This window comes from Pseudomonas sp. BS-2016 (genome assembly GCF_001806145.1).
In the GTDB taxonomy this organism is placed as follows: Bacteria; Pseudomonadota; Gammaproteobacteria; order Pseudomonadales; family Pseudomonadaceae; genus Aquipseudomonas; species Aquipseudomonas lundensis.
Genome location: NZ_MLCT01000022.1, coordinates 1 through 57,671 on the forward strand (window position 1 = coordinate 1; position 57,671 = coordinate 57,671).

A 57,671-nucleotide genomic window follows, 5' to 3' on the forward strand; every position below is an offset into this window, starting at 1 on the left:
CAAGGCGGGCTGATCGCTCTGGCCGCTGACCACGCAGTGTTGGGCCTGATGGCGCTCCAGCGTGCGCAGGCTATGACGCAGGCCTTCTTGATCGCGGGTGAAGCGGCCGGGGTAGGTGTAGCGTTCCAGCGGGCGCATGCTGGAGGGCGAACGGCTGTCTGCCTCAAGGGTGCGCCCGGCTTTGTCGAAGTCGTAATCGCGGGTAAACGTGCGGTTGGTGCAGGCTTGCAGGCTCATCTGAAAGTCATGGACGACAGGGCCTTGCGCAACCAGGCCATTGCCCGGCATGTAAGGTGTCGGCGTTTTGAGCGTGGTAAAGGCCTGTTGTTTATCGCCGAATACCAGCTCATGCCTGTCGGGCGAATGCCTGAAGTAATAGTGAAAACCTTCCTCAAAACACAGCCGCTGGATGAAGTGCAGGTCCGACTCGCCGTATTGCACGCAATAGTCGCGAAGCGGGTACTCCGAGAACCCGGCAAAGCTATAGACGTCACTGAGCAGGCCGTGCTCTTCAAGCACCTGCTGGATGATCTGCTGCACGCTCAGCTGCTGGAAAATCCGGTGGTTGGTGCGATGCGCGAGGTACGCAAGGCTTGGGACCAGGGTCAGGCGGTAATGGGTCAGGCGCTTGCCGGCACTGGCGCGAGTGATGCGCTCAATCTGGCCATGAATGCCGTGACCGGGGCCAAACGAGAGCCAGGCGGGCTGGTGCAAGAGGGTTTCGAGGTCAAGACTGGCCCGCTCACTGACCAGTTGAATGTCAAAGGAAAACGGCTCGCTGATGGCCTCTTCGCCTTTGAATGCCAGCACCGAAAAGGGCTGGTCGCTGCCCATTAGGGACAGCTGGAAGCGGGTTTGGCGGCTAACGGTGGACATCCTTGGTTCCTCAGAAACTGAGGGTGCGCCTCATCATGAAGCCACCCCTCGGCAAATGAGGTAAACGCTAACGGATACACCGTCATAGCCTTTGTAGGAGGATTCCTAAATTTCTAAAAGAACGGCGCCAATCTCTGCTACAAACCCTCGGCCGTGCTTTCACAAAACCTTTTTGACAGCCCGGCAATCGCGCAGGTTAGAATCGCTGGCACGCAAACTGCTAGATCGGTATGCGCCCTGCCTTTGAGTTTTCTGGAGTACTGCCTTTGAATGCGACGACCATCAACAGCCTGTTCTTGATCGGCGCGTTGCTGGTGGGTGCAAGCATTCTGGTGAGTTCCCTGTCTTCCCGCCTGGGAATCCCGATTCTGGTGATCATTCTGGCCGTGGGCATGGCTGCTGGCGTCGACGGCGGCGGCATCATTTTTGATAACTACCCGACGGCCTACCTGGTGGGCAATCTGGCGCTGGCGGTGATCCTGCTCGATGGCGGCTTGCGAACCCGGGTTTCCAGTTTCCGCGTGGCGCTCTGGCCCGCGTTATCGCTGGCCACGGTCGGGGTGATGATTACCACCGGGCTGACCGGGCTGATGGCCGCCTGGCTGTTCAACCTGAACCTGATTCAAGGCTTGCTGATCGGCGCCATCGTCGGGTCCACCGATGCCGCGGCGGTGTTCTCCCTGCTGGGCGGCAAAGGACTGAACGAGCGGGTGTCGGCCAGCCTGGAGATCGAATCCGGCAGTAACGATCCGATGGCCGTGTTCCTCACCGTGACCCTGATCGACATGCTGGCCAGCGGCGAAACCAGCCTGCATTGGAGCTTGCTGCTCAATTTGCTGCGTGAGTTCGGCATCGGCGGCGCCATTGGCCTGGCGGGCGGCTGGATGATGCTGCAACTGGTCAACCGCATAAATCTGGCCAACGGCCTGTACCCGATTCTGGTCGTGGCGGGCGGCCTGGTGGTGTTTGCCCTCACCAACGCCTTGCACGGCAGCGGCTTCCTCGCGGTGTACCTGTGTGGCCTGGTGATCGGCAACAGCCCGATCCGCAGCCGCCACGGCATTTTGCACATGCTCGACGGCATGGCCTGGCTGGCGCAGATCGGCATGTTCCTGGTGCTGGGCTTGCTGGTCACGCCTCACGACTTACTGCCCATCGCGGTCCCGGCACTGGCCTTGGCGTTGTGGATGATCCTGTTCGCCCGCCCGTTGTCCGTGCTCGTGGGCCTGCTGCCCTTCAAAGCCTTCCACTCCCGTGAAAAAGCCTTTATTTCATGGGTCGGGCTGCGCGGCGCGGTGCCGATCATTCTGGCCGTGTTCCCGCTGATGGCCGGGCTGGCGAATGCGCAGCTGTATTTCAACCTCGCGTTCTTTATCGTGCTGGTTTCCCTGTTAGTGCAAGGCACCAGCCTGCCGTGGGTCGCCAAACTGCTGAAAGTGACCGTACCGCCCGACCTGGCCCCCATCTCCCGCGCAGCCCTTGAGGTTCACGTGACCAGTGAATGGGAGTTATTTGTGTACCGTCTGGATGCACAAAACTGGTGCATCGGTGCCGCCTTGCGAGAACTGAAAATGCCCGAAGGGACGCGTATCGCCGCGCTGTTTCGCGGCCAGCAACTGCTCCACCCGTCGGGCAGTACGACCCTTGAAATTGGCGATTTGCTCTGCGTGATCGGCCACGAACACAACCTGCCGGCCCTCGGCAAACTGTTCAGCCAACCGCCGACCCGTGGTCTGGATCTGCGCTTCTTCGGTGACTTCGTGCTTGAAGGCGACGCCCATCTGGGCGCGGTATCGGCGCTGTACGGCCTCAAGCTCGACGGGATCGACCCCAACTTGCCGCTGAGCAGTTTCATTGCGCAGAAGGTCGGCGGTGCGCCCGTCGTAGGCGACCAGGTGGAATGGAACAACACCATTTGGACCGTGGCCGTGATGGACGGGAACAAGATCGCCAAAGTGGGCGTCAGATTCCCCGAAGGAAGTGCCCCGGGTCCGGGGTTGTTCCTCTAAACTGCCCACTTCTGTCCCTCGTATGACCGGAATCTATGCCCACTCTGCGCACGTTTTTCGCCACCGTCCTGCTCGGCCTGAGCCTTTGTGTGGGTTCGCTGCAAGCGGCTGAACCCCTGACCGCCGAGTCGGTTCAGCAAAGCCTGGATAAAATTGCCGATCGAAAGCTGCCCGACGCCGACCAAAAGGCCCTGCAAGCGGTCCTCGAAAAGACCCTTGCCCAGTTGGCCAACAAGGCGGAATACGAACAGAGCCTGAGTGAGGTCAAGCAACTGCTCGGCACTGCGCAGCAGCAAACCCTCGAAAACCAGCGCGAACTGGCGCGACTCAAAGCCAGTACTGTCGTGCCGGTGGCCCAACGCTATAAAAATCTGAGCGTGCCCGAGCTGGAGCAACTGGTGGCGGATCGCACCACGCAGCAGGGCGAACTGCAAAAAGCCCTGGCCAGCGCCAACAGCATGACCATCGCGGCCCAAACCCGACCTGAGCGGGCGCAGGCCGAAATCAGCACCAGCCAGACGCGCATCCAGCAGATCAACACCACCCTCAAGCTGGGCCGCGATAACGGCAAATTGCTCACCCAGGATCAGCGCAACCAACTCACCGCCGAGGCGGCTGCCCTCACCTCGCTGATTGCGTTGCGCCGTCAGGAACTGGCGGGCAACAGCCTGCTGCAAGACCTCAGCGGCAGCCAGCATGACCTGCTGCTGGAAAAAACCGCGCGCCAGGACCAAGAGATTCAGGAGCTGCAAACCCTGATCAACCAAAAGCGTCTGGCGCAATCGCAACAAACCGTGACCCAGCAATCGCTGGAAGCGCAAAAGTCTGGCAGCAGCAGCCTGCTGGCCACCGAGAGCGCGCTCAACCTCAAGCTTTCCGACTACCTGTTGCGCAGCACCGACCGCTTGAACGAAGTCACGCAGCAGAACCTCGAAACCAAGCAACAACTGGACAACGTCACCCAAAGCGATCAGGCGCTGGATGAGCAAATCAGCGTGCTGAAGGGTAGCCTTCTGCTGTCCAAGATCCTCTACAAACAGAAACAAGCGCTGCCGCGTCTGCAAAAGATGGACAAGAACCTGGCGGACGAAATCGCTGACATCCGCTTGTATCAATTCGAGATCAACCAGCAACGCGAACTGATCAGCAACCCGGTTGCCTACGTGGACAACCTGCTCAGCACGCAACCGGCCGATCAAGTCACCCCGCAACTGCGCAAAACCCTGCTGGAACTGGTGGGCACCCGTGGCGAACTGCTGGAGCGCCTGAACCGCGAACTGAGCGCGCTGCTCAACGAAACCATCACCCTGCAACTGAACCAGAAGCAGTTGCTGAGCACCGCCCAAAGCCTGCGCGCCACGCTCGATGAGCAAATGTTCTGGATCCCGAGCAACAAGCCGCTGGACCTGGAGTGGCTCGAAACCGCCCCGCACTACCTCAAACAGCAACTGCTGACCTTGCCCTGGACATCCGGTCTGAGCGAGCTTCGCGATGGCCTGGCCCAGCGCCCGTGGCTGTTTTCGCCACTGGCATTGCTGATCGTGGCCCTGCTATGGAAACGCCGTTACCTGTACGGCAAGTTGAACAACATCCATCAGGACATTGGCCACTTCAAACGTGACAGCCAATGGCACACGCCGATGGCAATCCTGATCAATATCCTGCTGGCCATGCCGATTTCGCTGGCCCTGGCTTTGTGCGGCTATGCGTTGCAAACCGATGCCCGAGGCATGAACGCCAACCTCGGCGCGGCGCTGATCCAGATGGCTCAGGCCTGGCTGGTGTTTTACACCGCCTACCGCATGCTGGCGCCGGGCGGCGTGGCGGAGCTGCATTTCCGCTGGGAAAAACCGCTGGTGGCGTTCCTTCAGCGCTGGGTACGCAAGCTGGGCTTTGTGGTACTGGCGCTGGTGGCCGTGGTGGCATTTGCCGAACAGCAACCGGCCGCGCTGGCCGACGACGTGCTGGGCATCGTGATCGTGCTCAGCTGCTACGCCGCCATGGCGTGGCTGCTGTGCCGCCTGCTGCTGCTCAATGATTTCGAAACCGATAAGAAAGCCTACCGCCTGCGCAAACTGCTGGGCTTCGCCTTTGCCCTGCTGCCGCTCGCCCTGTTTGTGGCCGTGTGCTTCGGCTACTACTACACGGCGCTCAAACTCAGCGACCGCCTGATCAACACGCTTTACCTGCTGATGTTCTGGCTGGTGGCAGAAGCCGCCTTTGTGCGCGGGCTTGCCGTGGCGGCCCGCCGTCTGGCCTATCAACGCGCACTGGCCAAGCGCCAGGCCGCCAAGGAAGCCGGCGAAGGCAACGAGATCATCATCGAAGAACCCACGCTGGACATTGAACAGGTCAACCAGCAATCGCTGAGGCTGATCCGTCTGGCGCTGCTTGCCGCATTTGTCGGCGGTTTGTACTGGGTGTGGGCCGACCTGATTTCAGTGTTTTCGTACCTCGACAACATCACCCTCTACGAATACACCAGCGGCACCGGCGCCAACGCCAGCATGGTGCCGATCAGTATTGGCGACATGATTGGCGCACTGGTCATCATCGGCATCAGCATCGCCCTGGCGCGCAACCTGCCGGGGCTGCTGGAAGTGCTGGTGCTGTCGCGCCTCGATCTGGGGCAAGGCAGCGCTTACGCCACAACCACCTTGCTGACCTACGTGATCGTCGGCGTGGGCTTCGTCGCCACCCTGTCGACCCTCGGCGTGAGCTGGGACAAGTTGCAGTGGCTGGTGGCCGCGCTGTCGGTAGGCCTGGGCTTCGGGATGCAGGAGATTTTCGCCAACTTCATCTCCGGCATCATGATCCTCTTCGAGCGCCCGGTACGGATTGGCGACACCATCACCATCGGCAACCTCTCCGGCACCGTGAGCAAAATTCGCATCCGCGCCACGACCATCACCGACTTCGACCGCAAGGACATCATCGTCCCGAACAAAACGTTCATCACCGGTCAATTGATCAACTGGTCGCTGACCGACACCGTCACCCGCGTGACCCTGAAACTGGGTGTCGATTACGGCTCCGACCTGGACCTGGTCAAACAGCTGCTGCTCAAGGCCGCGCAAGAGAACCCGCGGGTGCTCAAAGACCCGGAGCCGCTGGTGTACTTCCTCAACTTCGGCCAGAGCACGCTCGACCACGAACTGCGTATGCACGTGCGCGATCTGGGCGACCGCAACCCGGTGATTGACGAGGTCAACCGCTTCATCAACCGCGAGTTCAAAAACCACAGCATCAACATCTCGTTCCAGCAGATGGAGGTGTACCTCAAGAACTTGCAGGGCCAGGAATACAAACTGGTGCCGATCGGCCCTGAAGTGCCGCCAGCGCCGAACACGCCCGACTCGCCGCCGCGACTGGACAAGCCCGACGCGCCCAAAACCCTGTAAGCGCCCAAAGCTGCGATCGGGCCCGCCGGGATCTCCTTAAAACGGGTGGCCCGGCACCCCGTCGCCGCCCGCTGCAACGACGCCATTCATTTATGTGGGAGACGGCCATTGAAAGCCCTCGACGAACTGACCTTCGACAACCGCTTTGCTCGCCTGGGCGACGGGTTTTCGACCCACGTCCTGCCCGAGCCCATCGACGCGCCACGCGTGGTGGTGGCCAGCCCGTCGGCCATGGCACTGCTTGATCTTGACCCGGCCGTGGCCGACGACCCGGTCTTCGCGCAGCTGTTTGGCGGCCACACCTTGTGGGCCGACGCCGAACCACGCGCGATGGTGTATTCCGGCCATCAATTCGCCTCCTACAACCCGCGCTTGGGCGACGGCCGTGGCTTACTGCTGGGCGAGGTCTACAACGACGCGGGCGAGCATTGGGACGTGCACCTCAAAGGCGCGGGCATGACCCCCTACTCGCGCATGGGTGACGGCCGTGCCGTGCTGCGTTCGTCCATTCGCGAATTCCTCGCCAGCGAAGCGCTGCACGCGCTGGGCATCCCCAGCAGCCGTGCGCTGTGTGTGATCGGGTCCGACACCCCGGTGTGGCGCGAAAAACAAGAACGCGCAGCGATGGTGCCACGGCTGGCGCCTAGCCATATCCGCTTCGGGCATTTCGAATACTTCTATTACACCCAGCAACCGGAACAGCAAAAACAGCTGGGTGAACACGTCCTGGCCCTGCACTTCCCGGAATGCCTGGAGCAACCGGAGCCCTACCTTGCGATGTTCCGCGAGATCGTGGAGCGCAATGCCGAACTGATCGCCAAGTGGCAGGCCTACGGGTTTTGTCATGGCGTCATGAACACCGACAACATGTCGATCCTGGGCATCACCTTCGACTTCGGGCCGTTCGCCTTCCTCGACGACTTCGACGCCACATTCATCTGCAACCATTCCGACCATGAAGGGCGTTACGCCTTCAGTAACCAAGTGCCCATCGGCCAATGGAACCTCAGCGCGCTGGCTCAAGCGCTGACGCCGTTCATCAACGTCGACGCCCTGCGTGAAACCCTTGGCCTGTTCCTGCCGCTGTATCAAGCCCATTACCTGGACCTGATGCGCCGCCGTCTGGGCCTGACCACGGCTGAAGACGGGGATCAGGCGTTGATCGAAACCCTGCTGCAACGCATGCAAGGCAGCGCCGTCGACTACACCCTGTTCTTGCGCCAGCTGGGTGAGCTCCCGGCAGCCCAGGCCGTGGCCCGCCTGCGTGACGACTTTGTCGACCTTAAAGGCTTTGATGAATGGGCTGCGCACTACGTGGCACGGGTCGCACGTGAAGGCCACACCGACGAACAGGCGCGTCGCGAACGCATGCACGCCGTCAACCCGCTATACATCCTGCGCAACTACCTGGCGCAAAAAGCCATCGACGCCGCCGAAGCAGGGGACTACAGCGAAGTACGCCGATTGCACAGCGTCCTGACACACCCCTTCACCGAACAACCGGGCATGCAAGCCTACGCCGAGCGGCCCCCTGAATGGGGCAAGCACCTGGAGATCAGTTGCTCGTCATAAACCCGTTCAATGCGTGACAGGACGTCCCGCTCACTCGCGCCCCTCACCGGGTCAGTGGCAGGTTGAGCATTCATCTGCTGAACTTGCACGCCATTGGCCTGGAGCCGCTGACGAACAGCGCAAGAGTGAGCGCGTCGTGATCCATTTTTTAAAGGAGCTACCCCATGACTGACCCGCTGCTGATCCCCTGCCCTCACTGCAACGGCCTGAACCGCATCCCCGCCGCGCGCGTGGGCGAGCATCCCAAGTGCGGACGCTGCAAAAATGAGGTGCTGCTGAGCAAACCGTTCGACCTGAATCAGGCCGATTACGTCAGTCAGATCAAAGGCGATCTGCCGTTGCTGCTGGATGTGTGGGCCCAGTGGTGCGGGCCGTGCAAGTCGTTTGCACCGGTGTTTGAGCAGGCGGCCGGTCAATGGGTCGGCAAGTGCCGTCTGGCCAAGCTCGACAGCGAGGCCAATCCGCAACTGGCCGGGCAACTGGGCATCCGTTCGATCCCCAGCCTGATTCTGTTCAAGAACGGCCGGGAAATCGCCCGCCAAAGTGGCGCCTTGCCGTTACCTCAACTCAAGGCCTGGCTCCACAGCCAGGGCCTCAGCGTTTAAGCGTTCTGGTCCAGAAAGTCGTGCAGCTCGATAAATTGCTGGGTCAGCTTGTGCCGGGGGTCGTAGTGCACCAGCGGCTGGCTGGCCTGGTGCGATTCGCGCATGCGCACAGAGCTGCTGAGGTAGACCGGCAACACCGGCAAGCCCTCTGCTATCAGCTCATCCAGCATTTGCTGCGGCAGGCTGGCACGGGCCTGAAACTGGTTGACCACGATGCCTTCGACCAGCAGGTCTTCGTTGTGGTCGTCTTTTAGCTCTTCGATCTCGGACAACAAACCGTACAGGGCTTGCCGGGAGAAACTGTCGCAATCAAACGGGATCAATACGCGATCACTGGCGATCAACGCCGATACCGCATAAAAATTCAAGGCAGGCGGGGTGTCGATGTAAATGCGGTCGTAATCCTCTGCCAACTCATCCAGCAGTTTTCGTAGTTTATTGATCTTGTGCTTGGCTTCCAGCTTGGGCTGTAGGTCCGCCAGTTCTGCGGTGGCCGTGATGACGTGCAAGTTTTCGAAAGGCGTTTCGTAAATGTCGACCCGATTCTTCTTACTCCCTACCCCGGCGGACAAGGTTTGCTTGAAGAACTCTGCGATGCCCATCGGGATGTCGTCGCCGGTCAATCCGGTGAGGTATTGAGTGGAGTTGGCCTGGGCATCGAGATCCACCAACAGGGTTCTGTAACCCTCGCTGGCGCTGACGGCCGCCAGGTTGCACGCGATGCTGGACTTGCCCACACCGCCTTTTTGATTGAACACCACGCGACGCATTTGAAAACCTCCGTGTATCAATGAGAGCCCGAGTGTAGATGCCCTTCGCGCGTATCCGCTACCTCGCAGCGAAACGAACTACAGCTCTAGGTCGCTTATCTTCGAATACCCGCAAATATCTCCTATTCCTGTGACAGTCTTGCCTGACTCATAGACCAATACTGGCAAAAAGACAGTGCCTTTTTTGTAGATCGCGAAAAAACCATACTCAAACTGTAAGCAATATTTGCTACCAGCTAACTGCACCGGGATAATGCCGCCCATCTGTTACAGGTGTGGCGTCGGTCGATGCTCACTTTCGCATCAAGGAAGCCTGCAAAGGCGGGATGAACTCCAGTGATCAATTTCAATATCGCCGCGTGGCGTGCCTGGGCTCCGGGCCTCGACAGCGTGGCCGATTGGCAGGCCTGGAGCCAGCAACCCACCCTGTTGGCCGCCAGCGGTGCAGCCCCCGACGTCTCGTTTTTACCCGCCATGCAACGCCGCCGCTTGAGCCGTCTGGCACGCATGGCGTTCAGCGTCGGCTGGCCACTGGCTGAAGGCCACCCGGCGCTGCCGCTGGTGTTTGCCTCGCGCCACGGCGAAACCCCGCGCACGTTCGAGATCCTCAGCGACCTTGCGGCCGAACAGCCCCTGTCCCCCACGCAGTTCAGCCTGTCGGTGCATAACGCGGTGATTGGCCTGTGGTCGATCCTGCGTGGCGAAACCAGCGAGATGACGGCGCTGGCCGCCGCCGGGGATGGCCTGGAACACGGCCTGATTGAAGCCTGCGCGCTGCTCAATGAAGGCGCGCCCGCCGTGTTGCTGGTGATTACCGAAGAACAACCGCCCGAAGCCTACGCCTGCTGGATCGATGACGTGCCCTTCCCCTATGCCGTAGGCCTGCTCCTGACCCCCGGTACACAGTGGCAAGTGACGCTGGAGACGGGCCCGGCAGACGCAGAACACGCGCCATGGCCTCACGCCCTGAACCTGCTGCGCCACCTGTTCGACGAGCAGGCCTCATTCCAACACGCCTGGAAAACCCGCGTATGGACCTGGCAACGCAACCTGTGAGCACGCGCCGCGACGCCTGGTGCTGGCGCCTGATTGCCACGGCGATCAGCTTCGGCCTGTTCGGTCTGGGCTGCCTGGGCCTGCGTCTGGTCATTTTCCCGCTGCTGAGCGGCCTGCCCGGCACTGCCGTTCGTCGCCGTGAACGCGCCCGCGCCACCGTCAGTCGGCTGTTCTGGCTGTTTATCCGCTCAATGGCGCGCATGGGCGTGCTGACCTATGACGTGCAAGGCGCCGAGCGACTGGGACGGCCGGGGCAAATGATCATTGCCAACCACCCGTCGCTGATCGACGTGGTTTTTTTGATCGGTCTGGTGAGAAACGCCAATTGCGTGGTCAAACAGAGCCTTTGGCAAAACCCGTTTACCCGCAGCCCGGTGCGCGCCACGCAATACATCAGCAATGACGGCAGTGTCGACATGCTGGACAACGCCGCCCAGGCTTTGCAAGAAGGCCAGACACTGATCATTTTTCCTGAAGGCACACGCACGCCGCCGGGGCACACGCCCGCCTTTCACCGTGGCGCTGCCTCGATTGCACTGCGGGGGGCGAAGGTCCTGACCCCGGTGATTATCAAGGTCAGCCCGACCACGCTGACCAAGGCTGAACCCTGGTATCGCATCCCGGATCGCCGCGTGCACTTCAGTTTTCGCGTGGGGGCCGATATAGACCCACACACCTTTGCCGCGCTGGGCCCGCCACCCAAGGCCTCGCGACGGCTCAATGACTTCGTGCATGACTACTTTATTAAGGAGCTCGCCACAGATGAGCGATCTGAACACGCAAATTAAACAACTGATCATCGATGCCCTGGGCCTCGAAGACATCAGCACCCACGACATCGACGACGAACAGACCCTGTTCGGCGAAGGCCTCGGGCTGGATTCGGTCGACGCGCTGGAGCTGGGCCTGGCCATTCAAAAGACCTACGGCATCAAAATAGACGCCGACGCCAAAGACACCCGCGATCATTTTTCCAACGTGGCCAGCCTTGCGGCTTTTGTCACTGCCAAACAGGCCGCCTGAGACCGAACCATGCAAACCCGTGACGACATCTTCAACACCCTGCGCGACGCTCTGGTCGAACTCTTCGAGCTGGAACCCGAGCGCGTCACCCTGGACGCCAACCTGTATCAGGACCTGGAAATCGACAGCATCGACGCCGTCGACCTGATCGATCACATCAAGCGCAAAACCGGCAAAAAAATCGCCGCCGACGAATTCAAGTCAGTGCGCACCGTCAATGACGTGGTCGAGGCGGTTTACCGTCTGGTTCACGCGCACGCATGAGTCGCCTGATTGGCCTTGGCCTGCTGCTGGCCGGTCTGCTGTACCCCTTTGCGGTGTATTTCGGCATGGCCCATTTCGCCCCGTGGCAGTTTGCGCTGTTGCTCGGCGGCCTGTGGCTGGCCCGCGCACTGACCGGCGAACGTCGCCCCGGCAGCCTGTGGATGGCGGTGGTCGCCCTGGCGTTTTGTGCGCTGCTGGCGCTGTTCAACAGCCCGACGCTGCTGCGCTGGTACCCGGTGTTGATCAGCGGCTTCATGCTCAGCCTGTTCGGTGTGAGCCTGAAATTCGGGCCACCGGTGATCGAGCGTCTGGCGCGCCTGCGCGAGCCGGTACTGCCTGACATCGCGATTCACTACACGCGACAGGTGACCAAGGTCTGGTGCCTGTTTTTTCTGCTCAACGGGTTAGTCGCAGCGGGGTTGACGCTGTGGGCGCCGCTGAGCTGGTGGACGTTGTACAACGGCCTGATCGCCTACGGGTTGATGGGGCTGCTGTTTGCCATTGAATGGCTGATACGACAACAGGTAAGAGGCCGGGCATGAATTGGATAAAACTTGAGCAATTGTTGCTCAAGGGGCACGCAGGACGCACCGTCGCCGTTGAACCCGCACTGGACCACGCCGCCCTGTGCGAACAGGCCTTGCGCCTGGCCGGCGGCCTGCAACAACGCGGCGTGCAGCGCATTGCTGTGTACCTGGAAGACGCCGCCGAGCTGGCCGTCACCTTGCTGGGCGCGTGGCGGGCCGGGGTCAGCGTGTTATTGCCCGCCGACCTGCAAACGCACACCCGTCAACGCTGGGACGCTGACGTCGACCTGTGGATAACTCAACACAGCGAGCTGCACGGGTTGTCCGCCGAGCCGCTGACCCCGGCGCCCCTGGACCTCGACGCCTGCCAGCTCAGCCTGTGCACCTCAGGCTCCAGCGGCGCCCCCAAGCGCATCGACAAAAGCCTGCGCCAGATCGCCAACGAAGTGCAGGGACTGCAAGCGTTGTGGGGCGCAGAGCTGGGCGACGCGTGCGTCATTGCCAGTGTCGCGGCGCAACACATTTACGGGTTGTTGTTCCGCGTGCTGTGGCCGCTGTGCGCGGGCCGTCCCTTTGTGCGCCGCCAGTTAGCCTTCCCTGAAGACATGCAACGCGCCAGCCGCGAACACCCCGCTTTCGTCTGGATCGCCAGCCCGGCCCTGCTCAAACGCACCGCTGACAACCTCGACTGGGCCGCCCTGAGCCGGGTGCGCCGGGTGTTTTCATCGGGCGGCGCGTTGCCGGCCGATGCCGCCGCTGCCCTGTTTGAACGCCTGGGCCAGTGGCCCACCGAAATCCTCGGCAGCTCGGAAACCGGCGGCATCGCCTGGCGCCAGGGTCAAACCCTGTGGCAACCGTTTGCCGATGTGCAACTGAGCCAGGGCGAAGACGGCGCCTTGCGCATTGCGTCGGCGTACCTGCCCGTGGGCCATGTCGAACACACCGCCGACGCGGCGCGCATTGAGGCTGACGGGCGCTTCACGCTGCTCGGGCGCCTGGACCGCATCGTCAAACTCGAAGAAAAACGCATCTCCTTGCCCATGCTCGAACAGGCACTGGTCAGCCATGACTGGGTGGCCGACGCCCGCCTGGGCGTGGTCAACGAAAACCGGGCTTCACTGGGCGCGCTGCTGGTGCTCAGCGACAGCGGCCTGTTCGCCCTGCGCGAACACGGGCGCCGGGCGCTGACCCACGCCCTGCGCCAGCACCTGAGCCAGCACTGCGAAGCCCTGGCGTTGCCGCGCCGCTGGCGCTTGCTGCGCCAATTGCCGTTCAACAGCCAGGGCAAACTGCCTCAAGCCCAGGTCGATGCCTTGTTAATGGCGCCGCGCCCGAAAATGCCCGAGGTCCTGAGCCAGACCGAAACCGACGGCCAATGGACGCTGAACCTGTCGATCCCGCCGGATTTGGCATTTTTCAGCGGGCACTTCCCCAAAACCCCCGTCCTGCCGGGCGTGGTGCAAGTCGATTGGGCGCTGGCGCTGGGTCAGCAACGGCTCGACCTGCCGCCCCGCTTTGCCGGGATGGAAGTGCTCAAGTTCCAGCAACTGGTGCGCCCCGGCGACGCCATTGAGCTGACCCTGCGTTTCGACCGCGAGCGCCAGAAGCTGCACTTCGCCTACCGTAACGACACGGCTGCGTGCTCCAGCGGCCGCATCCTGCTGGAGGCGGCCTGTGGATAACGCATCACGTCGCGCCCCGGTGCCACCCGCTCGCCCACAAGGCTCCCTCATGCATAAGCCCTGCGCCGTGATCCCGGTCTATAACCACGAAACCGCCGTGCCTGCGGTGGTCGATGCCCTGCTCGCGGCGGGCTTGCCGTGTGTACTGGTGGACGACGCCAGCAGCCCGGCCTGCTGCGCGGTGCTTGAACAACTGGCCGTGCGCGAACAGGTGTTTCTGATTCGCCTCGCGGTCAACCAGGGCAAAGGCGGGGCGGTCATGGCCGGTCTGCGCGAAGCCGCGCGACTGGGTTTCACCCATGCCCTGCAAGTGGACGCCGACGGCCAGCATGACCTGCGTGATGTGGCCACGTTCCTGCACGTCTCGCGGCACAACCCCGAGGCGCTGATTTGCGGTTATCCACAGTACGACGCCAGCGTGCCCAAGGGCCGTTTGTATGCACGCTACCTGACCCACGTCTGGGTCTGGATCAACAGCCTGTCGTTGCAGATCCCCGATTCAATGTGCGGCTTCCGGGTCTACCCGCTGACCCCGACCCTGGCGCTGATCAACAGCGTCAAGCTGGGCAAGCGCATGGATTTCGACCCTGAAATACTCGTGCGCCTGGCGTGGCGCAACCAACCGATGCGCTGGCTGCCGACCCGGGTCCACTACCCGCAGGACGGCCTCTCGCACTTTCGCCTGTTCCACGACAACGCGCTGATTTCCAGCATGCACACCAAGCTGTTTTTCGGCATGTTGCTGCGGTTGCCGAGCATTCTGTGGAGACGCTGCACAGCATGAGCGACCCTCAACAGCATTGGGCTGACCACAAGGAGCGCGGCAGTTTCCGGCTGATGAAGCTCACCGCATGGGGCGTCAAACTGCTGGGCCGTCGCGTGCTCGCGCCGGTGTTGTACGCCATCGTGCTGTACTTCTTTTTGTTTGGCGGGCGCGCGCGGCGCAGCATCTGGCAGTACCAGCAGCGCCTGGCCGACTGGAGCGGGCAAGCGGCGCTGCGCCCCACGCGCCGCCGCGTGTTCGCTCAATTCATGTGCTTTGCCGACGCCCTGCTCGACAAGCTCGACGTGTGGAACGGCAAGCTGAGCATCCACGACATCGAAATCGTCGACCCGGCCCGCCTGCGCGATCAACTGCGGGGCGAACGCGGGCAAATGCTGGTGGGCGCGCACTTGGGCAACCTTGAGGTGTGCCGTGCCCTCGCTGAACTGGGCGAGCAAGTGACCATGAACGTGCTGGTGCACACCAAGCATGCCGAGCAGTTCAATCGCCTGCTGGGCGAAGCGGGCGCCAGCCACCTGCGGCTGATTCAGGTCAGCGAACTCAACCCCGCGGTGATGCTGCAACTCAACCAGCGCCTCGAAAACGGCGAGTGGCTGGCCATTGCCGGGGACCGCGTGCCCCTGCATGGCGGGCGCAACGTGCAGGTCAATTTCCTCGGCCATCCGGCGGCGTTTCCGCAAGGCCCGTGGCTGTTGGCCGGGCTGCTCAAATGCCCGGTCAACCTGATGTTTTGCCTGAAACAGGCGGGCCGCTATCGCGTGATCCTCGAACCGTTCGCTGACGCCGTGCACTGGCGACGCAGCGACCGCGAACACGTGATTGCCGACTGGACCGCCCGCTACGCCGAACGCCTGGGGCATTACTGCCTCCAGGCGCCGCACCAATGGTTTAACTTTTACCCATTCTGGAAGACCGATGACGACGCATCTGCATGAGCCAGTAACCTTCGGCCAAACCCCTTTGCGCATTGAAGACGTGCTGGCGCTGGCCAATCGTCAGGCGCCGACCCGGCTGCAAGACGACGCCGAGTACCGCGAGCGCATCGCCAAGGGCGCGCGTTTCCTCGACTCGCTGCTGGACAAAGAAGGCGTGATTTATGGCGTGACCACCGGTTATGGCGACTCGTGCGTGGTGGCGGTGCCGCTGGAGCACGTCGAAGCGCTGCCGCGTCACCTGTACACCTTCCACGGCTGCGGGCTGGGCAAATTGCTCGACGCCCAAGCGACCCGTGCCGTGCTGGCGGCGCGCTTGCAGTCGCTGTGCCACGGGGTGTCCGGGGTGCGCATCGAACTGCTGGAACGCCTGCAAGCCTTTATCGCCCACGACATCCTGCCGCTGATCCCCGAAGAAGGCTCGGTGGGCGCCAGTGGCGACCTGACGCCGCTGTCCTACGTGGCCGCAACCTTATCCGGCGAGCGCGAAGTGCTGTTCAAGGGCGAACAGCGCTTTTCGGCCGACGTACACCGCGAACTGGGCTGGACGCCGCTGGTGCTGCGGCCCAAAGAAGCGCTGGCGCTGATGAACGGCACCGCCGTCATGACCGGGCTGGCGTGCCTGGCCTACGCCCGCGCCGATTACCTGCTCAAACTGGCCACGCGCATCACCGCGCTCAACGTGGTCGCACTGCAAGGCAACCCGGAGCACTTCGACGAGCGCCTGTTCGCCGCCAAGCCGCACCCCGGGCAGATGCAAGTCGCGGCGTGGATTCGTGAGGACCTGGCCATCGACGCCCCGGCCGCGCCGCTGCATCGCCTGCAAGACCGTTACTCGCTGCGGTGTGCGCCTCACGTGCTCGGCGTACTGGCCGACAGCCTGAACTGGCTGCGCGGGTTTATCGAGATCGAACTCAACAGCGCCAACGACAACCCAATCATCGACGCTGAAGAAGAGCGCGTGCTGCACGGCGGGCATTTCTACGGCGGGCACATCGCTTTTGCCATGGACAGCCTCAAGACCCTGGTGGCCAACGTTGCCGACCTGCTCGACCGCCAGCTCGCCCTGCTGGTGGACGTGCGTTACAACCACGGTTTGCCGAGCAACCTGTCGGGGGCCAGCGCCGAACGCGCCATGCTCAACCACGGGTTCAAAGCGGTGCAGATCGGCACCAGCGCCTGGACCGCCGAAGCGCTGAAAAACACCCTGCCCGCCAGCGTGTTCTCGCGCTCTACCGAATGCCACAACCAGGACAAAGTGAGCATGGGCACCATCGCCGCCCGAGACGCGATCCGCGTGCTGGAGCTGACCGAACAGGTCGCCGCGGCCACCTTGCTGGCGGCCAATCAGGGCGTGTGGCTGCGCAGCCGCGCCGAAGACGCCCGCCCGCTGCCACCGGCGCTGGCCGCGATGCACGCCGAACTGGCCAAAGACTTCCCGCCGGTGGTCGAAGACCGCGCCCTGGAACGCGAACTGCGCCTGTGCCTGAGCCGCATCGCCCAACAACACTGGAGGCTGCATGCGTAGCAAAGGCGTGTTGCACGTAGATACCGAAGTGTTGGTGCCGTTTTTCGACATCGACACAATGCACGTGGTGTGGCACGGGCATTACGTCAAATACCTCGAAGTGGCGCGCTGTGCGCTGCTCGACCACATCGGCCACAACTACACCCGGATGCAGGAAGCGGGCTATGCGTGGCCGGTGATCGACCTGCAACTGCGTTACGTGCGCGGCGCCACGTTCGGCCAGCGCCTGAACGTGCGCGCCAACCTGGTGGAGTGGGAGAACCGCTTGAAGATCAGCTACCTGATTACGGACCTGGCCACGGGTGAGCGTTTGACCCGTGCGTGTACCGTGCAAGTGGCGGTCGAGATTGCCAGCCGCGAGATGCAACTGGCATCGCCTCAATGCTTTATCGAGGCGGTTGAGAGCGTGCTGCCATGATGCTGCTGTTAAACGCCAAAGGCCCTCACCCTCGGGGTGAGGGCAAGCGCCGTACGCGCCTCTGCCTGCTGATCGCCGCCTTTATGGCGTTCTCGCCGCTGGCCCACGCCTTCGACCTGCAACAGCTCAGCGAACAACTGGCCAAGCCGCACGTCATCCACGGCGACTTCATCCAGGAAAAACACCTGCGCGCCCTGCCCAAACCCCTCACCAGCACCGGCACCTTTGTGCTGGCCAAAGACCACGGCCTGCTCTGGCAACTCAAAACGCCGTTGCAACAGGACTACCGCATCACCCCCCAGGGCATCGCCCGGCGTGACGGCACGCAGTGGCAGATGCTTCCCGGCAAAAGCGCTGGCGCGGAACAGAACCGCTTGTTCCTCGCGGTGTTGCAAGGCGACAGCAGTGGCCTGCAACGGGATTTCGACCTGCAACTGCAAGGCCAAGCCGATCACTGGAACCTGACCCTGACCCCGCGTTCGTTGCTGCTCAAACAGGTGTTCAAGCACATCGACATCGAAGGCGGCGCGCTGGTGCAACGCATCGAGCTGCACGAAACCCAGGGCGACAGCACGCTGCTGACGATGCACAACAGCATCAGCCATCAACCGTTGACGGCAGCGGAGCAACACGACTTTGCGCAGTGAACGCTGGTTGCCACGGGGCTTTTTGATCCTGTTGCTGGCCGTGCTCGCCGTGGCGGGCTGGCAGTGGCGCCAGGGCGCGCCCTTGTCGGCCAACCTGATGGCGCTGGTGCCCGGCGACGCCCCCGACGCGCTGCAATTGCGCGCCGAACAGCGCATGCAAGAGCCACTGAACCGCGAAATGCTGGTGCTGGTGGGCAGTGCGGATCGTCAGCAGGCCATCAACATGGCCCAGCAACTGGGGGAGCAATGGCAGGCCAGCGGCCTGTTTGAACAGGTGCAATGGAACCTGCAAGCCGATCTCCCGGCGCTGCGCGAGCAATTGCTGCGCGGACGACTGGCGATGCTCTCGGCCGCCGACCGCGAACAGTTGATCGCGCACCCGGACGCCTTCATTGAGCAACGGGTTCAGGCGTTGTTCGACCCCTTCACCGGCTTCAGCCTGGTGCCCAGTCAAGACGATTGGCTGGGCCTGACCGGGCGCATACAGAACAGCCAGCCGCAGCGTGGCGCGGTGCAGTTGGACATCGGCAGCGGCGCGCTGATGGCCCATGCCGACGGCAAACAGTGGGTGCTGTTGCGCGCCCGCACGCAAGGCAATGCGTTTGACCTGACCCTGCCCATGCAGGTCGCGGCCTTGCTGGAGCAGAGCCGGGCGCAGGCGGCCACGCAACAGGTCGAGCTGCTGGCCGCCAGCGGGTTGCTGTACGCCGCCAGCGGTCAGCAACAAGCCAGCCGGGAAATCACCTGGGTCGGCGGCGGCGCCACGGTCGGTATTCTGCTGCTGTTGCTGCTCGCATTTCGCCGTTGGCGCGTGCTGCTGGCGTTCGTGCCGGTGCTGGTGGGCATGCTGTTCGGTGCCGTGGCCTGCGTGGCCTTTTTCGGCAGCATGCACGTGATGACGCTGGTGCTGGGCTCCAGCCTGATCGGCGTGGCGGTGGATTACCCGCTGCATTACTTGTCCAAAAGCTGGAGCCTGAAACCCTGGCGCAGCTGGCCCGCCCTGCGCCTGACGTTACCCGGCCTGAGCCTGAGCCTGGCCACCAGTTGCATCGGTTATCTGGCACTGGCCTTTACCCCGTTCCCGGCGCTGACCCAGATCGCCATTTTTTCCGCCGCCGGGTTGGTCGGGGCCTACCTGAGCGCCGTGTGCCTGTTGCCCGCCTTGCTCAATGGCGTGGTGCTGCGACCTGCGCAGTGGCCGTTGAACGTCGCCCAATGCTTGCTCAACGCCCGCCAAGCCTTGCTGAAAAAAGTCCCGACCCCGGCGCTGCTGGCACTGCTGCTGATGTTCTGTGCGGCAGGGCTGTGGCAGTTGAACAGCAAAAACGACATCCGCCAGTGGGTCAGCGCACCGCCGCAGTTGATGACCCAAGCGCAAGCCATCGCCCGCATCACCGGGTATCAGCCCACCAGCCAGTTCTTTCTGGTGCGCGCCGACTCTGAGCAACAACTGCTGGAGCGCCAGGCCGCGCTCAGCGAACGGCTGGACGCGTTGATCGGCAAGGGCACGTTACAGGGCTATCTGGCGCTGAATCAGTTGGTCAGCCCGCCTCGCGAGCAACAGCGCTTACGGGCAGCGCTCAGTGCGTTGCCCCGGCATTGGCAACCGCTGCTGGCGCTGGGCGTGCCGCTTGCTGCGCTGCAAAACGAACTGGCCCAGTTGCAAGCCCTGCCCGAGCAACGCATCGACGCTGCGCTGAATGGGCCGCTGGCCGAGCCGTGGCGCCTGTTGTGGCTGGGCCGTGACGCCGACGGCGTCGCCGCGATGGTCAGCCTGCAAGGGTTGAACGATGCCAGCCTGCTGCGCGAGCAAGCCCGGGATTTGCCCGGCGTCGAGCTGGTGGACCGCCTGGGGGACTTGAACTCAGTGTTCGCCGCCACGCAAATCAGCGCCGCTGAACTCAAGCTGTTGTCCTGCGCCCTGATCGTGTTGTTGCTGATTGCACCGTTCGGGTTGGGCGGCGCCGTGCGCATTGTCGCCCTGCCGCTGCTGGCCGCACTGTGCAGCCTCGCCAGCCTCGGTTGGCTGGGCCAGCCCCTGACCCTGTTCAGCCTGTTCGGCCTGTTGCTGGTGACAGCGATCAGCGTCGATTACGCGATTCTGATGCGCGAGCAAATTGGCGGCGCGGCCGTCAGCTTGCTCGGCACATTGCTGGCGGCGCTGACCACCTGGTTGTCGTTTGGCTTGCTGGCCGTGTCCAGTACGCCCGCCGTGAGTAACTTTGGCCTGTCGGTGAGCCTGGGGCTGGCGTTCAGTTTCATCCTCGCGCCGTGGGCCGCACGTCAGGAGCCTACAGCGTGATGACCCTGGTGTTCTGGCTGCTGGCCCTGGCGCTGTTTGCGCTGGCGACCCGTGTAGGGCGCCAGTTTGGCGTGATCCCGATTGTCAGCCAGTTGCTGCTGGCCTCCATCGGTTTGCCGCTGCTGATGCTGCTGTGGATCGGGCCGCACTGGCACCTCAGCGGCGCGCAACTGGTCGCCCCGACCTGGCTCAAGGGCTTGTACAGCCTGAGTTTCGCCTTGTTGTTGGGGCACATTTTGAGCGACGTGATCGACCTGCGCCTCGACCGCCAAAGTGTAAAAATCGCCCTGCCCAGCTTTCTCGTGCCGTTCACCTGCGGACTGGCCTGCGCCGTGTGGCTGTTGCCCGAGCAACCCTGGCTGAGTTCGCTGGCCGTGGGGCTGGTGTTTGCCATCACCGCCATCCCGGTGCTGTACCTGTACCTGTGCCACATCGGTTATCCGCCCGCTGCTACCCGGCGGCTGGTGCAAAGCGCGATCCTGATCGACCTCACCTGCTGGACCCTGTTCGGGCTGGCGCAAGGCAGCCTGGACCTCGCCAGTTTGCTGCTGCCGCTCGCCGGGGCCCTGTTGCCGCTGGCTGGGCGCCTCCTGCGGATTCGTCAGCCGCTGTGGTACAGCCTGAGCTTTTTTGCCGGGCTGGTGGTGGCCGAACATTACCGCCTCAATGCGCTGATTTTCGGGGTCGGCTATCTGTTGTGCATGGCCGCGCTCAAGGTGCCGCTGGTGATGCCGTTAAACGCTGTCTGGGCTGAACGTTTACACACCTGGCTGGCGATCCCGCTGATCCTCACGTTTGGCATTGTGCAGATCAACGTCCACAGCGCTTTGAGTGACATCAGCCCGCTGCAAATGAGCGCGCTGTTGCTGTTGCCGGTGGTGAGCAAAGTGTTGGGCAACTGGCTGGGCCTGAGCTGGGCCACGCCGTCGTTTGCCGGTGCCAGCCGCTGGCGTGAAAGCCTGTTACTGAACATTCGCGGGTTGAGCGAGATCGTGTTTCTCAACCTGTTGTTGCAACAACAACTCATCAGCCCCGCGCTGTACTTCGCGCTGATGCTGATGGGCCTGATCGCCACGCTGTTACCGGCGCTGGCGGGTATGAACAAAACCCCGTTGAAGTCTGCCGTAGTCCCCGGCAAGGAGCCCTTGTGTCAGTAGTAGAAATGGAACGTCGTCAGGTGGTGGTGATTGGTGCCGGGCCGTCCGGCGCGATCGCGTCAGCCTTGCTCAAACGCAACGGTCACGATGTGTTGATCGTCGAGCGCCAGCACTTCCCGCGTTTCTCCATCGGTGAAAGCCTGTTGTCGCATTGCATCGATTTCATCGAAGAAGCCGGCATGCTGGACGCCGTGCAAGCCGCGGGTTTCCAGTTGAAAAACGGCGCGGCGTTCGCCTGGGGCGATCACGTCAGCGCGTTCGACTTTGGCGACACCTTCAGCAACGGCAAACCCACCACCTTTCAGGTACAGCGCGCCGATTTCGACAAATTGCTGGCCGACCAGGCCGCGCTGCAAGGGGTTGAGATCCGCTACGGCCACACCGTGATCGCCACTGACATTGAGCGGGCCAAACCGCGGCTGGAGATCGAGCGCGAAGACGGCAGCCGCTATCAGGTCGAAACCGATTTCATCCTCGACGCCAGCGGCTATGGCCGCGTGCTGCCGCGCCTGCTCGATCTGGAAGCACCGTCGAACTTCCCGGTGCGTCAGGCGGTGTTCACCCACGTCGAAGACCGCATCGCGTGCGACGGCTTTGATCGCAACAAAATCCTCGTCACCACCCACCCGACCCAACGCGACATCTGGTTCTGGAGCATCCCGTTCAGCAATGGCCGCTGCTCGGTGGGCGTGGTCGCGGCGGCGGAGCATTTCGCAGGCCGCAGCGAAGACCTCGACGAGCGCCTGCGCAGCTTTATCGACGAGACCCCGAGCCTGCAACGGGTGCTGGCCAACGCCGTGTGGGACACCCCGGCGCGCACCCTCAGCGGGTACTCGGCCAACGTCAAAACCCTGCACGGCCCGGGCTTTGCGCTATTGGGCAACGCTGCCGAATTTCTCGACCCGGTGTTTTCTTCGGGCGTGACCATTGCCATGCGCTCAGCGAGCATGGCCGCCGCCGTGTTGCACCGCCAGTTGCAAGGCGAAGCCGTGGACTGGCAAACCGAGTTCGCAGACCCGCTCAAACGCGGCGTCGACACCTTCCGCTGCTACGTCGAAGGCTGGTACGCCGGCACCTTCCAGGACGTGATTTTCCACCCCGGCAGCTCGCCACAGATTCGCCGCATGATCAGCTCGATTCTGGCGGGCTACGCCTGGGATGAACGCAACCCTTTTGTCAGCGAACCCAAGCGCCGGTTGCGCATGCTGTCCGATATCTGCGCCACGGAGCCCGCATGAAACCTCTGAGCGACACCTACGTTGAAGAAACCCGTTTCGGCTTTTGGTTTTTGCGCAGCCACACGTGGCAGCACCACGTGTTGCGCGTGGCCATCAACGACCTGCGCAGCCTGTTCAGCGACCCGCTGCCTGCCGCGCCGGTGCTGCTGGACGCCGGGTGCGGGCAGGGCAAGTCGTTCCAGTACCTGCACCGGACGTTCGCCCCAGACCGTCTGATCGGTCTGGATGCCGACCCGCTGAGCCTTGACATGAGCCGCGAAGAAGCCAGACGCCAGGGGCTCGACATCGAACTGATCGGCAGCGACTGCGCCGAACTCGACATGCCCGATGCCAGCGTCGACCTGCTGTTCTGTCACCAGACGTTTCACCACCTGGTGCAGCAGGACCGCGCACTGGCCGAGTTCTACCGGGTGCTCAAGCCGGGCGGTTACTTGCTGTTTGCCGAGTCCACCGAAGCCTACATCGACACCTGGGTCATCCGCTGGCTGTTCCGCCACCCGATGCACGTGCAAAAAAGCGCCGCGCAATACCTCGAGATGATCCGCGACCAAGGGTTTGAGTTTGATGCGCGCAACGTGTCGTACCCGTACCTGTGGTGGAGCCGTTCCAAGGATTTCGGGCTGCTGGAGCGCCTGGGCCTGCGCCGCCCAAAACCGGTGGGCCAGCGCGAAGAAACCCTGGTCAACGTCGTGGCGCGCAAGCCCCTGCAAGGCGCCTCGGCATGATGCGTGCCGACGTGACCATTGCGCGTTCGGCTCGCCGCCAGGGGATGCTGGCGCTCTGGACGTGCCTGTTGCTGTTGCTCACCGGGTGCAGCACCCTGCCGCTGCCCCGTCAGACACCGACCCTGGCGCTGCCGATGCAGCTGCATGTGCAGCGCCAGCAAGCCGATCAGCGTCAAGACTGGCTGCTGGTGATCCAGCAGGAAGACGCCGGGCTGCGCTGGTCGTTGATGGACCCGCTGGGGATTCCGCTGGCGCGCCAGTTGCTCAAGGACAACCGCTGGCACGCCGACGGCTTGCTGCCGCCCAACCCTGAGGCCCGCGAGCTGTTCGCCGCGCTGCTGTTTGCGCTGACCCCGGCCGACGAATTGAAGCGTAATTATCCACAGGCCAAGGCCATGTCCACTGTGCGCGTGTTGCCCCACCGCTGGATGATTCAGTACGAGCAGCCGCACAGGTTGCGTATCAATACCCAGGGCGATGTGTATTACGACATCAGCCCGCTGGATGACGAGGCCAGCCGATGACCGCCTACCTGAATGCCTTGGGTGTTGTGTGCGCGCTGGGCCGGGGCCAGGACGAAGTGGCGCGCAACCTGTTTGCCGGTGATTGCAGCGGCATGCAGCGCGAAAGCGGCTGGGTGCCGGAGCGCTCGCTGACCGTGGGCGCGGTGCGTGGCGCGCTGGCGTCGATCCCGAGCGGGCTCAATCAGCAAAGCAGTCGCAATAACCAATTGTTGCTCGAAGCCGCGTTGCAGATTGAAGACGACATCCGGCAGGCGATTGACACCTACGGCGCTGACCGCGTGGCCATCGTGCTGGGCACCAGCACCTCGGGCATCGACGAAGCCAGCCGTGGCATCGCCCACTACCTGCAAACGCAGCACTTCCCCGGCGACTACGACTACCAGCAGCAAGAACTCAGCGCCCCGGCGACCTTTTTGGCCGAGTGGCTGAACATCAGCGGCCCGGCCTACGTGATTTCCACCGCCTGCACCTCCAGCGCCCGCGCCCTGATGAGCGCCCAGCGCCTGCTGGACATGAACCTGTGCGACGTGGTGCTGTGCGGCGGTGTCGACAGCCTGTGCGCGCTGACCCTCAACGGGTTCTGCTCGCTCGAAGCGGTGGCCGATGAACGCTGCAACCCGTTTTCAATTAACCGGCGCGGCATCAACATCGGTGAAGCCGCCGTGCTGTTCGTGATGAGCAAGCAACCGGCGACCACTCACGCCATCGCCCTGCTGGGCGCGGGCGCCAGTTCTGACGCGCACCATATTTCCGCCCCCGAACCCTCCGGGCGCGGCGCCGTGCAGGCCATGCACACGGCCTTGAGCCGGGCAAAGGTGCAGCCGCACCAGATCGCCTACCTGAACCTGCACGGCACCGCCACCCAGCACAACGACGCCATGGAAAGCCAGGCCGTGGCGCAGGTGTTCCCGGACGGCGTGCCGTGCTCGTCGACCAAACCCATGACCGGCCACACCCTGGGCGCGGCCGGTGCGCTGGAAGCTGCCTTTTGCTGGCTGAGCCTTGAGCGCAATGCGCTGGCGCCGCACGTGTGGGACGCCCGGCCTGACCCGGCGTTGCCCGCCCTGCACTGGGTGACGCCCGGCCAACCCCTGACCACAACCGCTGAGCGCTGCCTGATGAGCAATTCGTTTGCCTTCGGCGGCAATAACGTCAGCCTGATTATCGGAGACGCCCCATGATCGATTGGCCGCTCGCCGAATTACTGCCCCACGCCGGTGACATGATCCTCATCGATCAGGTGCTGGCGTTTGATGAAGAGCAGATCCACACCCGCCTCACGGTGCGCGCGGGCGGTTTGTTCAACCGTGAAGACGGCAGCCTGCCCGCCTGGGTCGGTGTCGAACTGATGGCGCAAAGCGTGGCCGCCTACGCCGGTTGCCGTGCGCGCCTGCTGGGCGACCCGGTGGTGCTGGGCTTTTTGCTCGGCACGCGCAAATTTGAATGCAACGTTGAACACTTCCCGGCGGGCACCGAGCTGCACATCCACGCGCTGCGCTCGCTGGAAGACGACAACGGCATGGGCGTGTTCGAGTGCCACCTCACCGGCCCCGGCATCCATGCCACCGCCCGCCTGAACGTGTTCCGCCCGCCTCAGGCCGACCATTACCTTGCTCAACCCACTTCGGAGACCCGCCATGTCTGAGTCCATTTTGGTCACTGGCTCCAGCCGTGGCATCGGCCGCGCCATCGCCCTGCGTCTGGCGCAGGCCGGTTTCGACCTGGTGCTGCATTGCCGCAGCGGCAGGCCGCAAGCCGATGCCGTGATGGCCGAGGTTCACGCCCTGGGCCGCAGCGCCCGCGTGCTGCAATTTGATGTGTCGGACCGCGCCGCCTGCAAGGCCGCACTCGAAACCGACGTCGAGACCCACGGCGCCTATTACGGCGTGGTGCTCAACGCCGGGCTGACCCGTGACGGCGCGTTCCCCGCGCTCAGCGAAGACGACTGGGACGTGGTGATGCGCACCAACCTCGACGGTTTTTACAACGTGTTGCACCCGGTGATGATGCCCATGATCCGCCGCCGCGCAGCCGGGCGCATTGTGTGCATCACCTCGGTGTCGGGGCTGATCGGCAATCGCGGGCAGGTCAATTACAGCGCCTCCAAGGCCGGGCTGATCGGCGCCGCCAAGGCCCTGGCCATTGAGCTGGGCAAACGCAAGATCACCGTCAACTGCGTCGCGCCGGGCCTGATCGACACCGCCATGCTCGACGACAACGTCCCCGTAGAAGAATTGATGAAAATGATCCCCGCGCAACGCATGGGCACCCCGGAAGAAGTCGCAGGCGCGGTCAACTTTTTGATGTCCGCCGAGGCGGGCTACATCACCCGCCAGGTGCTGGCCGTCAACGGAGGCTTGTGCTGATGAAACGCGTTGTCGTCACCGGCATGGCCGGCATCACCTCGCTGGGCAGCGACTGGGCCAGCATCGAAGCCAACTTCATGGCCGGGCGCAGCGGCATTCGGCGCATGGACGAGTGGGACCGGTTCACTGAACTCAACACCCGCCTGGCCGGGCCCATCGATGACTTTGCGGTGCCCGCGCACTGGACCCGCAAGCAGCTGCGCAGCATGGGCCGCGTGTCGCGGCTGGCCGTGGGCGCCGCCGAGCAGGCGTTGCAAGACGCCGGTTTGCTGGGCAACCCGATCATCCGCGACGGGCGCATGGGCGTGGCGTGCGGGTCGTCCACCGGCAGCACGGACGAGATCAAAGCGTTCGGCAACATGCTGCTCAACTCCGTGGCCGAAGGCCTGAACGCCAACAGCTACGTGCGCATGATGCCGCACACCACAGCGGCCAATATCAGCATCTTTTTTGGCCTCACCGGGCGCCTGATCCCGACCTCCAGCGCCTGCACCAGCGGCAGTCAGGGCATCGGCTACGCCTACGAGGCGATCAAGTTCGGGCGCTTGCCCCTGATGCTCGCTGGTGGCGCCGAAGAGCTGTGCCCGACCGAAGCCATGGTGTTCGACGCCCTGTACGCCACCAGCCTGAAAAACGACGCCCCCCAGACCAGCCCACGCCCTTACGACAATGGCCGCGACGGGCTGGTGATCGGTGAAGGCGGCGGCATGCTGGTGCTCGAAGAACTGGAACACGCACAGGCGCGAGGCGCGCACATCCATGCCGAAATCGTCGGTTTTGGCAGCAACGCCGACGGCCAGCACACCACGCGCCCGGAGGTCAGCACCATGCGCCGGGCGATGGAGCTGGCGCTCGAAGACGCCGGCCTTGAGCCCCGGGCCATCGGCTACGTGAACGGCCACGGCACCGCCACCGAGCAGGGCGACATTGCCGAAACCCTGGCCACCCATGCGCTGTTCGGGGCGCGCATGCCCATCAGTTCGCAAAAAAGCTTTTTGGGCCACACCCTCGGCGCCTGTGGCGCGCTGGAGTCCTGGTTCAGCATCGAAATGATGAACCGCGACCGCTACGTGCCAACGCTCAATCTGGACCACATCGACCCGCGGTGTGGCGAGCTGGACTACCTGCGCGGCGAGTTTCGCCCGATGCACAACGATTACGTGATGAACAACAACTTTGCGTTCGGCGGGGTCAACACGTCGTTGATCTTCCGTCGCTGGGCGTGAACCCGCTGGAGCCCATGCAATGACTTACCTGTTACGCGCAACCCTGATCGCCCTCGCCCTCCTGAGCACGGTGGCATGCAGCAGCAAACGCCTGCTCACCCCGGACCGCACCCTGCCCGTGACCCTCAAGACCGACCGCGCGCAGATGCAACAGGCGATCGTCAAAACGCTGGTGGCGCGCCAATGGACGGTGCAGCAAATCACCCCGAACAGGGTGCAGGCGCAGATCACGGTGCGCGGCCAGTACCACGCTGAAATCGACATCCCGTACAGCGCCGACCACTACCGCATCCAGTACCGCGACAGCCGCGGCCTGGACTACAAGGACGGCAAGATCCACAAGAACTACATCCGCTGGGTGCGCCTGCTGGACAAGGGCATCTTGCGTGAACTCAAAGACCACCAAAACGAACTGACAGCCCGACAGCTGTCTGAATCGGCTTTGGCCACACCGCAGTAACGCACTCATACAACGTCATGGAGACTTCAATGCGATTCAACACTCTGGCAGCCGCCACCACCCTGCTGCTGTGCACCCTGCCTGCCGTCAGCCAGGCCCGCGACACCGCGCTGTACCTGCCCTTCGATCAGGTTGTGACCGAAGCCATCAGCACCGGCAAGATCGACGGCAGCGTCAAGTTCTACCTGGCCGGCAACACCCCACGCGGCAAAGTGACCGTGGTCAGCCCGGGCGCGGTGACCAACAAAAAGACCAACGCCTTCAACAAGAGCGACGAACAAGCCTGTTCGTGGGCCCTGCAATCGGCGCTGATCACGATGCATGAAGCGGCGAAAAAAGTCGGCGCCAACGCCGTGACCAGCATCGCCAGCTTCTACAAACGCAACGAACGCAAAGACCCGAAAACCTACGAGTGCCATGCGGGCGCCGTGATTGCGGGTGTTGCGCTGAAAGGTGATCTGGCGAAGGTGAACTGAAGCCTGGCGACACGGCAGGCGATTAGAGGGAAAGGTGCAGCTTTAACCCCAGCGCCTTGGCCACTTTAAGCAGCGTGCCGAACTCGGGGTTTCCTTCCCCGGACAGCGCGCGGTACAGGCTTTCTCTGGAGAGTCCTGCATCGCGCGCCACCTGACTCATGCCGCGCGCTCGCGCAATGGTGCCCAGTGCCTTGGCAATAAAGGCAGGGTCGTCGCCCGCTTCTTCCATGCAGGCTTGAAGGTAATGACCGATGTCCTCTTCGGTCTTGAGGCCTTCAGCCGTGTCCCAGCGTGAGAAATGTTCAGTCACAGGTTTTGCTCCTTCCACGCATGGGCAATCAGCCTGGCGTGCTTGATGTCGCGCATCTGGGTGGTCTTGTCGCCTGCACAGAGCAGGAGAATCCATTGGCGGCCAGGTTGCATCACGTACAGCCAGCAATTTGTAGCCCACAAGCAACATCTTCGACATCATCCACTGCGATTTCCTTTCGTCAGAAAGGGCTTCTCGTCAGGTAGCCGTTGCCAAGCTGCGGGCCGGGTCGGAGGGGTTGTCGCTTTCCTTTGCAGGACGTTTCCTAGAGAATCCACGGGCCTTGCGTCTGTCTCTTTCGATCGATAGCCTCCGGTTCGTCATCCCCCATGGGTGGCCGGACGTGCAAGTTCGAAATACGCAAATGTCACTTTCAGAAGCCCGATTTATGGCGGCTGTATGTGGGAGGTCTTTGGCCTGCCGGTTTGCGTTCCTCCGGTCTTGCACACCCGCATACAGCTGCCACCCTCTTTGTGTGCAAGCAAATGGCGTCAGCTCTTATCACTTAAGGAACTGCGCATGAACCACACCCCCGAATACGAACAACACCTGGAACACACCCACGAATTACTGCGCTGCGCGCTTGCGACGGCGTACGCCTCGGCGGACAACCTGCAAGGCTTGAACCGCGATGTAGCGCTGGCGGTGGTGCACCTGATTCAACAGGCCCGTACGGCAGTGGACAGGTTGCTGGCCTGACTCAGACCGGGGCCACGGTTTTGCGGGTCAGCAGGTCTGCAAACGCCGTGGCCATCGGTGACTGACTGCCCTTGCGCTGCACCAGCCACACTGCGGTGTTGGCGTCCGGGTCCAGCAGCGGCCGGTACACCACGCCTTTGATGCGCATGTGCTGGAACGAGGCGGGCAATACCGAGACACCCAACCCCGCCGACACCAACCCGATGATGGTCATGGCCTCGCCGGCTTCCTGGGAGAAGTGCGGGCTGAACCCGGCCTGCCGCGCCAGGCTCAGTAACTGCGCGTACAAGCCGCTGCCATAGCTACGCGGGAAGAACACAAACGGCTCTTCGGCCAGCGCCGCCAGGTGCAGCCCCGCTTCACTGCCGTCAGCCAGCGGGTGATCGGCGCGGATCACGGCCACCAGCGGTTCGCGAAACAACTCCACGGCGTGCAGCGAATCGGGCAAGACCAACGGCCGCATCATCCCCACTTCGATGGATTCGTCCACCAGCCCGTCGGCCACTTCGCGGCTGCTCATTTCCTTGAGGTGCAAGTGCACCGCCGGGAACGCTTGCCGGAAGGCAAAAATCGCTTGCGGAATGCTGGAGCTGAACGGCGCCGAGGAGGTGAAGCCGATCTTCAGTTCGCCCAGTTCACCCAGTTGAGCCCGCCGTGCCACGTCGGCAGCCTTGTCGACCTGCGCCAGCACCCGACGGGCCTCTTCGAGAAACAGGCGCCCGGCTTCACTGAGGGCGACGCGGCGGTTGGTGCGCTCGAACAGACGAGCCCCCAGTTCCTGCTCCAGCGCTTGTATTTGCTGGCTCAGCGGTGGTTGCGAGATGCCCAGCAACTGGGCGGCACGGCCAAAGTGCAGCTCTTCGGCCACGGCGATGAAGTAGCGCAAATGACGCAGTTCCATACCCTCTCCAATGAGTCGTAAAACCTATCAAACAGGTCGAACAATATATTGGAAAGAATCGTTAGCCGCCTATATTCTTTTGCCATTGCCGCTCGGCTTTACGCGCTTTTTGAGGTCCCCCGTGAAAACTGCTGTCGCCCCGCTCGCCCACGAAGTCCGGCCGTCTGCGCTGGATGATGGTGTCGCTGAACTCAATGATGTGTTTATCGAAAAAGGCACCCCGATGTTTATGCGCACGGTACTGGCGCTGTTCTCGGGTGGGTTCGCGACGTTTGCGTTGCTGTATTGCGTGCAGCCGATGATGCCGGTGCTGTCCCATGAATACGGGATCAACGCGGCGCAAAGCAGCCTGATCCTGTCGGTGGCCACGGCGATGCTGGCCATTGGTCTGCTGATTACCGGGCCGATTTCTGACGCCTTCGGGCGTAAACCGGTGATGGTGTTTGCGCTGTTTTCGGCGTCGATCTTTACCGTATTGAGTGCGCTGATGCCCACGTGGGAAGGCGTGCTCATCACACGGGCCTTGGTGGGGTTGTCGCTCAGCGGGCTGGCGGCCGTGGCGATGACGTACCTGAGCGAAGAAATTCACCCGCAGCACATCGGGCTGGCCATGGGCTTGTACATCGGCGGCAACGCCATTGGTGGCATGAGCGGGCGTTTGATCAGCGGCGTGCTGATCGATTTTGTGAGCTGGCACACGGCGATGCTGGTGATCGGCGGGCTGGCCATGGCGGCCGCGCTGGTGTTCGTGAAAATCCTCCCCGAATCGCGCAATTTCCGGCCGCGGGCGATGAACCCGCGCAGCCTGCTGGACGGCTTCACCATGCACTTTCGCGATGCCGGTTTGCCGTGGCTGTTTCTCGAAGCCTTTCTGCTGATGGGCAGCTTTGTGACGCTGTTCAACTACATCGGTTATCGCTTGTTGGCCGATCCGTACAACATGAATCAGGCCGTGGTGGGCTTGCTGTCCATCGTGTATTTGTCAGGCATTTACAGCTCGGCACAGATTGGCGCGCTGGCTGACAAACTGGGGCGTCGCAAAGTGCTGTGGGCCGTGATTGTGTTGATGCTCGCCGGGATCGCCCTGACCCTGCTGGAGCCCATCGCGTGGGTGGTGATCGGCATGTTGCTGTTCACGTTTGGCTTTTTCGGCGCGCATTCGGTGGCCAGCAGTTGGATCGGCCGCCGCGCCACCAAGGCCAAGGGGCAAGCGTCGTCGCTGTACCTGTTCAGTTATTACGCCGGGTCGAGTGTTGCCGGGACGCTGGGCGGTGTGTTCTGGCACGTGGCGGGTTGGAACGGCATCGGCCTGTTCATTGGCGCGCTGTTGGTGGTTGCCCTGTTGGTGGCGCTGCACCTGGCGCGTTTGCCCGCCCTGCCGGGCAATATCAAACACGCTTGATGATGAGCCGGACTTCAAGCAGGCGGTCGCGTTTTTCCAGGTGCAGGCTCTGAAACTCGGCGCCTTCATGCTCGATGCGCGCCAACCAGGTCAGTAACGCGCCGGCCTCGGCACTGACGGTGACGCGCAGCACGTCGGTATCCATCTCAAATTGCTCGACGTTCAACCCGGCGGCCACGGCGCTTTCACTGAGGCGGGTGGCCAGCGGTTGATCGGGCACTTTCATCGGTTGGACGGGCCGCGTGCGCTGTATTTCACCGGCCAGGGCGAGGTTTTTGTAATAGAGCGCCTGCGCCGTTTGCAGGCGCTGCTGCGCCGGTTGCCACAGCCCGTACACGGCCAACACGCCCGCCAGAAACACCGCCAGCGCCACACACAGTTGGCGGTCGCGGCGCGGCAGTTGCTGCCACGCTTGCACCCCCTCACGCAGACGAGCCTTCATAAAATATCCTCCAGTGTGAGTAAGGCGTGTACCCGGTTGCCGTGCTGACGGGCATTGCCCACGTTGATCGGCAGCGCACTTTGCTCGCCCCGCTCACGCAACCGCTCAAGCTCAGCGAAGCTGGACGCCGTGATGGTCAAGGCCCAGCCGCCATGTTCACGCCACTCAAGGCGCTGGACATCGACGCTGCTGGCGCCGATCACCTGTTCGACCAAATGGGCCAGACGCACCATGTGGCCGTCGGCGGGCGCGGCGCCCCGTTGCTGTAACCCTCTGAGCTGCGTCGCCAAATCCAGACGGCTGGTTTGGCCCGGATAGAGGATGTTGAAGCGTTCTTCACTCAGGGCGTACAGGCGGGCGGCCTGGGTTTCGAGGTAGCTGCTGCGCGCATGGGTGAAGCCCAGCGCAATGGCCAACGTCAGCCCCACGCAACAGCAGACGCTGCGCCACGGCAGGGCTTTGGCCGCCGGACGAAAGGGCCCTTGCAACAAGTTGATCGCCTCGCCGCCGGACGCACTGAACAGCGTGTTGAGGCGCTCGCCCGGTAATTCGATGAGGTCGGCGGGTAGCCCGGCTTTCACGGTGTCGTAGTCTTGATCCGAGAGCGCCAGCCTGAGGTCCTGCGCGCCGCCGACGAGCCAGCGCCCGTGACAGCGCGCGGCGCAGGCCTGTTCGCGGGGCAGCAGGTCGGCATCCACCCGCACGCTGGCGATGTCCAAGCCCAGCGCCTGCAACTGGTCGAGCACGCGGCTGAAGCGCTGTTTGTGCGTCACCCATAAGGGGTAGCGGCGCAGCGCGTCCATCGGGCCAACGGCGATATGCAGCGCGTCGAGATCGTCAGCCAGTTGTTCTTCAACGGCGAAGGCCAGCGCCTGAAGGCCAGGCCGTCGCTTGTTGGGCCAGGGCTCGGTCAGCAACCAGCTGCACATTTCCATGGGCACGATCACCTGCACGGGGTGGTGCCGGAACGCCGTGGCGGCGTCGTGCAGCCCGCCACGGCACACGCCGGTGTCGTCCTGCCAGAAGTGAACGCAGGCACGTGTGAAGTCGATGTCGTCGCTGCGGGCAAAGTCTTCGGCGGGGAGGTAGAGCCAGCTGTTCATTCGTGGGGTTCGCTGTGTAGGGGCGCGAGAAAGCGTCGCTGCAAAAGACGCCATTGGCCGGTGGTGGAGTGGCGCGCGACGTCACTTTCCAGACGCAAGCGACTTTGACCCAGGCGCACGTGGGTGGTGATCCGAAACCGGTGGCTGTCGATGCCCAGGCCATTGGCCGGAATCCCAAGCCCCCTCAGCGCCGGGAGAAAGGTAAACGCTTCGACGCTGGCATAGCCTTGAGCAGGCCGCTCGGCCACCAGGCGGCGGGCCAGATCGGGGGTGATCCCCGCCAACGAGGACAGCAGCGTGACGGAGGCTGTGTTGATATTGAGCCGCGCGCCTTTGTCCAGCAGGGCGACCCAAGGTTGCATGCGGGCCCACCATTGGGCATCGACCCCTGGCACCTGCCGCAACTGGCTGATGTCACTCAAGCTCAAACCCTGAAATGCGGTGGCCTCGATCGCCGGGACCTTGAGCTGTTTTTGCAGGCGCAACCAGCGCTGGGCGACGGCGTCGTCGGGCGGGCCTTTGGTCAGCAGCGCGGTGACGTTGAAACGCCCGCTGAGGTCTTCGATGTCAACCTCCACCCGGCCGCCTTCGAGGCTCAAGCCCGGTTCGCCCTCGGCCCAGGCTTGCCCGGCCGCCACCGGTGACGCGGGGTCGGGCAACAGCGTGCGCAAGCGCTCGCGGCCCCAGGCTTCGCCGGCGTAACCCAGCTGGCGCAACTGCAATTGATGGATTTGTTGGGCGTTGCTGTGCAACGACAGCCGCTGGCTGCGCAGCATCCCGGCCGTCATCAGCAAGGCCAGGCTCATCACCAGCAACACGGTGATCAGGGCCACGCCTTGCTGGGCGCGGCGCTTCACTCGCCCTCCGGCAGCAACATCACGCGGCGCACCTGCTCAAAACGGCCCACCGATATCTGGAGTTCAAGGGCTTGCGGGGTCTTTTTTCCATAAGCCTTGCGGGTGGGCCACGCGTTGAGCCAGCCGGTCTTGGCATCAAACAGGCGCCAGCGCACGGCGCGCACATCGCTCAACAGTTGCTGTTTTTGCACTCCGGCCACGCCCACGCCCTGGCTGTAACGCCACAGCACGCCCTGCTCCAGCCGGTAGCTGACGTCTTGCAGTTCGCTGCGCGGTTGGCCCAGCGGATTGCGCCAGTTACCCCGGCGCAGGTTGAGCCGGTCGGTATAGAGCGTCAGGCCGGGCGACTTGGCCGAAGTGTGCACGTGCAAGGCGTCGCGCTCGATCAACGCCACCGCTCGTTGCAGGCTGCGCAGCGCCTGTTCATGGGCACTGCTGGCGCGCTCGGCACGCACCACCCCGTCAAACAGGCGCCAGCAACCAATCCCCAGCAGGGTAAAAATGGCCATGGCGATGACCAGTTCGAGCAAGGTGAAACCGGCCTGGGTGTTAGGGCGCATGGTGGACTGCCAGCCAATGCACCCGCGACTGCATGACCTGTGCGCTGCCCGCCGGGCTGACCTCCAGCTCAACCCGCCACAGCCCCGTGCCGGGCTCGCGTGCGAGGCGCTGCTGCACGCGCCAGTCCCGCTGCGCAAATGTGAGGTTAAGGACCGTTTGCCCTTCTGCCAGCGGCTGCGGCCGCAGTTGCAAGTCGCTCAGGTGGTTGTCGGCCAACCAGGCGGCGAACAAGCGCGACTCGACCCGTGCGCTTTGCCCCAGCACATAGCTGCTGGCCGACATGACCGCGGCCGACAGGGTGGCGAAGACGGCCAGCGCGACCATGATCTCCAGCAAGGTGAAGCCTTTTTCAGCGTTCATGGCAACGAGCCGTTGTCGTCGATGCGCGCGTCGTTCAGACCGTCGCTGACGATGCTGCGCCAGCGCACCGGCGGGCTCTCAAGGTGCAGATCAAAGGCGGTGTTTTCGTCGCTGCTCAGCCATATCAACTGTGGCCGGTGGGCGCTGTCGTGGAGCGGGTGAGACTGGCCTTCGAGGGTCAAGGCCAGTTGCAACCCGTCGGGCAGTGGCACGGCAGGTTGCAAGGGCTGCCATTGGTCCTGCGTGAAGCCCATCAGTTGGTAGGCCGTCGGCTCCAGCCGCAAGCCGAATTCGAGCCCTTCGAGCACGGCTTTTTCACGCAGGCCGTGCATCAGGTTCAGCAGCACGTCAGCCTCCTGACGCGCCAGCCGCGCGTGGTTGTCGCCCTGACTGATGCGCACCATCGACGCCATCACGCCGATCAGCACAATGACCACCATCATTTCGATCAAGGTAAACCCTGCCACCGCGCGCCGCATGGCTCACTCGCTCCAGTTACCGATGTCGGCTGCATAGCCCTCCCCCCCGGCCACGCCATCGGCGCCGAAGGAAAACAGGTCGTAACCGGCCGAATGGGTGCCGGGGTTGGCGTACTGATAGGGCGTGCCCCAAGGGTCGAGCGGCAGGCTTTTCAGGTAACCCTGTGGGTTCCAGTTTTTCGCCACCGGCGTACCGGACGGGCGTTTGCTCAACGCGTCGAGGCCTTGCTGGGTGGAGGGGTAGTTGAAGGTGTCCAGGCGGTACATTTCCAGCGCCGTGGAAATGGCCTGAATGTCCGTGCGTGCCGCCGTGACTTTGGCCTGATCCGGGCGGCTCATGAATTGCGGCACCACAATGGCGCCGAGCACGCCGATGATGACCACGACCACCATGATTTCGATCAGGGTGAAGCCGCGTTGGGTCGATTTCGAGCACGTGTTCATCAGTCAGTTCACCAGTTGATTGAGGCTAAGAATGGGCAGGAGAATGGCCATCACGATCAATAAAACGACGCCGCCCATGAGCACCAGCATGATGGGTTCGAACAGGCTCACCACCAGGGCGATGCGGGCGGCGAGGGTTTTTTCCTGTTGTTCGGCGGCCCGGGCCAGCATGTTGTCCAGCTCACCGGCGCGTTCGCCGCTGGCAATCAGGTGCAGCATCATGGGCGGGATATCGCCGCTGCGTTCCAGGCCCCGGGCCAGGGTCCCGCCTTCACGCACCGACCGGGCGACCTCGTGCAGGCGTTGGCGGATCGCCAGGTTGGCGATGACCGTGGCCGAGATTTCCAGCGCATCCACCAGCGGCACGGCACTTTTGCCCAGGATCGACAGGGTGCTGGCAAAACGCGCCGCTTCCATGGCCCGCAGTACGCCGCCCACCACCGGCGCGTCGAGCAGCAACCCGTGCCAGCGCAAGGTCAGCCGGGGCTGGCGCAAGGCCCAGCGGGCAGCGCCCACCCCGGCGATCAGGACGATCAGCAAGAGCACGCCGTAGCGGCGCAGCCCGGTGCTCAGGGCAATCATGGCCTGGGTAAGCACCGGCAGGGCCTGGCCGCTGTTGACGAAAATTTTCACCACGTCCGGGACGACATACCCCAGCAAAAACCCGACGATGGCCAACGACGCAAACAACAAGATCATCGGGTACACCAGCGCCAGCTGGATCTTTTGGCGCGCGGCATGACGGGCTTCGGTGTAGTCAGCCAATTGCTCAAGCACGTGCCCCAGATGACCGCTGCGTTCGCCCGCCGCGACGGTGGCGCAGAACAACGCGGGGAACGCACGGGGGAACGCCGACAGCGCGGTGGCCAGCGAATGGCCTTCCATGACACGGCTGCGCACCGCCGCCAGCAAGCTGCCGACCTTGCGCTTGTCGGTTTGCGCGGCCACGGCCAGCAACGCTTCTTCAAGGGGAAGGCCGGCATGCACCAGCGTCGACAATTGGCGGGTCAACAAGGCCAGATCGGGCACGCCCAAGCGTGTGCCGGGCTGCCCGAAACGCCCCGCCGTGCGGCCGACGCTGGCTTCGCTCACCTGAAGGGGGCGCAAGCCGCGCTCGCGCAAGCGTTGCCGCGCATGCCGTGCGCTGTCAGCGTGCTGCTGGCCCCGGCAGGTGCGGCCATTGGCGTCCTGCGCGCGATAGTCGAACGTGGGCATGGTCAGTCTTCCTGCGTCACGCGCAGCAGTTCATCCAGGCTGGTGCGGCCTTCGAGCACCCGCCGTTGGCCATCCTGAAACAAGCTCGACGAGCCCCCGCGCGCTTCGCGGGTTAACTGCGCCTCGCTGGCGCCTTGATGAATCAGGCCCGCCAGCGTCGGGGTCACACGCACTAACTCGTAAATCCCGATACGCCCCCGATACCCCTGCTGGCACTGGTCACAGCCCTGTGCGCGATAGAGGGTCACGGCCGCCTGCGGATCAAGCCCGAGCCGTGTACACACCGCCGGGTCGGCGGTGTACGGCACCTTGCAGTCGGGGCACAAGGTGCGCAGCAGACGCTGGGCCAAGACCCCGACCAGCGATGAGGCCAGCAAAAACGCATCGACGCCCATGTCGATCAATCGGGTGACGGCGCCAATGGCGCTGTTGGTGTGCAGGGTGGACAACACGAGGTGTCCGGTCAGCGAGGCCTGCACGGCAATTTCGGCGGTTTCCCGGTCTCGGATTTCCCCGACCATGACCACATCCGGGTCCTGGCGCAAAATCGCCCGCAAGCCACGGGCAAAGGTCATCTCGACCTTGGTGTTGACCGGCGTCTGGCCAATGCCCGGCACGTGATACTCCACCGGGTCTTCAACGGTCAGGATGTTGCGCGAGGTGTGATTGAGATGACTCAGCGCGGCATACAGGCTGGTGGTTTTGCCGGAGCCGGTTGGCCCGGTCACCAGAAAGATCCCGTGGGGTCGCGCCAGCACCTGCTCAAAACAGGCCAGCGTGTCGGCGGGCATGCCCAGGCGTTCGAGGTCCAGCCGACCGGCCTGTTTATCGAGCAATCGCATCACCACCCGTTCGCCGTGGGACGATGGCAGGGTCGAGACACGCACATCCACCTCATGACCGGCCAGGCGCAAGCTGATGCGGCCATCTTGTGGCACGCGCTTTTCAGCGATGTCCAACCGGGCCATGACCTTGATGCGCGAGACCAGCAGATTGGCCAGCTCACGTTTTGGCCTGAGCACCTCACGCAACTGGCCATCGATGCGCATGCGCACCGACAGGTAATGTTCGAAGGTTTCGAGGTGAACGTCGGACGCTTTTTCACGCATGGCTTCGCGCAGCAACGCGTTGATCAGGCGGATGATCGGCGCGTCCCCTTCTTGCTCCAGCAAGTCGGCGGTCTGCGGCACCTGTTCGGCCGCGCTCATGAGGTCCAGTTCGCTGTCCAGCCCCTGCGCCACCTGCTCGGCGGCGCTCTGCCCCGCGCTGTAGGTGCTGGCCAACGCGGTATTGAAGTCGGCATCCGGCACCCGCTTGAGCACCAGCGCGGTGGCCACCTTGCGCCGCACTTCGGCCAATACGCTTAACGGAGTGTCACTGCGCATCAACAGCGTGGCCGGGGTGCAAGACGCGTCCAGCACGACGCCAAAACGCCGTGCAAAACTGAAAGGCAAACGCGCACTGGATTGGGTCATGGCTGCGCAGGCGTCGACAGGTTGCCGTCAAACATCTGCTGCGGGTCGCGGGGCAGCAGCAACGAGTTGTTGTCTTTGGCCTCAGGCTGACTGAGGGCGCGCAACGCGTCATAGCTCTTTTGGCTCATGGCGTGGATGTCTTCTTTGCTGCGCACGATGGTCGGGCGCAGGAAGACCATCAAGTTGGTTTTGGTCTGGGTGTCTTTATTCCAGCGAAACAGCGCTCCCAGGTACGGGATGCTGCGCAAAAGCGGAACGCCGCTGACCTGAGTGCGCACGCTGTCTTTAATCAGGCCGCCGATCACGATGATTTCACCGTCTTCGGCCAGGATGGTGCTCTTGAGTTTGCGCTTGTTGGTGATCAGGTCACTGGAGCCTTCGAGCGAGGGGGCAAGCTCGGAGCTTTCCTGCTCGACTTCCAGGCGCAAAGAGGAGCCGTCATTGATGTGCGGTTTGATCTTGAGGCTGATGCCGATGTCTTGACGGGTGAAGTTGGTGACGGGGGTTTGTGACCCTTCGCTGGGCGGTACGTAGCTGCTGGTCTTGAAAGGGACGTTTTGCCCGACCAGGATTTCGGCTTCCTGATTGTCCAGGGTCAGCAGGCTCGGGGTGGACAACACGTTGTTGTTAACATCGCTGGCCAGGGCCGAAATCAACGCATTGAAGCGATCACTGCCGATCTGCAAGACCGCCCCTTCGGGTAATTGGGTTTTGCTATCCGAGAGTTGGCCGATTTGAATATTGGTCCCCGGGAAGGTGATCGCGCCCTGCCCGCCGCCTGTGTTCATCCCCCATTGCACGCCCAGGGTTTGGTTAATGTCGCCCGAGATTTCAACGATGGCCGCATGGATCAAGACCTGCGAGCGCGGCTGATCGAGCTGTTTGACGATGGTTTCCAGGGACCGCACCTGCGCCGGGTCCGCCATGATGACCAACGCGTTCTGGCTGATGTCGGCCGCCACCATCGCTTCGCGCTTGCTCACAGCAGCCGTCGCGCCGCCCAGCGGGGCAGTGTCCTGCACGCCCTGCCCGACAGCCGCCAGCACCTCGGCCAGCTGTTTGGCATCGCTGTGGCGCAGACGAATCACCCGCGCATTTTCTTGCTTGATGGTGGCGGGTTTATCCAGTGAGTGCGCCAGGGTGTTCAAGCGCATGCGCACTGATTCCGTGCCGATCACCACCAGACGATTGGAACTGCTGTCAGCGATGACCTGCCCGCCACCGGCGTTCTTTTTGTCGATCGTTTTCTCGATGACCGCGGCGATGTCGCTGGCCAGGCCATGGCGCAATTCGATGACCGAATGCCCGAACTGCCCGCCGGCATCGAGCTGGCGCGCCAATTGGACAATCCGTTGGGTGTTGGCCGCTGTATCGGTGACGACCAGCGCATTGGCTGAAGTCGAAGGCCCGACATAGCCATTGTTCGACACAAGGGGGCGCAACAACCCGGACAAGTCGGCGGCGACGCTGGTGTTCAGCTCGATGATTTCAGTGACGAATTCTTCATCCAGCGCTGGGCGAGTGCCGGCTGTGCTGGCCCGGGTTTTGGCGTCTGCCGCCGGAATAATCAATAAACGTTCACCCTGATCGACCACCGCAAACCCTTGGGCTTCCAGTACCGAGTAGAACAAGTTGCGCACGCCTTCGCGATCAAGCGGCTGATCGGAGATCACCGTAATGCGCCCCTGAACACGCGGGTCGAGCACCACCGTGGCGCCCAGCACGCTGGACATGTGCTGCACCACATCGCGCAACTCGGCGTCTTTCATTGCCAGTTGCCACGACGGCGCTTGAGCAAGCACCGGGCTTGCAAAAAACAGCGCGCTGCACAGCGTGCTACGCAGCAGTAAGCGGCCGATGCCGAACCTGTGTGGCCTGTTCATGGTGAGTCCCTAAGGTTGTTCGGCAACGGGCCGCAAATAAGTGGAAGCAGGCAGCGCTTTGGGGGCATCAGCCTGTGTAACCGGCAGCAGGTACTGCCCGGCGGATTCGAGGACCAGGCTTTCTTCCCGGCCATTACGCCAAAGCACCACGCGGGACACTTCAATACGGCGTAAAACACTGCCGCCCGGCAGGCGATCGCCCACGCTGTAAAAACGTGCCTCGCTGGCACCGGCCAGCAGCGCGCGGGACTGGCCCTGGCTGGAAACCAGACTGGCGCGTAACGTCAGCGCCTCGGCACTGCGCACGGCTGCGCCCTGCGGGGCAAACCCCAGGACCGTCGCGATGCCATTGGGGTTGAACACCACGGGCTTCGAAGGGGGGGCAGCCTCAAGGGGCGTCAACGCGGTCAGGCCGGGCAATGCGGTGCGATACGCCCACTCTTGCCAGGCATGCCAGAGCGCCACGCCTACCGGCAGCGCAATCAGGCATAGCGTCAGGATCAGCCGTGAAGACCGCGTCGCTAAAATTGCTGAAATACTCAAATCCTGACCGTCCGCCTGCTGTGTGCCCTGCTATTGATCGGTGCCTTGTGCAAAAGCCTAGAAAAACATGCCCTTGAGTACCGGCCTGCCCGTGAGGTGATGCTTGATCACTGCGGCTACGTGCATGAACAGCAACAGCGCCAACCCATAACAGGCCAAGGTATGAGAGTCAGAAAACCATCGATGCAATCGTGGGTCGGTTATCACGGCAGGGATGTAAAAGAGGCCGAACACATCGATGTCGCGATTCATCATCAGAAATCCCGACACAATCACGATCAGCGTCGTTATATAAATCAAGTTGTGAACAACAAAAGCGGCATAACGCATGACATCGCTTGATCTCAATACGTCGGCATAGCCTTTACCGAACGACACACACATTCGAAACACAAAGACAGGTGCAAACAACGTGGCCAACGCAACATTAAAGGCACTCACCGCATCTTTGACTTCGGGGATGCGCGTAATAAGTGCAGCGTAATAACCGGAGGCCATCAACCACACAATGATCATCATCGAAATAGCATGTAACCCTTTCTGCAACCCGGAATACGTCGAGTGATTCACAGCGTCAATCCCGAATACTTTAAAAGACATCCACTTTTTATTAAGTGCAAACACCGGCAAGAAGGCCAAGCCGCGTTAGTCACGCGACTTGGCCTCTATTTGCTTTAGTTCAGCTCAGTCCAGGCATCCGCCCAGTTCGAACCCACACCCGGCTCGAAACCGTTGGCAGTCGGCGCGTACTGAGAGCACCAGCCCGAGAACGGGAATGGCTTGCACTCGTATACCTTGTCGTTTTTCGGCTGAAGCACCTTGGTGCCCGCCTTGTATTGCTTCACACCTTCAGGGAACACGAAATCGAAGTCATGCTCGGCAGCATCGCCGGTCAGGTTCAACGACTTGGCTTCCTGGAAGTTTTCACGACCGTCCTGGCTGCTGGCGATCAGCTTCAAGGTATGCTCACCCGGCGCGCTGATCACCGGAACAACGAGTTGTTCGGTGGATGCATTCAGGGTCTGTTTGACGGTGCCGACAGACTTGTTATTGGCATCGTAAACGGTGGCATCAACGTTGATTTCCTTGTTGGTCATCAAGGTGAAGCCGACGTTGCCGCGGCCTTTTTCCAGTACGTATTGCGGCTTGACGTCATGCACATGCATGTACGCATCCGGGTCCGGGACCATGATGGTCTGCATCTGGTAGCTGGTCACGCCTGTTTGCGGCTTGACGTAAAAGATGTTGGTGCCCTTGATCGGCTCGATGTTGCCTTCGGCATTGCGAACGCCTGCACGCACCGATTTGTCAGCGGCATTGACCGCCTCAGCCAGTTTGAGCGACCAGTTTTGCGGCTTGCCTTCTTCAACCGAGTCGATGCCTACCGAGAAGCTGTACTCGGCGCTCTCGGCACTTCCGGTAAAGGCGCGGGCCTTGACCGAATCACCCGGCATCAGCGCTTGGGTGGGGGCAAGGGCACTCACACGCTTCCAACCATCCGGGTCGGGCTCGTACTCGGACTCTGCCGTGATATTCACGTCAACAACGTCATAGAACGTGGCGCCGGTGTCATCGATGGTCCAGGTGCCCAGAATGACGTGGTGGCCGCTGCGATCGCCGGGAATGGTGCACGCGTGTTTTTGCTTGAGCGGGCCATTGCCGCCAGCCGCCCCGTCAATGGGCACCGCGCCGCCGCCTTCAACGGTACAGAAGGGTGTCAGCTCAAAAGCGTCACGGGCCAATGGCAGGTTAGGGTTCCAGCCCGTTTTGGTAATGAAGTATTCCCACTTGGTCGTTTTGTGAGCGGCGGTGAAAAACCAGCTGAACGCCGTGTTGCGGTCGTTGATTTCGGTCAAATGCCAACGGTCCGGGGACTGGGCATCCATCGCTGCAAACAGGGCGTTTTCGCCACTGGCGATCTTGCCGTCAGCCGGGCCCAATGCCGGGAAGCCTTTGGGTGCTTCACCGACGGTTTGAGGTTCATATTCAGCAGGGCCGCAGTCGGCATTCAATTTTTGCTGACAGGCATAAGCGCGCGAAGGCGGGCTGTCCATGTAGCCATGGGCCGCAACCTGTTGCGATGCAAACATCGCGGCCATCAGCGTTAACGACGATACACAGCCCGTTAAAGATAACGACCTTGAACGTGAAGACTTCATATGTAACCTCATATTATTTTTTATTCAGACGTGATGCATTTCGCGCATTAATCAAACGCACGCTCATCAGTAACTCAACAACATGAACAATTAACTTCCTAAATAAAAACTACAAAACACAAAGAAAATTCCTTCAACACTTTTCTTCATAGCAGTTTAAATTCAGTCGACATCCCCCGGGAGGTGGGAGATTTTACCGTCTTACATTGATTAGTCTGTAAGGTAATACGTCGCTTAAGGTAGGGAATTTCTTATGACTTGTAAGTTTCAGCTCCGCGCATTGAGTTAATGAACGGTTGTTATGGAGTGTTTTTAAAACACGTCTTCACGGGCGCGCCGTACATACAAAAATGCCCGGCATTAGCCGGGCATTGGGTGTAATGCGAAATACTTAAACGTGGTATTGCGCCGAAAACTCGTGCACTGCGCTGATGAAGGCGCCAGCGTGTTCGGGTTTCACTTCTGGGGTGATGCCATGGCCCAGGTTGAACACGTGCCCCGAACCGTTGCCGTAGCTGGCCAGAATGCGCTTGACCTCAGTACGGATCGCTTCCGGGTTGGCGTACAGCACGGTCGGGTCCATGTTGCCCTGCAAGGCGACTTTGTTGCCGACGCGACGGCGGGCTTCGCCCAGGTCGCAGGTCCAGTCCAGACCCAATGCATCCGCGCCTGCATCGGCAATGCTTTCGAGCCACAGGCCGCCGTTTTTGGTGAAGAGGATGACGGGCACTATACGGCCTTCGTGCTCGCGGATCAGGCCGCTGACGATTTTGCGCATGTAGGCCAGGGAGAACTCCTGATAGGCCGCCGAGGACAGGTTGCCGCCCCACGTGTCGAAGATCTGCACCGCTTGCGCACCCGCGAGGATCTGGCCGTTGAGGTACGACGTCACCGACTGCGCCAGCTTGTCGAGCAGCAAGTGCATGGCCTGCGGGGTGTCGTAGAGCATGGCTTTGGTTTTGCGGAAGTCTTTGGACGAACCGCCCTCGACCATGTACGTGGCCAGCGTCCACGGGCTGCCGGAGAAACCGATCAGCGGCACGCGGCCGTTGAGTTCCTTGCGGATGGTGCTGACCGCGTTCATCACATAACCGAGGTCTTTTTGCGGGTCCGGGATCGGCAGGGCTTCGATATCGGCCAGGGTGCTGACCACCTTTTTGAAGCGCGGGCCTTCGCCGGTTTCAAAATACAGACCCTGCCCCATGGCATCAGGGATGGTCAGGATGTCGGAAAACAGGATCGCGGCATCGAGCTGCGGGAAGCGGTCCAGAGGCTGCATGGTGACTTCGCACGCGAACTCGGCGTTCTTGCACAGGCTCATGAAATCACCGGCCTTGGCGCGGCTGGCGCGGTATTCCGGCAAGTAGCGACCGGCCTGACGCATCATCCACACAGGCGTTACGTCAACGGGTTGCTTGAGCAAAGCGCGAAGGAAACGGTCATTCTTGAGATCAGTCATGTCAGCATCCGGAAAAAAAGTGCGGGCATTTTCTCAGAGACGGACACAAAAGGCACGGCAAGAGCCGTGCCTTTTATCTATCGGGGCGATTTGCCGCGGTGGGGGGCAGTTTTTCCCTCACCCCAGCCCTCTCCTACGGGGAGAGGATTAGGGTGAGGGCCGGGTCAGACGCCCAAGTAATCCAGAATCCCTTCCGCCGCCGTACGGCCTTCAAAGATGGCGGTGACGACCAGGTCTGAACCACGCACCATGTCACCACCGGCGAAGATCTTCGGGTGGCTGGTCTGGTGTTTGAACGATGACTGCTCGGGCGCAATGACGCGGCCCTGGCTGTCGGTCCGGATGTCGAACTGCTCAAACCACTGCGCCGGGCTCGGGCGGAACCCGAACGCGATGATCACGGCATCCGCCGGGATGATCTCTTCAGAACCGGGGATCGGCTCGGGGCTGCGACGACCACGGGCATCCGGCTCGCCCAGACGGGTCTCGACCACTTTCACGCCTTCAACCCGACCTTCACCCACAATTGCAATCGGCTGACGGTTGTAGAGGAATTTCACGCCTTCTTCCTTGGCGTTTTTCACCTCTTTGCGCGAACCCGGCATGTTGGCTTCGTCACGACGGTACGCACAGGTCACGGACTTGGCACCCTGGCGGATGGAGGTGCGGTTGCAGTCCATCGCGGTGTCGCCACCCCCCAGCACCACAATTCTTTTGCCTTTCATGTCGACGAAATCGTCCGGCGACTTTTCAAAGCCCAGGTTGCGGTTGACGTTGGCAATCAGAAAGTCCAGCGCGTCGTGTACGCCCGGCAAGTCTTCACCGGCAAAGCCGCCTTTCATGTAGGTGTAGGTGCCCATGCCCATGAAGACCGCGTCGTACTCGTCCAGCAGCTGTTGCATGCTGATGTCTTTGCCGATTTCAGTGTTGAGGCGGAACTCGATGCCCATGCCGGTGAAGACTTCGCGACGGTGGCTGAGCACGGTTTTTTCCAGCTTGAACTCCGGAATACCGAAGGTCAGCAGACCGCCGATTTCCGGGTTTTTGTCGAACACCACCGGGGTCACGCCGCCACGCACCAGCACGTCGGCACACCCCAGGCCCGCAGGCCCGGCACCAATGATGGCGACGCGCTTGCCGGTCGGCACGACCTTGGACATGTCCGGGCGCCAGCCCATGGCAAAGGCGGTGTCGGTGATGTACTTCTCGACCGAACCGATGGTGACGGCGCCAAAGCCGTCATTGAGGGTGCAGGCACCCTCGCACAGGCGGTCTTGCGGGCACACCCGGCCGCACACTTCGGGCAGGGTGTTGGTCTGGTGCGACAGCTCGGCGGCGGCCAGGATGTTGCCCTCGGCCACCAGCTTGAGCCAGTTGGGAATGAAGTTATGCACAGGGCATTTCCATTCACAGTACGGGTTGCCGCAACCCAGGCAGCGGTGGGCCTGCTCGGCCGACTGCTGGGGTTTGAACGGTTCGTAGATTTCCACGAACTCTTTTTTGCGTTGACGTAACAGTTTCTTCTTCGGATCTTTGCGCCCGACATCGATGAACTGGAAGTCGTTACTCAGACGTTCAGCCATGGTTAAAACCTCATCACACTCTTCAGGCGCATATCACTGCGGGTTGGCACGGATGCTGGAAAGCAACGATTTCAAGCTGGCAGCCTTGGGCTTGACCATCCAGAAACGACGCAGGTAATCATCGAGGTTTTCCGAGAGGTTACGGCCCCACTCGCTGTTGGTTTCCTCGACGTATTCGTCCAGCACGTGTTGCAGGTGGTTGCGGTAGGCTTCCATCGCTTCGCCACTGATGCGCTGGATTTCAACCAGTTCGTGGTTCACCCGGTCAACGAAGGTGTTGTCCTGATCCAGCACGTAGGCGAAACCGCCAGTCATGCCCGAACCGAAGTTGTAACCGGTTTTGCCCAGTACGCAGACAAACCCGCCTGTCATGTATTCACAGCAGTGGTCGCCCGTGCCTTCCACAACGGTGTGGGCACCCGAGTTACGCACCGCAAAACGCTCACCCGCCGTACCCGCGGCAAACAACTTGCCGCCTGTGGCGCCGTACAGGCAGGTGTTACCGATAATCGCGCTGTCCTGGGTTTTGTAGACGCTACCGGTCGGCGGCACGATCACCAGCTTGCCGCCGGTCATGCCTTTGCCGACGTAGTCGTTGGCATCCCCTTGCAGGTAGAGGTTCAAACCTCCGGCGTTCCACACACCAAAGCTCTGACCTGCCGTGCCTTTGAAGCGGAACGTGATCGGGGCCTTGGCCATGCCCTGATTGCCGTGGGTGCGGGCGATTTCACCGGAGATCCGCGCGCCGATCGAACGGTCGCAGTTGCAGATGTCGAGGTCGAACTCGGCACCGCTCAGGTCGTTGATCGCCGGGCGCGCCATGTCGAGCATTTTTTCGGCCAGCAGGCCTTTGTCGAATGGCGGGTTGCGCTCCACTTCGCAGAACTGCGGCTTGTCGGCAGGCACGTTGTCGCTGCCCAGCAACGGGGTCAGGTCGAGGTGATGCTGCTTGGCGGTTTCGCCCGGCAGGATCTCCAGCAAATCGGTGCGTCCGATCAGCTGTTCAAGGCTGCGTACACCGAGCTTGGCCAGCCACTCGCGGGTTTCTTCGGCCACGTAGGTGAAGAAGTTGACCACCATGTCGACGGTGCCGATGTAGTGATTTTTACGCAGTGATTCGTTCTGCGTTGCCACACCGGTGGCGCAGTTGTTCAAGTGGCAGATCCGCAGGTATTTGCAGCCCAGGGCGATCATCGGCGCGGTGCCGAAGCCGAAGCTTTCCGCCCCAAGGATCGCGGCCTTGATCACGTCGAGGCCGGTTTTCAGCCCGCCGTCGGTCTGCACCCGCACCTTGCCGCGCAGGTCGTTGCCTCGCAGGGTTTGGTGGGTTTCAGCCAACCCCAGTTCCCACGGAGCGCCCGCGTATTTGATGGAGGTGAGCGGCGAAGCGCCGGTGCCGCCGTCATAACCGGAAATGGTGATCAGGTCGGCATAGGCCTTGGCCACGCCAGCGGCGATGGTGCCGACGCCGGCTTCGGCCACCAGCTTCACCGAGACCAGGGCCTTCGGGTTGACTTGCTTGAGGTCGAAAATCAGCTGCGACAAGTCTTCAATCGAGTAGATGTCATGGTGCGGCGGCGGCGAAATCAGGGTCACGCCCGGTACGGCATAGCGCAGCTTGGCGATCAGGCCATTGACCTTGCCACCCGGAAGTTGCCCGCCCTCACCCGGCTTGGCGCCCTGGGCCACCTTGATTTGCAGCACTTCAGCGTTGACCAGGTATTCCGGGGTCACGCCAAAACGGCCGGTGGCCACTTGTTTGATTTTCGAGCTTTTGATCGTGCCGTAACGCGCCGGGTCTTCGCCGCCCTCACCGGAGTTGGAGCGTGCGCCCAACCGGTTCATGGCTTCGGCCAGCGCTTCGTGCGCTTCGGGCGACAACGCGCCAAGCGAGATACCGGCCGAGTCGAACCGCTTGAGGATTGACTCCAGCGGTTCGATCTCTTCGATGGCCAGCGGCGTGTCGAGGGTTTTGACCTGCAACAGGTCACGGATCATCGACACCGGGCGCTTGTCGACCAGTGACGTGTATTCCTTGAATTTGTTGTAGTCGCCCTGTTGCACGGCGGCTTGCAGGGTGGCGACCACGTCCGGGTTGTAGGCGTGGTATTCGCCGCCATGCACGTATTTGAGCAGGCCGCCTTGCTGGATCGGCTTGCGCGCACTCCAGGCTTCGGCCGCCAGCAGTTTTTGCTCGGCTTCAAGGTCGACAAACCGCGCGCCCTTGAGGCGGCTCGGCACGCCACGGAAGCTCAGGTCGCAGATTTCTTCGGACAGGCCGATGGCTTCGAACAGCTGCGCACCGCGGTACGACGCGATGGTCGAAATGCCCATCTTCGACAGGATTTTGAGCAGGCCTTTGGTGATGCCTTTGCGGTAGTTCTTGAACACCTCGTAAAGGTCGCCCAGCACTTCGCCTGTGCGGATCAGGTCGCCCAGCACTTCGTAGGCCAAAAACGGGTACACCGCCGACGCACCAAAGCCGATCAGCACTGCGAAGTGATGCGGGTCACGGGCAGTCGCGGTTTCGACCAGGATGTTGCTGTCACACCGCAAACCTTTTTCGGTCAGGCGGTGGTGAACGGCGCCGACCGCCAGCGAAGCGTGAACCGGCAACTTGCCGGGCGCGATATGGCGGTCGCTGAGCACAATTTGTGTACGGCCCGCACGGGCCGCTTCTTCGGCCTGATCCGCGATGTTACGCACGGCCGCTTCGAGTCCCAGGCGCTCGTCGTAGTTGAGGTCGATGATCTGACGCTCGAAGCCCGGCAGGTTGAGGTTCATCAACGAACGCCATTTGGCAGGCGAGATGACCGGCGAGCTGAGGATCACGCGCGAAGCGTGTTCAGGGGATTCCTGGAAAATATTGCGCTCTGCACCCAGGCAGATTTCCAGCGACATGACGATGGCTTCACGCAGCGGGTCAATCGGCGGGTTAGTCACCTGCGCAAATTGCTGGCGGAAGTAGTCGTACGGCGTGCGCACGCGCTGGGACAGTACGGCCATGGGCGTGTCATCGCCCATGGAGCCGACCGCTTCGTAGCCCTGCTCGCCCAATGGGCGCAGCACCTGATCGCGCTCTTCGAACGTGACCTGATACATCTTCATGTACTGCTTGAGCTGATCGACGTCGTAAAACGCCGAACCGTGGTCGTGGTCATCGATGGTGGCCTGAATGCGCAGCGCATTCTTGCGCAGCCATTGCTTATACGGATGGCGCGACTTCAGGCGGTTGTCGATGGCGTCGGTGTCCAGCACCTGACCGGTTTCGGTGTCGACCGCCAGAATCTGGCCCGGCCCTACGCGGCCTTTGGCAATCACGTCTTCGGGCTGGTAGTTCCACACGCCGATTTCCGAGGCGATGGTGATGTAGCCGTTGGTGGTCGTGACCCAGCGCGCCGGGCGCAGGCCGTTGCGGTCGAGCAGGCAAACGGCATAGCGGCCATCTGTCATGACGACACCTGCCGGGCCGTCCCACGGCTCCATGTGCATGGAGTTGTACTCATAAAACGCCCGCAGGTCGGGGTCCATGGTTTCAACGTTTTGCCAGGCCGGTGGAATCAGCATGCGCACGCCACGGAACAGGTCGATGCCGCCGGTGACCATCAACTCCAGCATGTTGTCCATGCTTGAGGAGTCGGAACCCACGCGGTTAACCAGCGGGCCGAGTTCGTCCAGATCGCCGATCAGGTCGTTGGCGAACTTGGTGCGACGGGCCAGTGCCCAGTTGCGGTTGCCGGTGATGGTGTTGATCTCGCCGTTGTGGGCGAGGAAGCGGAATGGCTGGGCCAGCGGCCATTTCGGCAAGGTGTTGGTGGAAAAACGCTGGTGGAACACGCAGATCGCGGTTTGCAGGCGCTCGTCGCTGAGGTCCGGATAGAAGGCGGTGAGGTCCGCCGGCATCATCAGGCCTTTGTAAATGATGGTCTTGTGGGAAAAGCTGCAGATGTAGTGGTCGGTGTCGGCGGCGTTGGCCACTGACGAACGACGACGTGCGCTGAACAGTTTGATCGCCATGTCCTGATCGCTCAGGCCTTCACCGGCAATGAACACTTGCTCGATCTGCGGCAAACGCTCCAGCGCCAGACGACCCAGTACACGGGTGTCAATCGGCACCTTGCGCCAGCCCACCAGTTGCAGGCCCGCCGCGAGGATTTCGCGGTTCATGTTATTGCGGGCCGCTTCGGCCTTGATCGGGTCCTGGTTGAAAAACACCATGCCGACCGCGTATTGCTTGGGTAATTGGCTGCCGAAGTGTTGCTGGGCGATTGCACGCAAGAACACATCGGGCTTTTGAATCAGCAGGCCACAACCGTCGCCGGTCTTGCCGTCTGCGTTGATCCCACCGCGGTGGGTCATGCAGGTCAGTGCCTCAATGGCTGTTTGTAGAAGGGTATGACTGGGTTCGCCCTGCATGTGGGCAATCAGGCCGAAACCACAGTTATCCTTGAATTCGTCGGGGTGGTACAGACCTGCTTTCATAGACACTTTCTCACCAGGCTGCCCCAAAAAGGGGCAAATTTCTTTTTAATTCAACCACTTGCTTCCCGCGCTGAACGTACGCCAGCTTGGCAGGGGCAAAAGGGTGGTCATTCTACACACCGCCAGAAACGCCCACAAATTAAGCGGCTTTTAACCGTAAATTCGTGTCGCATTTGTGAAAGGTTTAAAGAGATTACTTGTGCTAGTCAAAACATTTTTGATGTTGACTGCCACAAGGCGCAGACACCACGAGGCACACGGCTTAAAAGCCGCATGCTCAAGCAGGCATGTTTAGGTGTGAAGCGCGGCGACCTGGGTAAGGTCGCCGGAGCATCAGCGAGCTGCTGCCAGTTCTTGTTGGACGCTGGCGACAGTGCGAGGCCAAGGTTTACCAGCCTGAATCTTCGCTGGCAAGTTCTTGATGGCGGCGGTGGCCGCGGCGTGGCTTGGGAAATTGCCGTAGGTCACGACATACAACGGTTTGCCGTTAAGCATTTTTTTGAAGTAGCGGGACTCGCCGCCCACTTCTTTCACGACATTTTGCGCAGAGGCTTCAGAGCTGGTGCCCACGATCTGCACCACGTAGTTGCCCGCAGGCTGGCTGGTGTACCAGCTGCTGCCCGGCGCGGCCTTGGCCAGGGTGACAGGTTTCTCGGCCGGTTTGGCAGCCGGTTTGACCGCAGGCGCGGGCGCAGGCTTGGCCGCCGGTGCAGGCGTTGGCACAGGCTTGGCTGCCGCCACTGGTGCTTGCTGCACCGGACGTGGCGCCGGAGCAGGTGCCGGGACTGGCTCAGCCCCCGCAGGCACGCCCACAGGCGGTGCTGTGGTGGTCACGGTAGGAGGCACATCGGCACCCCCGTCAACCGCTGGCACGCCACCGTCATCACCTTCAGAAATACCCCCGGCCGCTTCGGCCAGCGGGCCGCGCATGACCGGCTGCGACTGACCCACCAGGGGCAGCGGCATGGGTTGTGAGGAACCGGCGAAATCCACCGACGGGTTGGCACCGCCATTGGGCGCGGCTTGCCCCAGCGGCAACTGTGCCTGTTCAGCATTAGGGGTGGTCGGCGTTTTGCCGCGGCCCGGAATCAGAATGGCAGCGGCGACGGCCACTACCACTACGGCACCAATGGCCAATACGTGTTTTTTCGGCATGTTGAACCCCATACTTGGACGCTTGACCGCAGTGCGGCTGGCAATCATGGCTTCGATCATTGCATCGCGGGCAACCTGGTTGATGTTCCCAGGCCAGCCGTCGGAGCTCTCGTGAATATCTGAGATCTGTTGTGCGCTCAAGAGTTCGATTCCGGCCCCGGCACCTTCAAGACGCTGTGCCAGGTATTCGCGGGTCTCTTCTTCGCTGTAGGGCTGCAATTCGATGACGTGGAAGCGCTCTTCGTCCGCGCTGAGCTGCTCAAGCCCGGCGATCATTGAAGGCTCGCCAAACAGGAACACATGCGGACGGCCTTCCGGCGTCCCGGCCGCCAGCGCCAGCAGGGCTTCGAGGGCCGAGTCGTCAAGCTGCTCGGCGTCATCGATCAGCAGATAGACTTCCTGGCCGGTCAGGGCCAGTTGTACCACTTGCGCCAAGATCGATCCGATGTCGGCATGGGCGACGTTCAGGGTTTGCGCAATCTGACGCAGCACACCGGCTGCATCACCGGCGCCACGCGCCGAAACCACAACACTTTGCACCGACTGTTTGTTGGTGCTGGCGACCAACGCCTGACGCAACAACGTCTTGCCGCTGCCTTCAGGCCCGGTCACCACCAGCAACAACTGGCTGTAACGGGCTAGGTGGTGCAACTGCCCCAGCACCGGCTTGCGCTGGGCCGGGAAGAACTTGAACCCCGGCACCCGTGGAGCAAAGGGGTCGTGGTTGAGTTGAAAGTGACCGAGAAACGCCTCGTCGGCATGCAAACTAGTCATCGGGATCTTATTAACCTTTGAGCTGAGCCAGCGCGCGGTAATCCGCACCCAGCGTGGCCTGTAGAACCTCTTGTGGATAATCGTCGGTCACTGTGGCTTCGCCCATGCGGCGCAACAGCACCAGGCGCAAGCGGCCGTCGATCACTTTTTTATCAATTGCCATGTGTTCCATGAAATCGGCAGGCGTCATCTCGTCAGGCGGCACCACCGGCAGACCCGCACGCTGGAACAGGCGAATACCGCGGTCACGTTCGGCCTCGGTGATCCAACCCAGTCGCGCTGACATCTCCAGCGCCATCACTGTGCCCGCCGCCACCGCTTCGCCGTGCAACCACACCCCGTAGCCCATATGGGTTTCGATGGCATGGCCAAAGGTGTGGCCCAGGTTGAGCGTGGCGCGCACGCCCGATTCACGCTCATCGGCGCCCACCACGGCGGCCTTGGCCGCGCAGGAACGCTCAATGGCCGTGGTCAGCGCGGTCTGATCCAGCGCGCGCAAGGCGTCAACGTGTTCTTCCAGCCAGGTCAGGAAAGGCTCGTCGCAAATCAGGCCGTACTTGATCACTTCCGCCAGCCCTGCCGACAGCTCGCGGGCTGGCAAGGTGTTCAGGCTGGTGGTGTCGATGAGCACCAGATTGGGCTGGTAAAACGCACCCACCATGTTTTTACCCAACGGGTGGTTGATGCCGGTTTTGCCACCCACCGACGAATCCACTTGCGACAGCAGCGTTGTCGGCACCTGGATGAAGTCCACCCCGCGCTGGTAACACGATGCGGCAAAGCCGGCCATGTCGCCGATCACGCCGCCGCCCAGTGCAATCACCGTGGTACGGCGATCATGGCGCGCCGTAAGCAAACCATTGAAAATCAGTTGCAGGGTTTCCCAGTTTTTGAAGGATTCACCGTCGGGAAGGATGATCGGCAGCACCGAATACGCCGCCAGGCTGCGGGTCAGACGTTCTAGGTAGAGAGGCGCCACGGTTTCGTTGGTCACAATCGCCACTTGGCGCCCGGCGATGTGCGGGGCCAGCAATTCAGGCTGATCCAACAACCCCTCGCCAATGTGAATCGGGTAGCTGCGCTCGCCTAGATCAACCTTCAGTGTCTGCATGAATCCCCGCATTGAAAAAGGACGACGGGCGCCCTGTCTCGCAATTATCAAGTGTTGGCCACGCCGGTGGGGCGCGCAGCCCAGTCGCTTTAGGCCCTACCGCTGTGCGGGCAAGGCCGGCGCCGAGGATAGCGCATTTTGTACCAAGCTTTAACGGGGAGGAAGCTGGGCCAGACGCTCAAGAATGTCCAAAACCACCATCCGCGGCGGCCGTTCATCGGTTTCGACGATGACGTCGGCGATTTCACGGTAAAGCGGATCACGAATGGCCAGCAAATCACGCAGGATTTTTTCGGGGTTCGCATTGCGCAGCAGGGGGCGATTACGATCGCGCGAGGTGCGCGCAACCTGCTGCTCAATGGAAGCGTGCAGGTAGACCACACGCCCGCCTGCATGCAGATACTCGCGATTGACCGGGCGCATCACGGCACCGCCCCCGGTGGCGAGCACAATGCCATCTTCGTTACACAACGCTTTGATCATGGCCGTCTCACGATCACGAAACCCGGCCTCGCCTTCTTTATCGAAGATCCACGGGATATTCGTGCCGGTGCGCAGTTCGATTTCCTTGTCGGAATCTTTGAACGGCAGCCGCAGCTCCTTGGCCAGCAAACGTCCAATGGTGCTTTTACCTGCGCCCATCGGCCCAACAAGAATCAAATTTCGCACAGAATCAATGACTCGCAGCAATCGCCAGGTCGTTCATGATACGCGGAGTCAAGAACACCAGCAGCTCGGATTTTTTTTCGAGGACCAGGTCCCGACGGAAAAGTCGGCCAACATACGGCAGATCGCCCAAAAATGGCACTTTATCTACCACCTTGCTTTGCGTATTTGAGAACACGCCCCCAATCACAATGGTTTCTCCGTCCTTGACCAGCACCTTGCCCCGGACTTCATTTTTCTTGATGGGCGGCACGTTGTTGACCATGTTCATGTAGTCCGGCTCGTCCTTTGTCACCACCACCTGCATGAGAATGCTGTTGTCCGGGGTAATCTGCGGGGTCACTTCCAGCGACAGCGAGGCCTCTTTGAACGACACGGACGTGGCCCCGCTGGAGGTGGATTCCTGATACGGAATTTCAGTGCCCTTCAGGATTTTGGCGGTTTCCTTGTCGGAAGTGACCACCTTGGGCTGCGAGATGATTTCACCATTGCCCGTTTTTTCCATCGCGCTCAGTTCAAGGTCGAGCAACACATTGTTGGTGATGAAGGCGATGCCCAATCCTGACGTGTGATTGGCAACCCCCAGATCTACGAAAGGCGCGCTGACCTGCGCCGCCCCTTCTGCTGCCGGCCCGCTGATCCCGCCCGCTTTCCAATTGCCAAGATTGCGAAGCTCACCGCCCCAACGCACCCCCAGCTTCTTTTCGAAATCCACGCCCGCCTCAACGATGCGCGCTTCAATCATCACCTGGCGCATGGGCACATCGAGCTGCGCCACAATGCGTCGAAGCTCACCGAGGCGTTCGGCCGTCTGGAACGCGATGATGTGGTTAGTGCGCTCATCCACCGTGATCGAGCCTTGGTCTTCCCTACCCGCCGCATTGCCCGTGGCAGACTGAAACAGTTTGGCAATGTCCGCAGCCTTGGCGTGATTGACCTGCACCACGTCTCGGCGCAAGGGCGCAAGGTCGGCCATGAGATTGCGTGCTTCCAGTGCTTGACGCGCTTGAGCGGCGATTTCATCCGCAGGCGCGATCAACAGCACGTTGCCCTCCCAGCGTTTATCGAGGCCTTTGCTCTTGAGCACCAGGTCCAGCGCCTGATCCCAGGGCACATCTTGCAGGTTGAGCGTGACATTGCCTTCCACGCTATCGCTGACCACCAGGTTGAACCGGGTGAAGTCCGCCAGAATCTGTAGCACGGTGCGCACTTCAATGTCCTGAAAGTTGAGCGACAGCACGTCACCTTCATAGGTGTGCGCATTGCCAGGCGCAGGCTGCTCGACCCGGGAGGTCGACGCATCGGGAAGTATCAAAGGCGCAGTGGCGACTGCTGCCTGTGAATTCAGCGCACTCCATAGCGCCAGTCCACAGACCGGGAAAATCCTTTTCATGGTTTGTTTCCGTTAAGACTGCTGTTTCAAAGGAAGGGTCAGGGTTCTTTGCAGCCAACCACCCCGACCATCAGAAATCACTTCAAACACTTCAACGTAGTGCGGGCTGAGGGCCACAATGCGGCCGTTCTGGCGACCCAGATAGTCGCCGGGTTGCAAGCGGTGTACCACACCGCTGGCGCGCAACAGGACGCTGTCTTCGTACTGATCTGACAGCGTGCCGACCATCTCGAACTGCTCAAGGTCAATGCTTTCCAGCCTGCTTTTGCTGCGCTCGCCCTCAGCGCTGTGGTCCGTATCACTGACCTGCCAGCGGGGCCCTTCATCCCCGGGCTGACCTTGAAAAGGGCTGCGCAACGCAGTGGCGTCATAAGCAAACGCAGGGTGCTGCACACGGGTCGGCATCGAGGGCGCGGGCACGCCGGTTGCCCCACGAAGCACCTGCAACTCCTGCTCAAGGGACTCAATACCCGGCGGATTGTCGCAACCCGCCAACAGGGCCAGCGCACCGGCCAGCACACATCGATACTTCACACTCACGGGATCAATCCTTGATCGTTGGCGCGATAGGTTTTAGCCAGTAACGTCATGCGCAACGGGCCGTTGGCCGCCGGTGTGGCCGCCGTCAGGGTGAAATCATGCAGCGTGACAATGCGTGGCAAACCCGCAATACCACTGAGAAAAACCCCAAGGTCGTGATACCCGCCCACGACCCTCAATTGCAGAGGGAGCTCGCTGTAAGCGGGTTGCAGTGTTTCAGGCAACCACTGGATCTGCTCGATGATCAGGCCGCTGTTTTGGGCAAGCCGGGACACTTCATCCAGCAGCCCCGGCACCTGGGACTGGCGCGGTAGTTGCCGCATCACCTCGTCGAAGGCCGTTTGTAATGCTTGAAGGTGCTGGTGGTGATCAACCAGTGATGCTGCCTCTTGGGCACGGTTTGCCAGTTGGGCTTTGAGTACGGGCTCGGCGCTGCGTTGCTCATGAAGCCGGGCCAGCCCGGGCTGCAACCAGAGCGCATAACCCGCCAGCACCAGCAACGCCACAAACCCGGTCGCGACACCTGCTTTACGCTTGCCTGACCACGTCCCGGCCTGTTTGAGATTCAACTCATGCAGGTCAACCGTACGCAGGCTCTCCAGCCAGTGCGCGACCATCAGAACTGCCCGCCATCATGGCCGTTTTGCGATTGCAGCACGGTCATGTGAAATAACCGGGCGGGGCTGGCGTCCTGACCGTCTTCGGCGCGCACTTCAATCAACGTGGGGGCTTCAAGCCAATGGGAGGCGTCGAGATTGCGCATCAACTCGGCGACCCGTGCAGTGGACTGCGCCACCCCTGTGATCGCAATGGTGCGCTCGGCCATCTTCACGTCAGTGAAGTACACACCTTCCGGCAAACTGCGCGCCAGTTGATCAAGCACGATGCTGCTGCCCGAACGATTGCCTTGCAGGGTCTCGATGGTTTGCATGCGCTCCAGCAATTGCTCGCGACGTACTTTCAACTGATCGATCTGCTGCGCACGCCCATCCAACTGGACCATGGCGCTCCTGATCAGGTCATTACGCGCCAACTGCCGCTCCACGGCGCGGTCCACAAAATGATCCAGCACAAACAAACCCGCAGCCGTGACTACCAGCAACGCCA

Annotated in this window: 54 protein-coding genes and 1 pseudogene (1 of these 55 running past the window's edge); 28 read left to right on the forward strand and 27 right to left on the reverse strand. The window is 62.0% G+C overall.

The window, feature by feature from the left end; translation table 11 throughout:
* The coding region (gene tssI, locus BKD70_RS13070; protein ID WP_139145780.1) for a type VI secretion system tip protein TssI/VgrG at positions 1-876 on the reverse strand (876 nt) is incomplete at its 3' end.
* A 266-nt stretch (positions 877-1,142) separates the two neighbouring features.
* On the opposite strand from tssI, the gene BKD70_RS13075 reads away from it, so the two are divergent.
* From BKD70_RS13075 to trxC, 4 genes are all read left to right on the forward strand, one after another.
* Entirely contained in the window at positions 1,143-2,885 is a 1,743-nt protein-coding gene (locus BKD70_RS13075) for a potassium/proton antiporter (protein WP_047273041.1), read from the forward strand.
* 35 nt (positions 2,886-2,920) lie between these two features.
* Entirely contained in the window at positions 2,921-6,286 is a 3,366-nt protein-coding gene (gene mscK, locus BKD70_RS13080) for a mechanosensitive channel MscK (RefSeq protein WP_047273040.1), read from the forward strand.
* Positions 6,287-6,394: 108 nt separating this feature from the next.
* Positions 6,395-7,858, forward strand: coding sequence for a protein adenylyltransferase SelO (gene selO / locus BKD70_RS13085; RefSeq protein ID WP_047273039.1), 1,464 nt, complete (start codon positions 6,395-6,397; stop codon positions 7,856-7,858).
* Between the two features lie 164 nt (positions 7,859-8,022).
* On the forward strand, positions 8,023-8,463 hold the full coding sequence (gene trxC / locus BKD70_RS13090) for a thioredoxin TrxC (protein WP_047273038.1): 441 nt from the start codon (positions 8,023-8,025) through the stop codon (positions 8,461-8,463).
* On the opposite strand, the gene BKD70_RS13095 is transcribed toward trxC, so the two are convergent.
* Positions 8,460-9,233 (reverse strand): ParA family protein, encoded by a 774-nt coding sequence (locus tag BKD70_RS13095; RefSeq protein ID WP_047273037.1) that lies wholly within the window; start codon positions 9,231-9,233, stop codon positions 8,460-8,462. The two genes, trxC and BKD70_RS13095, sit on opposite strands and share 4 nt — an antisense overlap.
* Before the next feature lie 336 nt (positions 9,234-9,569).
* On the opposite strand from BKD70_RS13095, the gene BKD70_RS13105 reads away from it, so the two are divergent.
* The 22 genes from BKD70_RS13105 (at position 9,570) to BKD70_RS13210 (ending at position 28,568) form a co-directional block, all read left to right on the forward strand.
* Complete coding sequence (locus BKD70_RS13105; RefSeq protein WP_047273035.1) at positions 9,570-10,289, forward strand: beta-ketoacyl synthase chain length factor; 720 nt, start codon at positions 9,570-9,572, stop codon at positions 10,287-10,289.
* Positions 10,265-11,077 carry a 1-acyl-sn-glycerol-3-phosphate acyltransferase gene (locus BKD70_RS13110; RefSeq protein ID WP_047273034.1) on the forward strand — a complete coding sequence of 271 codons (813 nt, stop codon included), beginning with the start codon at positions 10,265-10,267 and terminating at the stop codon, positions 11,075-11,077. Before BKD70_RS13105 ends, BKD70_RS13110 begins: the two co-directional genes overlap by 25 nt.
* Positions 11,052-11,312, forward strand: coding sequence for a phosphopantetheine-binding protein (locus tag BKD70_RS13115; protein ID WP_047273033.1), 261 nt, complete (start codon positions 11,052-11,054; stop codon positions 11,310-11,312). Before BKD70_RS13110 ends, BKD70_RS13115 begins: the two co-directional genes overlap by 26 nt.
* 9 nt (positions 11,313-11,321) lie before the next feature.
* Complete coding sequence (locus BKD70_RS13120; protein WP_047273032.1) at positions 11,322-11,576, forward strand: acyl carrier protein; 255 nt, start codon at positions 11,322-11,324, stop codon at positions 11,574-11,576.
* On the forward strand, positions 11,573-12,118 hold the full coding sequence (locus tag BKD70_RS13125) for a membrane protein (RefSeq protein WP_047273031.1): 546 nt from the start codon (positions 11,573-11,575) through the stop codon (positions 12,116-12,118). Before BKD70_RS13120 ends, BKD70_RS13125 begins: the two co-directional genes overlap by 4 nt.
* Positions 12,115-13,785 carry an AMP-binding protein gene (locus BKD70_RS13130; protein WP_047273030.1) on the forward strand — a complete coding sequence of 557 codons (1,671 nt, stop codon included), beginning with the start codon at positions 12,115-12,117 and terminating at the stop codon, positions 13,783-13,785. Before BKD70_RS13125 ends, BKD70_RS13130 begins: the two co-directional genes overlap by 4 nt.
* Before the next feature lie 49 nt (positions 13,786-13,834).
* Positions 13,835-14,569, forward strand: a complete 735-nt coding sequence (locus BKD70_RS13135) for a glycosyltransferase family 2 protein (RefSeq protein WP_047273029.1) — start codon at positions 13,835-13,837, stop codon at positions 14,567-14,569.
* Entirely contained in the window at positions 14,566-15,504 is a 939-nt protein-coding gene (locus BKD70_RS13140) for a glycosyl transferase (RefSeq protein ID WP_047273028.1), read from the forward strand. Before BKD70_RS13135 ends, BKD70_RS13140 begins: the two co-directional genes overlap by 4 nt.
* Positions 15,485-17,029, forward strand: a complete 1,545-nt coding sequence (hutH, locus tag BKD70_RS13145; protein WP_047273027.1) for a histidine ammonia-lyase — start codon at positions 15,485-15,487, stop codon at positions 17,027-17,029. Before BKD70_RS13140 ends, hutH begins: the two co-directional genes overlap by 20 nt.
* Positions 17,022-17,447: a thioesterase family protein gene (locus BKD70_RS13150; protein WP_047273026.1), complete on the forward strand. Its 426-nt coding sequence runs from the start codon at positions 17,022-17,024 to the stop codon at positions 17,445-17,447. Before hutH ends, BKD70_RS13150 begins: the two co-directional genes overlap by 8 nt.
* Positions 17,448-17,530: 83 nt before the next feature.
* Positions 17,531-18,094, forward strand: a complete 564-nt coding sequence (locus tag BKD70_RS13155) for an outer membrane lipoprotein carrier protein LolA (protein WP_047273056.1) — start codon at positions 17,531-17,533, stop codon at positions 18,092-18,094.
* Entirely contained in the window at positions 18,084-20,396 is a 2,313-nt protein-coding gene (locus BKD70_RS13160) for an MMPL family transporter (RefSeq protein ID WP_047273025.1), read from the forward strand. The genes BKD70_RS13155 and BKD70_RS13160 overlap by 11 nt, the downstream gene beginning before the upstream one ends.
* Entirely contained in the window at positions 20,393-21,553 is a 1,161-nt protein-coding gene (locus tag BKD70_RS13165; RefSeq protein ID WP_047273024.1) for a hypothetical protein, read from the forward strand. The genes BKD70_RS13160 and BKD70_RS13165 overlap by 4 nt, the downstream gene beginning before the upstream one ends.
* Positions 21,544-22,791, forward strand: a complete 1,248-nt coding sequence (locus BKD70_RS13170) for an NAD(P)/FAD-dependent oxidoreductase (protein ID WP_088500214.1) — start codon at positions 21,544-21,546, stop codon at positions 22,789-22,791. The genes BKD70_RS13165 and BKD70_RS13170 overlap by 10 nt, the downstream gene beginning before the upstream one ends.
* Positions 22,788-23,516, forward strand: coding sequence for a class I SAM-dependent methyltransferase (locus BKD70_RS13175; protein WP_047273022.1), 729 nt, complete (start codon positions 22,788-22,790; stop codon positions 23,514-23,516). The genes BKD70_RS13170 and BKD70_RS13175 overlap by 4 nt, the downstream gene beginning before the upstream one ends.
* Positions 23,517-23,560: 44 nt before the next feature.
* Positions 23,561-24,040, forward strand: a complete 480-nt coding sequence (locus BKD70_RS13180) for a DUF3261 domain-containing protein (RefSeq protein WP_047273055.1) — start codon at positions 23,561-23,563, stop codon at positions 24,038-24,040.
* The gene (locus BKD70_RS13185; RefSeq protein ID WP_047273021.1) at positions 24,037-25,221 is read left to right on the forward strand and encodes a beta-ketoacyl-[acyl-carrier-protein] synthase family protein; all 1,185 of its coding nucleotides are present in this window, start codon (positions 24,037-24,039) and stop codon (positions 25,219-25,221) included. The genes BKD70_RS13180 and BKD70_RS13185 overlap by 4 nt, the downstream gene beginning before the upstream one ends.
* Positions 25,218-25,685 (forward strand): hotdog family protein, encoded by a 468-nt coding sequence (locus tag BKD70_RS13190; RefSeq protein WP_047273020.1) that lies wholly within the window; start codon positions 25,218-25,220, stop codon positions 25,683-25,685. Before BKD70_RS13185 ends, BKD70_RS13190 begins: the two co-directional genes overlap by 4 nt.
* Positions 25,678-26,406 (forward strand): 3-oxoacyl-ACP reductase FabG, encoded by a 729-nt coding sequence (fabG, locus tag BKD70_RS13195; RefSeq protein WP_047273019.1) that lies wholly within the window; start codon positions 25,678-25,680, stop codon positions 26,404-26,406. The genes BKD70_RS13190 and fabG overlap by 8 nt, the downstream gene beginning before the upstream one ends.
* Positions 26,406-27,632, forward strand: a complete 1,227-nt coding sequence (locus BKD70_RS13200) for a beta-ketoacyl-ACP synthase (protein WP_047273018.1) — start codon at positions 26,406-26,408, stop codon at positions 27,630-27,632. Before fabG ends, BKD70_RS13200 begins: the two co-directional genes overlap by 1 nt.
* Positions 27,633-27,651: 19 nt before the next feature.
* Positions 27,652-28,092 carry a hypothetical protein gene (locus tag BKD70_RS13205; RefSeq protein WP_047273017.1) on the forward strand — a complete coding sequence of 147 codons (441 nt, stop codon included), beginning with the start codon at positions 27,652-27,654 and terminating at the stop codon, positions 28,090-28,092.
* A 29-nt stretch (positions 28,093-28,121) separates the two neighbouring features.
* Complete coding sequence (locus BKD70_RS13210; protein WP_047273016.1) at positions 28,122-28,568, forward strand: hypothetical protein; 447 nt, start codon at positions 28,122-28,124, stop codon at positions 28,566-28,568.
* 22 nt (positions 28,569-28,590) lie between these two features.
* Here BKD70_RS13210 and BKD70_RS13215 read toward each other — a convergent pair whose 3' ends face one another.
* Positions 28,591-28,878 carry an addiction module antidote protein gene (locus BKD70_RS13215; protein ID WP_047273015.1) on the reverse strand — a complete coding sequence of 96 codons (288 nt, stop codon included), beginning with the start codon at positions 28,876-28,878 and terminating at the stop codon, positions 28,591-28,593.
* 519 nt (positions 28,879-29,397) lie between these two features.
* On the opposite strand from BKD70_RS13215, the gene BKD70_RS13220 reads away from it, so the two are divergent.
* Positions 29,398-29,577, forward strand: a complete 180-nt coding sequence (locus tag BKD70_RS13220; protein WP_047273014.1) for a DUF6124 family protein — start codon at positions 29,398-29,400, stop codon at positions 29,575-29,577.
* Position 29,578: 1 nt separating this feature from the next.
* Here BKD70_RS13220 and BKD70_RS13225 read toward each other — a convergent pair whose 3' ends face one another.
* Positions 29,579-30,478 carry a LysR family transcriptional regulator gene (locus tag BKD70_RS13225; RefSeq protein WP_047273013.1) on the reverse strand — a complete coding sequence of 300 codons (900 nt, stop codon included), beginning with the start codon at positions 30,476-30,478 and terminating at the stop codon, positions 29,579-29,581.
* A 223-nt stretch (positions 30,479-30,701) separates the two neighbouring features.
* On the opposite strand from BKD70_RS13225, the gene BKD70_RS13230 reads away from it, so the two are divergent.
* The gene (locus BKD70_RS13230) at positions 30,702-31,880 is read left to right on the forward strand and encodes an MFS transporter (RefSeq protein ID WP_230683820.1); all 1,179 of its coding nucleotides are present in this window, start codon (positions 30,702-30,704) and stop codon (positions 31,878-31,880) included.
* On the opposite strand, the gene gspM is transcribed toward BKD70_RS13230, so the two are convergent.
* From gspM to BKD70_RS13345, 23 genes and pseudogenes are all read right to left on the reverse strand, one after another.
* Complete coding sequence (gene gspM / locus BKD70_RS13235) at positions 31,867-32,322, reverse strand: type II secretion system protein GspM (protein WP_047273011.1); 456 nt, start codon at positions 32,320-32,322, stop codon at positions 31,867-31,869. The genes BKD70_RS13230 and gspM overlap by 14 nt on opposite strands.
* Positions 32,319-33,425: a type II secretion system protein GspL gene (gene gspL, locus BKD70_RS13240; protein WP_047273010.1), complete on the reverse strand. Its 1,107-nt coding sequence runs from the start codon at positions 33,423-33,425 to the stop codon at positions 32,319-32,321. Before gspL ends, gspM begins: the two co-directional genes overlap by 4 nt.
* Positions 33,422-34,282, reverse strand: a complete 861-nt coding sequence (locus BKD70_RS13245; RefSeq protein WP_240477999.1) for a type II secretion system protein GspK — start codon at positions 34,280-34,282, stop codon at positions 33,422-33,424. Before BKD70_RS13245 ends, gspL begins: the two co-directional genes overlap by 4 nt.
* Entirely contained in the window at positions 34,279-34,842 is a 564-nt protein-coding gene (gene gspJ, locus BKD70_RS13250) for a type II secretion system minor pseudopilin GspJ (protein ID WP_047273009.1), read from the reverse strand. The genes BKD70_RS13245 and gspJ overlap by 4 nt, the downstream gene beginning before the upstream one ends.
* Positions 34,832-35,203, reverse strand: a complete 372-nt coding sequence (gspI, locus tag BKD70_RS13255; RefSeq protein ID WP_047273008.1) for a type II secretion system minor pseudopilin GspI — start codon at positions 35,201-35,203, stop codon at positions 34,832-34,834. Before gspI ends, gspJ begins: the two co-directional genes overlap by 11 nt.
* Complete coding sequence (gene gspH, locus BKD70_RS13260; protein ID WP_047273007.1) at positions 35,200-35,682, reverse strand: type II secretion system minor pseudopilin GspH; 483 nt, start codon at positions 35,680-35,682, stop codon at positions 35,200-35,202. Before gspH ends, gspI begins: the two co-directional genes overlap by 4 nt.
* Positions 35,683-35,685: 3 nt before the next feature.
* Positions 35,686-36,126, reverse strand: a complete 441-nt coding sequence (gene gspG, locus BKD70_RS13265) for a type II secretion system major pseudopilin GspG (protein WP_047273006.1) — start codon at positions 36,124-36,126, stop codon at positions 35,686-35,688.
* A 3-nt stretch (positions 36,127-36,129) separates the two neighbouring features.
* A complete protein-coding gene (gspF, locus tag BKD70_RS13270) occupies positions 36,130-37,341 on the reverse strand; it encodes a type II secretion system inner membrane protein GspF (RefSeq protein WP_047273005.1) in 1,212 nt (403 codons plus the stop codon).
* Between the two features lie 2 nt (positions 37,342-37,343).
* Positions 37,344-38,816 carry a type II secretion system ATPase GspE gene (gene gspE, locus BKD70_RS13275; protein ID WP_047273004.1) on the reverse strand — a complete coding sequence of 491 codons (1,473 nt, stop codon included), beginning with the start codon at positions 38,814-38,816 and terminating at the stop codon, positions 37,344-37,346.
* On the reverse strand, positions 38,813-40,699 hold the full coding sequence (gspD, locus tag BKD70_RS13280; protein WP_047273003.1) for a type II secretion system secretin GspD: 1,887 nt from the start codon (positions 40,697-40,699) through the stop codon (positions 38,813-38,815). Before gspD ends, gspE begins: the two co-directional genes overlap by 4 nt.
* Before the next feature lie 9 nt (positions 40,700-40,708).
* Positions 40,709-41,242, reverse strand: a complete 534-nt coding sequence (locus tag BKD70_RS13285) for a type II secretion system protein N (protein ID WP_047273002.1) — start codon at positions 41,240-41,242, stop codon at positions 40,709-40,711.
* Between the two features lie 57 nt (positions 41,243-41,299).
* Positions 41,300-41,842, reverse strand: a complete 543-nt coding sequence (locus BKD70_RS13290) for a cytochrome b (protein WP_139047485.1) — start codon at positions 41,840-41,842, stop codon at positions 41,300-41,302.
* Between the two features lie 74 nt (positions 41,843-41,916).
* Positions 41,917-43,413, reverse strand: coding sequence for an N-acetylglucosamine-binding protein GbpA (gene gbpA, locus BKD70_RS13295; protein WP_367834547.1), 1,497 nt, complete (start codon positions 43,411-43,413; stop codon positions 41,917-41,919).
* A gap of 379 nt (positions 43,414-43,792) precedes the next feature.
* Positions 43,793-44,860 (reverse strand): uroporphyrinogen decarboxylase, encoded by a 1,068-nt coding sequence (gene hemE / locus BKD70_RS13300; protein WP_047272999.1) that lies wholly within the window; start codon positions 44,858-44,860, stop codon positions 43,793-43,795.
* Positions 44,861-45,024: 164 nt separating this feature from the next.
* Entirely contained in the window at positions 45,025-46,443 is a 1,419-nt protein-coding gene (locus BKD70_RS13305) for an FAD-dependent oxidoreductase (RefSeq protein ID WP_047272998.1), read from the reverse strand.
* Between the two features lie 33 nt (positions 46,444-46,476).
* Complete coding sequence (gene gltB / locus BKD70_RS13310) at positions 46,477-50,925, reverse strand: glutamate synthase large subunit (RefSeq protein WP_047272997.1); 4,449 nt, start codon at positions 50,923-50,925, stop codon at positions 46,477-46,479.
* Positions 50,926-51,258: 333 nt separating this feature from the next.
* Positions 51,259-52,854, reverse strand: a complete 1,596-nt coding sequence (locus tag BKD70_RS13315) for an AAA family ATPase (protein ID WP_047272996.1) — start codon at positions 52,852-52,854, stop codon at positions 51,259-51,261.
* Between the two features lie 10 nt (positions 52,855-52,864).
* Positions 52,865-53,965: a 3-dehydroquinate synthase gene (gene aroB / locus BKD70_RS13320; RefSeq protein WP_047272995.1), complete on the reverse strand. Its 1,101-nt coding sequence runs from the start codon at positions 53,963-53,965 to the stop codon at positions 52,865-52,867.
* 150 nt (positions 53,966-54,115) lie between these two features.
* Positions 54,116-54,634, reverse strand: a complete 519-nt coding sequence (aroK, locus tag BKD70_RS13325; RefSeq protein WP_047273052.1) for a shikimate kinase AroK — start codon at positions 54,632-54,634, stop codon at positions 54,116-54,118.
* A 4-nt stretch (positions 54,635-54,638) separates the two neighbouring features.
* A pseudogene (locus BKD70_RS13330) lies at positions 54,639-55,889 on the reverse strand (type IV pilus secretin PilQ); the annotation flags it as partial.
* Between the two features lie 147 nt (positions 55,890-56,036).
* A complete protein-coding gene (locus tag BKD70_RS13335) occupies positions 56,037-56,564 on the reverse strand; it encodes a pilus assembly protein PilP (RefSeq protein ID WP_047272993.1) in 528 nt (175 codons plus the stop codon).
* Positions 56,561-57,181 carry a type 4a pilus biogenesis protein PilO gene (locus BKD70_RS13340; RefSeq protein ID WP_047272992.1) on the reverse strand — a complete coding sequence of 207 codons (621 nt, stop codon included), beginning with the start codon at positions 57,179-57,181 and terminating at the stop codon, positions 56,561-56,563. Before BKD70_RS13340 ends, BKD70_RS13335 begins: the two co-directional genes overlap by 4 nt.
* Positions 57,181-57,671: the 3' portion of a PilN domain-containing protein gene (locus BKD70_RS13345; RefSeq protein ID WP_047272991.1), read on the reverse strand. 76 nt of this gene lie beyond the right edge of the window; 491 of the gene's 567 nt are visible here — the last part of the coding sequence; the start codon falls outside the window, past its right edge — the gene reads right to left on this strand; the stop codon is at positions 57,181-57,183. The genes BKD70_RS13340 and BKD70_RS13345 overlap by 1 nt, the downstream gene beginning before the upstream one ends.

What these genes read in the sequence shown, in the direction of transcription:
- mscK (WP_047273040.1), top strand. Translation starts at nt 2,921, where the DNA reads ATGCCCACTCTGCGCACGTTTTTCGCCACCGTCCTGCTCGGCCTGAGC.
- trxC (WP_047273038.1), top strand. Translation starts at nt 8,023, where the DNA reads ATGACTGACCCGCTGCTGATCCCCTGCCCTCACTGCAACGGCCTGAAC.
- BKD70_RS13095 (WP_047273037.1), bottom strand. Translation starts at nt 9,233, where the DNA reads ATGCGTCGCGTGGTGTTCAATCAAAAAGGCGGTGTGGGCAAGTCCAGC.
- BKD70_RS13110 (WP_047273034.1), top strand. Translation starts at nt 10,265, where the DNA reads ATGGACCTGGCAACGCAACCTGTGAGCACGCGCCGCGACGCCTGGTGC.
- BKD70_RS13115 (WP_047273033.1), top strand. Translation starts at nt 11,052, where the DNA reads ATGAGCGATCTGAACACGCAAATTAAACAACTGATCATCGATGCCCTG.
- BKD70_RS13120 (WP_047273032.1), top strand. Translation starts at nt 11,322, where the DNA reads ATGCAAACCCGTGACGACATCTTCAACACCCTGCGCGACGCTCTGGTC.
- BKD70_RS13125 (WP_047273031.1), top strand. Translation starts at nt 11,573, where the DNA reads ATGAGTCGCCTGATTGGCCTTGGCCTGCTGCTGGCCGGTCTGCTGTAC.
- BKD70_RS13130 (WP_047273030.1), top strand. Translation starts at nt 12,115, where the DNA reads ATGAATTGGATAAAACTTGAGCAATTGTTGCTCAAGGGGCACGCAGGA.
- BKD70_RS13135 (WP_047273029.1), top strand. Translation starts at nt 13,835, where the DNA reads ATGCATAAGCCCTGCGCCGTGATCCCGGTCTATAACCACGAAACCGCC.
- BKD70_RS13140 (WP_047273028.1), top strand. Translation starts at nt 14,566, where the DNA reads ATGAGCGACCCTCAACAGCATTGGGCTGACCACAAGGAGCGCGGCAGT.
- hutH (WP_047273027.1), top strand. Translation starts at nt 15,485, where the DNA reads ATGACGACGCATCTGCATGAGCCAGTAACCTTCGGCCAAACCCCTTTG.
- BKD70_RS13150 (WP_047273026.1), top strand. Translation starts at nt 17,022, where the DNA reads ATGCGTAGCAAAGGCGTGTTGCACGTAGATACCGAAGTGTTGGTGCCG.
- BKD70_RS13155 (WP_047273056.1), top strand. Translation starts at nt 17,531, where the DNA reads ATGGCGTTCTCGCCGCTGGCCCACGCCTTCGACCTGCAACAGCTCAGC.
- BKD70_RS13175 (WP_047273022.1), top strand. Translation starts at nt 22,788, where the DNA reads ATGAAACCTCTGAGCGACACCTACGTTGAAGAAACCCGTTTCGGCTTT.
- BKD70_RS13180 (WP_047273055.1), top strand. Translation starts at nt 23,561, where the DNA reads ATGCTGGCGCTCTGGACGTGCCTGTTGCTGTTGCTCACCGGGTGCAGC.
- BKD70_RS13185 (WP_047273021.1), top strand. Translation starts at nt 24,037, where the DNA reads ATGACCGCCTACCTGAATGCCTTGGGTGTTGTGTGCGCGCTGGGCCGG.
- BKD70_RS13190 (WP_047273020.1), top strand. Translation starts at nt 25,218, where the DNA reads ATGATCGATTGGCCGCTCGCCGAATTACTGCCCCACGCCGGTGACATG.
- fabG (WP_047273019.1), top strand. Translation starts at nt 25,678, where the DNA reads ATGTCTGAGTCCATTTTGGTCACTGGCTCCAGCCGTGGCATCGGCCGC.
- BKD70_RS13200 (WP_047273018.1), top strand. Translation starts at nt 26,406, where the DNA reads ATGAAACGCGTTGTCGTCACCGGCATGGCCGGCATCACCTCGCTGGGC.
- BKD70_RS13205 (WP_047273017.1), top strand. Translation starts at nt 27,652, where the DNA reads ATGACTTACCTGTTACGCGCAACCCTGATCGCCCTCGCCCTCCTGAGC.
- BKD70_RS13210 (WP_047273016.1), top strand. Translation starts at nt 28,122, where the DNA reads ATGCGATTCAACACTCTGGCAGCCGCCACCACCCTGCTGCTGTGCACC.
- BKD70_RS13220 (WP_047273014.1), top strand. Translation starts at nt 29,398, where the DNA reads ATGAACCACACCCCCGAATACGAACAACACCTGGAACACACCCACGAA.
- BKD70_RS13225 (WP_047273013.1), bottom strand. Translation starts at nt 30,478, where the DNA reads ATGGAACTGCGTCATTTGCGCTACTTCATCGCCGTGGCCGAAGAGCTG.
- BKD70_RS13230 (WP_230683820.1), top strand. Translation starts at nt 30,702, where the DNA reads ATGTTTATGCGCACGGTACTGGCGCTGTTCTCGGGTGGGTTCGCGACG.
- gspM (WP_047273011.1), bottom strand. Translation starts at nt 32,322, where the DNA reads ATGAAGGCTCGTCTGCGTGAGGGGGTGCAAGCGTGGCAGCAACTGCCG.
- gspL (WP_047273010.1), bottom strand. Translation starts at nt 33,425, where the DNA reads ATGAACAGCTGGCTCTACCTCCCCGCCGAAGACTTTGCCCGCAGCGAC.
- gspJ (WP_047273009.1), bottom strand. Translation starts at nt 34,842, where the DNA reads ATGCGCCCTAACACCCAGGCCGGTTTCACCTTGCTCGAACTGGTCATC.
- gspI (WP_047273008.1), bottom strand. Translation starts at nt 35,203, where the DNA reads ATGAACGCTGAAAAAGGCTTCACCTTGCTGGAGATCATGGTCGCGCTG.
- gspH (WP_047273007.1), bottom strand. Translation starts at nt 35,682, where the DNA reads ATGCGGCGCGCGGTGGCAGGGTTTACCTTGATCGAAATGATGGTGGTC.
- gspG (WP_047273006.1), bottom strand. Translation starts at nt 36,126, where the DNA reads ATGAACACGTGCTCGAAATCGACCCAACGCGGCTTCACCCTGATCGAA.
- gspF (WP_047273005.1), bottom strand. Translation starts at nt 37,341, where the DNA reads ATGCCCACGTTCGACTATCGCGCGCAGGACGCCAATGGCCGCACCTGC.
- gspE (WP_047273004.1), bottom strand. Translation starts at nt 38,816, where the DNA reads ATGACCCAATCCAGTGCGCGTTTGCCTTTCAGTTTTGCACGGCGTTTT.
- gspD (WP_047273003.1), bottom strand. Translation starts at nt 40,699, where the DNA reads ATGAACAGGCCACACAGGTTCGGCATCGGCCGCTTACTGCTGCGTAGC.
- BKD70_RS13290 (WP_139047485.1), bottom strand. Translation starts at nt 41,842, where the DNA reads ATGTCTTTTAAAGTATTCGGGATTGACGCTGTGAATCACTCGACGTAT.
- gbpA (WP_367834547.1), bottom strand. Translation starts at nt 43,413, where the DNA reads ATGAGGTTACATATGAAGTCTTCACGTTCAAGGTCGTTATCTTTAACG.
- hemE (WP_047272999.1), bottom strand. Translation starts at nt 44,860, where the DNA reads ATGACTGATCTCAAGAATGACCGTTTCCTTCGCGCTTTGCTCAAGCAA.
- BKD70_RS13305 (WP_047272998.1), bottom strand. Translation starts at nt 46,443, where the DNA reads ATGGCTGAACGTCTGAGTAACGACTTCCAGTTCATCGATGTCGGGCGC.
- gltB (WP_047272997.1), bottom strand. Translation starts at nt 50,925, where the DNA reads ATGAAAGCAGGTCTGTACCACCCCGACGAATTCAAGGATAACTGTGGT.
- BKD70_RS13315 (WP_047272996.1), bottom strand. Translation starts at nt 52,854, where the DNA reads ATGACTAGTTTGCATGCCGACGAGGCGTTTCTCGGTCACTTTCAACTC.
- aroB (WP_047272995.1), bottom strand. Translation starts at nt 53,965, where the DNA reads ATGCAGACACTGAAGGTTGATCTAGGCGAGCGCAGCTACCCGATTCAC.
- BKD70_RS13340 (WP_047272992.1), bottom strand. Translation starts at nt 57,181, where the DNA reads ATGGTCGCGCACTGGCTGGAGAGCCTGCGTACGGTTGACCTGCATGAG.